General features: G+C 65.8%; 46 protein-coding genes (1 of these 46 running past the window's edge). 19 read left to right on the plus strand and 27 right to left on the minus strand.

Going from position 1 to position 57,671, the window contains the following annotated elements; genetic code table 11:
* Both EDF71_RS16545 and EDF71_RS16550 read right to left on the minus strand, forming a co-directional pair.
* Positions 1 to 1,492, minus strand: a 1,492-nt coding sequence (locus EDF71_RS16545; RefSeq protein ID WP_166656565.1) for an RHS repeat protein, incomplete at its 3' end; no start/stop codon positions are given.
* Positions 1,493 to 1,926: 434 nt separating this feature from the next.
* The gene (locus EDF71_RS16550; protein ID WP_133857664.1) at positions 1,927 to 2,118 is read right to left on the minus strand and encodes an IS4 family transposase; all 192 of its coding nucleotides are present in this window, start codon (positions 2,116 to 2,118) and stop codon (positions 1,927 to 1,929) included.
* 497 nt (positions 2,119 to 2,615) lie between these two features.
* On the opposite strand from EDF71_RS16550, the gene EDF71_RS16555 reads away from it, so the two are divergent.
* From EDF71_RS16555 to cobA, 12 genes are all read left to right on the plus strand, one after another.
* Positions 2,616 to 5,489, plus strand: a complete 2,874-nt coding sequence (locus tag EDF71_RS16555; RefSeq protein ID WP_133857665.1) for an Hsp70 family protein — start codon at positions 2,616 to 2,618, stop codon at positions 5,487 to 5,489.
* 188 nt (positions 5,490 to 5,677) lie between these two features.
* Positions 5,678 to 6,688 carry a tripartite tricarboxylate transporter substrate binding protein gene (locus EDF71_RS16560; protein ID WP_133857666.1) on the plus strand — a complete coding sequence of 337 codons (1,011 nt, stop codon included), beginning with the start codon at positions 5,678 to 5,680 and terminating at the stop codon, positions 6,686 to 6,688.
* Positions 6,681 to 7,787 (plus strand): P1 family peptidase, encoded by a 1,107-nt coding sequence (locus EDF71_RS16565; RefSeq protein ID WP_243854338.1) that lies wholly within the window; start codon positions 6,681 to 6,683, stop codon positions 7,785 to 7,787. Before EDF71_RS16560 ends, EDF71_RS16565 begins: the two co-directional genes overlap by 8 nt.
* 4 nt (positions 7,788 to 7,791) lie before the next feature.
* Positions 7,792 to 8,610 (plus strand): M55 family metallopeptidase, encoded by an 819-nt coding sequence (locus tag EDF71_RS16570; RefSeq protein WP_133857667.1) that lies wholly within the window; start codon positions 7,792 to 7,794, stop codon positions 8,608 to 8,610.
* A gap of 77 nt (positions 8,611 to 8,687) precedes the next feature.
* Entirely contained in the window at positions 8,688 to 9,998 is a 1,311-nt protein-coding gene (locus EDF71_RS16575; protein ID WP_133857668.1) for a nitrate regulatory protein, read from the plus strand.
* A gap of 319 nt (positions 9,999 to 10,317) precedes the next feature.
* Positions 10,318 to 11,613, plus strand: coding sequence for a CmpA/NrtA family ABC transporter substrate-binding protein (locus EDF71_RS16580; RefSeq protein WP_133857669.1), 1,296 nt, complete (start codon positions 10,318 to 10,320; stop codon positions 11,611 to 11,613).
* A 103-nt stretch (positions 11,614 to 11,716) separates the two neighbouring features.
* Positions 11,717 to 12,613 (plus strand): nitrate ABC transporter permease, encoded by an 897-nt coding sequence (gene ntrB / locus EDF71_RS16585; protein WP_133857777.1) that lies wholly within the window; start codon positions 11,717 to 11,719, stop codon positions 12,611 to 12,613.
* On the plus strand, positions 12,610 to 13,443 hold the full coding sequence (locus EDF71_RS16590; RefSeq protein WP_133857670.1) for an ABC transporter ATP-binding protein: 834 nt from the start codon (positions 12,610 to 12,612) through the stop codon (positions 13,441 to 13,443). Before ntrB ends, EDF71_RS16590 begins: the two co-directional genes overlap by 4 nt.
* 294 nt (positions 13,444 to 13,737) lie before the next feature.
* A complete protein-coding gene (gene nirB, locus EDF71_RS16595) occupies positions 13,738 to 16,269 on the plus strand; it encodes a nitrite reductase large subunit NirB (protein WP_133857671.1) in 2,532 nt (843 codons plus the stop codon).
* Positions 16,270 to 16,292: 23 nt separating this feature from the next.
* Entirely contained in the window at positions 16,293 to 16,721 is a 429-nt protein-coding gene (gene nirD / locus EDF71_RS16600) for a nitrite reductase small subunit NirD (protein ID WP_133857672.1), read from the plus strand.
* Between the two features lie 25 nt (positions 16,722 to 16,746).
* Entirely contained in the window at positions 16,747 to 19,608 is a 2,862-nt protein-coding gene (locus EDF71_RS16605) for a nitrate reductase (protein ID WP_133857673.1), read from the plus strand.
* A gap of 20 nt (positions 19,609 to 19,628) precedes the next feature.
* Entirely contained in the window at positions 19,629 to 20,435 is an 807-nt protein-coding gene (cobA, locus tag EDF71_RS16610; protein ID WP_133857674.1) for a uroporphyrinogen-III C-methyltransferase, read from the plus strand.
* 1,218 nt (positions 20,436 to 21,653) lie between these two features.
* Here the strand turns inward: cobA and EDF71_RS16615 are convergent.
* From EDF71_RS16615 to cphA (EDF71_RS16625), 3 genes are all read right to left on the minus strand, one after another.
* The gene (locus EDF71_RS16615; RefSeq protein ID WP_133857675.1) at positions 21,654 to 22,142 is read right to left on the minus strand and encodes a CreA family protein; all 489 of its coding nucleotides are present in this window, start codon (positions 22,140 to 22,142) and stop codon (positions 21,654 to 21,656) included.
* Positions 22,143 to 22,208: 66 nt separating this feature from the next.
* The gene (gene cphA / locus EDF71_RS16620) at positions 22,209 to 24,791 is read right to left on the minus strand and encodes a cyanophycin synthetase (protein WP_133857676.1); all 2,583 of its coding nucleotides are present in this window, start codon (positions 24,789 to 24,791) and stop codon (positions 22,209 to 22,211) included.
* Positions 24,792 to 24,870: 79 nt separating this feature from the next.
* Positions 24,871 to 27,051 carry a cyanophycin synthetase gene (gene cphA / locus EDF71_RS16625; protein WP_133857677.1) on the minus strand — a complete coding sequence of 727 codons (2,181 nt, stop codon included), beginning with the start codon at positions 27,049 to 27,051 and terminating at the stop codon, positions 24,871 to 24,873.
* A 223-nt stretch (positions 27,052 to 27,274) separates the two neighbouring features.
* Here cphA (EDF71_RS16625) and EDF71_RS16630 point away from each other — a divergent pair, with 223 nt between their 5' ends.
* From EDF71_RS16630 to EDF71_RS16645, 4 genes are all read left to right on the plus strand, one after another.
* Entirely contained in the window at positions 27,275 to 29,623 is a 2,349-nt protein-coding gene (locus EDF71_RS16630) for an ABC transporter ATP-binding protein (protein ID WP_133857678.1), read from the plus strand.
* Between the two features lie 24 nt (positions 29,624 to 29,647).
* Positions 29,648 to 30,127, plus strand: coding sequence for a DUF1854 domain-containing protein (locus EDF71_RS16635; RefSeq protein WP_133857679.1), 480 nt, complete (start codon positions 29,648 to 29,650; stop codon positions 30,125 to 30,127).
* Between the two features lie 198 nt (positions 30,128 to 30,325).
* Positions 30,326 to 30,787 (plus strand): hypothetical protein, encoded by a 462-nt coding sequence (locus tag EDF71_RS16640; protein ID WP_133857680.1) that lies wholly within the window; start codon positions 30,326 to 30,328, stop codon positions 30,785 to 30,787.
* Positions 30,788 to 30,953: 166 nt separating this feature from the next.
* Positions 30,954 to 33,110, plus strand: coding sequence for a TonB-dependent receptor (locus EDF71_RS16645; RefSeq protein WP_133857681.1), 2,157 nt, complete (start codon positions 30,954 to 30,956; stop codon positions 33,108 to 33,110).
* An 87-nt stretch (positions 33,111 to 33,197) separates the two neighbouring features.
* On the opposite strand, the gene EDF71_RS16650 is transcribed toward EDF71_RS16645, so the two are convergent.
* A complete protein-coding gene (locus EDF71_RS16650; protein ID WP_133857682.1) occupies positions 33,198 to 34,097 on the minus strand; it encodes a 5'-nucleotidase in 900 nt (299 codons plus the stop codon).
* Between the two features lie 57 nt (positions 34,098 to 34,154).
* Positions 34,155 to 34,889 (minus strand): FCD domain-containing protein, encoded by a 735-nt coding sequence (locus EDF71_RS16655; protein ID WP_133857683.1) that lies wholly within the window; start codon positions 34,887 to 34,889, stop codon positions 34,155 to 34,157.
* A 181-nt stretch (positions 34,890 to 35,070) separates the two neighbouring features.
* Between EDF71_RS16655 and uxuA the strand changes: the two genes are divergently transcribed.
* Both uxuA and EDF71_RS16665 read left to right on the plus strand, forming a co-directional pair.
* A complete protein-coding gene (uxuA, locus tag EDF71_RS16660) occupies positions 35,071 to 36,147 on the plus strand; it encodes a mannonate dehydratase (protein ID WP_208301070.1) in 1,077 nt (358 codons plus the stop codon).
* A 23-nt stretch (positions 36,148 to 36,170) separates the two neighbouring features.
* Positions 36,171 to 37,193 (plus strand): tripartite tricarboxylate transporter substrate binding protein, encoded by a 1,023-nt coding sequence (locus EDF71_RS16665; RefSeq protein ID WP_243854339.1) that lies wholly within the window; start codon positions 36,171 to 36,173, stop codon positions 37,191 to 37,193.
* A 48-nt stretch (positions 37,194 to 37,241) separates the two neighbouring features.
* On the opposite strand, the gene gspF is transcribed toward EDF71_RS16665, so the two are convergent.
* The 6 genes from gspF to gcl all read right to left on the minus strand — a co-directional run bounded on the left by gspF (position 37,242) and on the right by gcl (position 43,628).
* Positions 37,242 to 38,459, minus strand: a complete 1,218-nt coding sequence (gspF, locus tag EDF71_RS16670; protein WP_133857684.1) for a type II secretion system inner membrane protein GspF — start codon at positions 38,457 to 38,459, stop codon at positions 37,242 to 37,244.
* Between the two features lie 86 nt (positions 38,460 to 38,545).
* Positions 38,546 to 39,196 (minus strand): glutathione S-transferase family protein, encoded by a 651-nt coding sequence (locus EDF71_RS16675; RefSeq protein ID WP_133857685.1) that lies wholly within the window; start codon positions 39,194 to 39,196, stop codon positions 38,546 to 38,548.
* A 100-nt stretch (positions 39,197 to 39,296) separates the two neighbouring features.
* Positions 39,297 to 39,995, minus strand: a complete 699-nt coding sequence (locus tag EDF71_RS16680; protein ID WP_133857686.1) for a YafY family protein — start codon at positions 39,993 to 39,995, stop codon at positions 39,297 to 39,299.
* 38 nt (positions 39,996 to 40,033) lie between these two features.
* The gene (glxR, locus tag EDF71_RS16685) at positions 40,034 to 40,948 is read right to left on the minus strand and encodes a 2-hydroxy-3-oxopropionate reductase (protein WP_133857687.1); all 915 of its coding nucleotides are present in this window, start codon (positions 40,946 to 40,948) and stop codon (positions 40,034 to 40,036) included.
* Between the two features lie 53 nt (positions 40,949 to 41,001).
* Positions 41,002 to 41,805, minus strand: a complete 804-nt coding sequence (gene hyi / locus EDF71_RS16690) for a hydroxypyruvate isomerase (protein ID WP_133857688.1) — start codon at positions 41,803 to 41,805, stop codon at positions 41,002 to 41,004.
* A 32-nt stretch (positions 41,806 to 41,837) separates the two neighbouring features.
* A complete protein-coding gene (gene gcl / locus EDF71_RS16695; protein WP_133857689.1) occupies positions 41,838 to 43,628 on the minus strand; it encodes a glyoxylate carboligase in 1,791 nt (596 codons plus the stop codon).
* Between the two features lie 211 nt (positions 43,629 to 43,839).
* Between gcl and EDF71_RS16700 the strand changes: the two genes are divergently transcribed.
* Positions 43,840 to 44,757, plus strand: a complete 918-nt coding sequence (locus EDF71_RS16700; protein ID WP_133857690.1) for a LysR family transcriptional regulator — start codon at positions 43,840 to 43,842, stop codon at positions 44,755 to 44,757.
* Positions 44,758 to 44,791: 34 nt separating this feature from the next.
* Here EDF71_RS16700 and EDF71_RS16705 read toward each other — a convergent pair whose 3' ends face one another.
* From EDF71_RS16705 to gspG, 14 genes are all read right to left on the minus strand, one after another.
* The gene (locus EDF71_RS16705; protein WP_133857691.1) at positions 44,792 to 46,126 is read right to left on the minus strand and encodes a glycerate kinase; all 1,335 of its coding nucleotides are present in this window, start codon (positions 46,124 to 46,126) and stop codon (positions 44,792 to 44,794) included.
* A 91-nt stretch (positions 46,127 to 46,217) separates the two neighbouring features.
* The gene (locus EDF71_RS16710; protein WP_133857692.1) at positions 46,218 to 46,784 is read right to left on the minus strand and encodes a hypothetical protein; all 567 of its coding nucleotides are present in this window, start codon (positions 46,782 to 46,784) and stop codon (positions 46,218 to 46,220) included.
* 94 nt (positions 46,785 to 46,878) lie between these two features.
* Positions 46,879 to 47,895: an LLM class flavin-dependent oxidoreductase gene (locus EDF71_RS16715; RefSeq protein WP_133857693.1), complete on the minus strand. Its 1,017-nt coding sequence runs from the start codon at positions 47,893 to 47,895 to the stop codon at positions 46,879 to 46,881.
* A 111-nt stretch (positions 47,896 to 48,006) separates the two neighbouring features.
* Entirely contained in the window at positions 48,007 to 48,288 is a 282-nt protein-coding gene (locus EDF71_RS16720) for a hypothetical protein (protein WP_133857694.1), read from the minus strand.
* 70 nt (positions 48,289 to 48,358) lie between these two features.
* The gene (locus tag EDF71_RS16725; protein ID WP_133857695.1) at positions 48,359 to 49,720 is read right to left on the minus strand and encodes an ATPase, T2SS/T4P/T4SS family; all 1,362 of its coding nucleotides are present in this window, start codon (positions 49,718 to 49,720) and stop codon (positions 48,359 to 48,361) included.
* 24 nt (positions 49,721 to 49,744) lie between these two features.
* The gene (gspD, locus tag EDF71_RS16730; protein WP_243854340.1) at positions 49,745 to 51,997 is read right to left on the minus strand and encodes a type II secretion system secretin GspD; all 2,253 of its coding nucleotides are present in this window, start codon (positions 51,995 to 51,997) and stop codon (positions 49,745 to 49,747) included.
* A gap of 70 nt (positions 51,998 to 52,067) precedes the next feature.
* The gene (gene gspN / locus EDF71_RS16735; RefSeq protein ID WP_133857697.1) at positions 52,068 to 52,877 is read right to left on the minus strand and encodes a type II secretion system protein N; all 810 of its coding nucleotides are present in this window, start codon (positions 52,875 to 52,877) and stop codon (positions 52,068 to 52,070) included.
* A gap of 14 nt (positions 52,878 to 52,891) precedes the next feature.
* Entirely contained in the window at positions 52,892 to 53,446 is a 555-nt protein-coding gene (gspM, locus tag EDF71_RS16740) for a type II secretion system protein GspM (protein WP_133857698.1), read from the minus strand.
* A complete protein-coding gene (gene gspL, locus EDF71_RS16745; RefSeq protein WP_133857699.1) occupies positions 53,443 to 54,696 on the minus strand; it encodes a type II secretion system protein GspL in 1,254 nt (417 codons plus the stop codon). Before gspL ends, gspM begins: the two co-directional genes overlap by 4 nt.
* A 72-nt stretch (positions 54,697 to 54,768) precedes the next feature.
* The gene (gene gspK, locus EDF71_RS16750; protein WP_166656566.1) at positions 54,769 to 55,776 is read right to left on the minus strand and encodes a type II secretion system minor pseudopilin GspK; all 1,008 of its coding nucleotides are present in this window, start codon (positions 55,774 to 55,776) and stop codon (positions 54,769 to 54,771) included.
* The gene (locus tag EDF71_RS16755; RefSeq protein WP_133857700.1) at positions 55,773 to 56,480 is read right to left on the minus strand and encodes a prepilin-type N-terminal cleavage/methylation domain-containing protein; all 708 of its coding nucleotides are present in this window, start codon (positions 56,478 to 56,480) and stop codon (positions 55,773 to 55,775) included. The genes gspK and EDF71_RS16755 overlap by 4 nt, the downstream gene beginning before the upstream one ends.
* The gene (gene gspI / locus EDF71_RS16760; RefSeq protein ID WP_021025731.1) at positions 56,480 to 56,848 is read right to left on the minus strand and encodes a type II secretion system minor pseudopilin GspI; all 369 of its coding nucleotides are present in this window, start codon (positions 56,846 to 56,848) and stop codon (positions 56,480 to 56,482) included. The genes EDF71_RS16755 and gspI overlap by 1 nt, the downstream gene beginning before the upstream one ends.
* A gap of 22 nt (positions 56,849 to 56,870) precedes the next feature.
* Positions 56,871 to 57,314 carry a prepilin-type N-terminal cleavage/methylation domain-containing protein gene (locus EDF71_RS16765; protein WP_133857702.1) on the minus strand — a complete coding sequence of 148 codons (444 nt, stop codon included), beginning with the start codon at positions 57,312 to 57,314 and terminating at the stop codon, positions 56,871 to 56,873.
* 63 nt (positions 57,315 to 57,377) lie between these two features.
* Positions 57,378 to 57,671, minus strand: the 3' portion of a protein-coding gene (gene gspG / locus EDF71_RS16770; RefSeq protein ID WP_208301071.1) for a type II secretion system major pseudopilin GspG. The gene runs 162 nt beyond the window's last position; only the last 294 of its 456 coding nucleotides appear in the window; its start codon lies beyond the right edge, outside the window; it ends in the stop codon at positions 57,378 to 57,380.

Here is a 57,671-nt window from a genome sequence, read left to right on the forward strand (position 1 = left end):
CATTGCCAGCGGCATCCACCTCCAGGCTGGTTGTGCGGTTCAATGCATCGGTCTTGCTGGTGGGCGCCCCGCGCAAGTCATACGCCATCTTTCTGGTATGCCCCTCCCCATCCGTTTGGGCTGTGACATTACCCGCACTGTCGTACTGCCAGCTTTGGGTAATGGCATCCGCCTTGGTGGCATCCCCCGCGCCCTTGGTGCTGCTGGTGAGCTGGCTGTATAGATCGTAGGTATAGACGGTGGTGCGCTGCTCGGGCAAGCCTTTGGCTTCTACCCATTCCGTCACATTCCCCTTGCTGTCATAGCGCCAAGTACTCACAACCCCCAGCTGGTTGGTGTAGCTGCTCTGCCGTCCAAACACGGGCTCATACGTGTACTTCTCCACGCTGCCATCAGGATGGGTGATTTGCAGCGGCTGGTAGTTGCTGTCGTAGCTCGTGGTGGTGCTGTAGCCCCGCGCGTTGGTGTACTTCTGTTGGTAAGCGCCATCCCATTGGTTGGAGGCTGCCCTTTTGCCGTTGAAGGTACGACTGAGTTCGTTGCCTTGCAGGTCGTACTGGGTAATGGTGGCGTTGCCCCGGCAATCGGTGTAGGTGACTTCAAACACCCGGCGCTCGCGCAGGTAGTTGTTGGCGCCCGTTGATGCGCAGCCGCTTTGCCCATCAAACTGGCCCACGCGCCCGCCGCCCCAGAGGTTGGCGAGCTTTTGCGTGGTGCCGCTGGTGCCTGTGGGATCGATGGTGACGCCCTTCTTGCCCAGGCTCAGCATGGGCTCGGGCGCGGGAATGCTTTGGATGTACTGGGCGCTGATCTTGAGGCCCAGCGGGTCGGTGCGGCTGGTGATCTGGCCGTTGGCGTCGTACTCGTACTTCCAGGCGTGGCCCATGACGTCGGTAACCTGGGCCAGGCGCTGGCCCGCCCATTGGTAGCTGACGCTGCGCCCTGCCAGGTCTTCTATCTTTGTGATCAGGCCGCCTTGCATGGTGACGGTGTAGATGGTCTTGTCAAAATGGTCCAGGATGCGGGCGCTGGTGGCGCTGTCGTAGGCGAAGCTGACTTTGACGCCGCTGGCGTTGGCGTAGCTTTGGATGACGCCGTCTTGGCTGTAGTTGATGGTGTTGCCAAAGCGGTCGTACCACTGCCAGCCGGTGTGTTGGCCTGCGGCATCTTTGAGCCGTTTGATGTAAACGGGTGCATTGCCTTTGCTCTTGGCCATGTACAGATCGCTTTGGCCGCTGCGCTCGTAGAGCACGCCCACCCGCTCTATCACTTTGGCGTCGCTGCCCAGCGGATCGAGCTCAAAACTGAGCGGCGCCCATGCGGGGTTGAGCCACCAGCGCCCCTGGCTCCAGGAGCGGGCAATGTCCAAGCTGCCGCCCAGCACTTTGACGCTCAGGTCGGTGTTGCTCTCTTGGTACTCGCCATTGATCCAGTTGATGCGTGGCTCGCCGGCTTTGGCGACTGGGGTGAAGCCCAGCTCGGTGTTGGGCACGAAGGCGCCTATGCTGGAGATGCCTTGGGCGGAGGCCCAAAATGCGCTAGACAGCAGGCATGCAAGCAGACTTCCACGAATCAATGGACTAGCTGCCCAGGAAATGGCTGGTCTAGGCCTTGCTTTTCTTAAATTCCGGCGCTTTGCAATAGACATGCACATCCCTCCGATAGTTGTTCTTGATTTAGCAACCCCGAGGCGTTGCCAATGATGAACAGGCGCTACAGCACACGGCCACTACTTTGCAAGCCAACCGACAAAAGCACCTGTCATTAAATTAAAAAACTATCAAATAAAAATAATTGATAGTTTTTAAAACAATGCATTGGATGCAAAAATGCTTACACCATGCTGACGAATGCGCAGAATGCAACACTGATATGGCGGATGAGGTGATGAATGCAGGCATCTAAACCCATTCCCTTAAACACATCTCACAGCTTTCTTGAAGCGCGGATACCGTGCACGAACACTGCGGTATCGCGCAGCCTTAACCAGGGCGTCTCGACCCGGGAATCGCCTTCGCCCTTGCGGTCCAGGAGGCCTCCAAGCTGAGCGATCGAACGCACCTTGGGCATCTGCTTTCGCGCCGGTTTGTTGTTGAGGATGTAGGCAATGCCGACCATTGCTAGGTCTCAAACAACAGGTCGGACAGCAAGTGTGGCAGGGATCGCCCCTGGCGCATTAACCAGTTGATCCGTCGGGCCACACCAGGTACAACGCCAGCGTCCTCTCGATCCGCTCGACCTCGCCCAGCAGCAATGCCTCGATGTGGCACCTTTCCTTGAGGAGCAGGAAGTGCAACTGAATCTCCGTGCGCACCCGGTACCATTCCACCAGCTTTACCACTTGCTCCAGCGTGTGGGTTTCCCGGTTGCTCGGCGGCCGCCATCGCCTGCCGGCGGGTGAAGCTCCTGGGTCACCGCGCAGGTCACTGCCAGCCGGCCTTTACCGTATTGATCTCAGTCTCTCCCTTTGTGACTACTTGCCCCCTCTCATCCCGATCTGCGTCTATCCCGCTTTGCGAGGGATCTGAGGGGTGCCCCAGGTCTTTGCAAGAATTGTTACGATTCGCCTACCCGGCCATCCTTGGCCGGGTTTTTGCCGTCTCGCTTGGCCGTTTATGAATTCCTCGTCTCCCTCCTATGTCATTGGTATCGATCTGGGCACCAGCCACACGGTGGTGGCCTATGCAGCACTGACGGCGGCGGGGGACGAGATTGCACTGCTGAACATTCCCCAACGCAGCAGCGCGGGGGAGGTACAGGCGCAGACCCTGCTGCCCTCGGTGCGCTACCAGGCCGCAGCGGGCGAGCTGGGCGATGCCTGGCAGCAGCCCTGGCCGCCGCAAGGCGCCAGCGACGAAGCACCCGCAGTCATCGGCCGCTGGGCGCGTGATTTGGGCACCGCCGTGCCCAGCCGCTTGGTGGCCAGTGCCAAAAGCTGGCTGTCGCACCCCGGGGTGGACCGCAGCGCGGCCATCCTGCCCTGGGGCGCGGGTGACGAGGTCGCCAAGATATCGCCCCTCGCGGCATCGGCCTCCTACCTGGCCCATGTCAAGGCCGCCTGGGAGCAGGCCCATCCGCAGGCACCGCTGAGCGCGCAGATCGTCGTTCTGACGGTGCCCGCCTCGTTTGACGAGGGCGCCCGCGCGCTGACCCTGGAGGCCGCCCAACTGGCGGGCCTGCCCCAGGTGCATCTGCTCGAAGAGCCCAAGGCCGCCTTCCACGACTGGCTGGTGCTGCAAGGCGAGCAATTGGCTGCGCGGCTGGCCGATAGCCGCCTGGTGCTGGTGGTGGATGTGGGCGGTGGCACCACCGACCTGACCTTGATCCAGGTCGAGCCCGCTGCCGATGGCGGTCTGCCCAGCCTGACGCGCACTGCCGTGGGCGAACATTTGATGCTGGGCGGCGACAACATGGACCTGGCCCTTGCCCACCAGCTGGAGCCCCAGTTTGCACCCGAGGGCCAGCGCCTGCCGGCGGCCCGTTTTGCGCAGCTGGTGCAGCGCTGCCGCATCGCCAAGGAGCAGTTGCTGGCGGCCAATGCGCCCGAGCAGGTAGCGGTGACCATGCTGGGCGGCGGCAGCCGGCTGCTGGCCCAAAGCAAGACCGCCAGCCTGAGCCGTGCCCAGGTGCAGCAATGGGTGGTGGAAGGATTTTTGCCGCTGGCTGAGCGCGGCGCGGTGCCCAGCAAGCGCCAGGGCGCCTTGCGCGGCTTTGGCCTGCCGTACCCGGCCGATGCGGCCATCACCCGGCATCTGGCGCAATTTTTGGCCCAGCATGCGGGCAACGGCGGGGCGCAGGCGCTGCCCGATACCGTCTTGCTCAATGGCGGCGTGTTCCATGCCCATGCGGTGGTGGAGCGGCTGACGCAGCAGCTCAGCGCCTGGCGTGGCGCGCCAGTGCGCGTGCTGCACAACCCGCACCCCGACTGGGCCGTGGCCCGGGGCGCGGCCGCGTATGGCCTGACCCGTTTTGCGCCTGAGCCGGAACCCGCCGCAGCCGTATCCGCCACCTCGGATGCAGCAGCGCCACCTGTGGCCAGCCTGCGCAGCCGTTTGCCGCAGATTGGTGGCGGGTCGGCCCGCAGCTACTGGCTGCTGCTGCCCGGTGCCAAGGGCGCAGCGCCCCAGGGCCTGTGCCTGCTGCCAAGGGGCACGCAGGAAGGGGTGCGCATGGTGTTATCGGGCCGGCGCTTTGCGCTCAAGCTGGGCCAGGCGGTGCGCTTTGACCTGCTGGCCAACAGCTTGCCCAGCCTGCCGGCCCAGGCCGGGCAACTGGCGCCGCTGCAAGGGGAAGGTTGGGTGGAGCTGCCACCGCTGGCCACCGTGTTGCCGGCACCCGAGGGCCAGCACAAGAGCCAGATCGAGGTGCAGCTGCAAGCCAGCATGACCGAAGTTGGCACCCTGGAAGTGCGCTGCATGGCGGTCGATGACCCCAGCCAATCCTGGTTGCTGCCGCTCAGCCTGCGCGGCGCCGTGCAGGCAGCGGATGACAGCGCAGCCACCGAGGACAGCGCCGACGAGGCGCGTGACAGCGTGCGCCGGGAGCAGGCGATTGCGCAGATCGACCGAATTTTTGGCAACCAGGCGCAGGCGGTGGATGCCAAGGAAGTGCGCCAGCTGCGCCAGGTGCTGGAGCGGCTGCTGGGCCCGCGCAACAGCTGGGACCTGGCCCTGCTGCGCGCCATGTTTGATGCGCTGCTGGCGCGTGCCAAGCGCCGCCGCCGCACACCCGAGCATGAGCGCGCCTGGCTGAACCTGGCCGGCTGGTGCCTGCGCCCGGGGCTGGGCGCGCAGTTGGATGCCTGGCGGGTGGAGCAGGTCTGGGCGCTGTACCCGCAAGGCCTGGGCCATGGCAAGGAGCCGGGCAACTGGACCGAATGGTGGGTGTTCTGGCGCCGCGTGGCTGCCGGCCTGAACGAAGCGCAGCAGATGGAGCTGCTCGAAGATGTGGCCGGCCACATGCAAAAGGCGGTGCAGCAAACCGCCCGCAAGCGCGCCGATGGCAGTGGCGGCAAAAGCAGCCATGGCAGCTATGACGACATGCTGCGCCTGTTTGCCGCGATGGAGGCCGTCCCCTGGCAGTACCGCCAGGAGATGGGCCAGTGGATGCTGCAGCGCCTGAAGCGCGGGGGCGAAACCGTGCAGACTTGGTGGGCCATCGGCCGCCTGGCTGCCCGCCAGCCGATGGCCGCCAATGCCCACCTCGTCATGCCACCCAACGCCGCGCAGGAGTTTGTACAGGCCACCCTGGCCCAGGACTGGCGCCGCAACGAGACCGCCATGTTTGCCGCGCTGCAGATGGCCCGCATGACCGGCGACCGCGCCCGCGACCTGCCCGATGCGCTGCGCTCGGAGGTGCTGGACAAGATGCGCAGCAGCGGCGCGCCCGAGCGCTGGATCGCGATGGTGAGCCAGGTGGTGGAGATGGATGCCGAAGATCAGCAACGCAGCCTGGGCGACAGCCTGCCGCCGGGTTTGGCGTTGCTATAAGCGCCTGTTCAAGCGCTGCGCCCCTGGCCTGGAGCAGGCCCTTCGCCCCGTATTTGGGCGCTGGCCTCTGCTGCAATCGCGATGTGTGGGCAGGCCTGGCGCGGCATTCTGCCCCCCGGCCAGTGCAACAATGGCGGCTGCGCCGCGCGGGACTGCCGGCGCTGTGCCTTTTTCCAGGAGATATTGCAATGATGTTTGACACGACCCCCTCTTCAGCTTGCTTGCCGCGCCGTGCCGCGCTGGCTGCGGCACTGGCCACCGTGCTGGCGGGCGGCGTGCTACCCCAGGCCTGGGCACAAGGGAGCAGCGCCAACTGGCCGAGCAAGCCCATCACCTTTGTCGTGCCCCAGGCACCCGGCGGTGCCAATGATGTGATCGCCCGTGCGGTGGCGCAGGGCCTGGGCCAGTCGCTGGGGCAGCCGGTGATCGTGGAGAACCGGGCAGGGGCCAATGGCAATGTGGGCACCAGCCAGGTAGCGCGCAGCGCGGCCGATGGCTACACCTTTTTGGTGACGGCACAGAGCGCCTACACGATCAACCCGGCGCTCTACAGCTCGGTGCCGTTTGACCCGATCAAGGACTTCACGCCGGTGATGCAGCTGGCCGTGGCGCCCTACCTGCTGGTGGTGAACCCGAACTTTCCGGCCAAGAACCTGGATGAGCTGGTGGCCTATGCCAAGCAGCACCCGGGCAAGGTCGAGTACGCATCGGCCGGCAATGGCACCCTGAACCATCTGCTGGGAGAGATGCTGAAAAAGCAAAAGGGTGTGGACCTGCTGCATGTGCCTTACAAGGGCGCCTCGGCCGCTGCGACCGATGTGGTGGCCGGCCAGCTGCCGATGACCTTTGGCAGCTTTCCTGGCGTGATGCCCTTTGTGACCAGCGGCAAGCTGCGGGTGCTGGGCGTGGCCTCGGACAAGCCAACCCAGCTGGCGCCCGAAATCGTGCCGCTGGGCAAGGGCCTGGCTGTTACCAGCTGGTATGGCCTGTTTGCGCCGGCCGGCACCCCCGATACCGTCGTCGTACGCCTGCATGCCGCCATCACCAAGGTGCTGGCCACGCCAGTGATGGCCGAGCGCCTGAAGACCTTGGGCGCCGAATCGGTGGTGTCGACCCCGCAAAGCTTCAAGGCCAGCCTGCCAGCTGAGCTGGCTTACTGGAAGCAAGTGGTGCAAGACTCGGGAGCGCACATTGACTGATGCCCAAGACGCCGCACTGCTGGCCGCCTGCAGGCAATTGCCCGTCGTCGGCCTGCTGCCAGCGGGCCCGCGCAATGCCATCACCGATGTGGCCGGCCTGCGCCTGGGGCATTGCACGGTGGCCGATGGCGATCTGCAGACCGGGGTCACGGTGCTGATCCCGCCGCAGGACAACCCCTTTATGCACAAGCTGCCCGCTGGCCTGGCGGTGATCAATGGCTTTGGCAAGAGCGCCGGCCTGGTGCAGCTGGCCGAGCTGGGCCAGATTGAAACCCCGATTGCGCTGACCAATACCTTTGGCGTCTCGGCTGTCGTGCAGGCGCAGATTGCGCAGTGCATTGCCGCCAACCCCGAATGCGGCCGCAGCCTGCCCACCGTGAATGCGCTGGTGCTGGAATGCAATGACGGCTACCTGAGCGATATCCAGCGCATGGCCATCGGCCCGGCGCACTACCAGGCGGCGCTGGACAGCGCCTCGACCGACGTGGTGCAGGGCGCGGTGGGCGCGGGCCGGGGCATGTCGTGCTTCCAGCTCAAGGGCGGCATCGGCAGCGCATCGCGCCAGGTGGTGGTGGGTGAGCAGCGCTATACCGTCGGCGCGCTGGTGCTGGCCAATATGGGCAAGCTGGCCGATCTGCGCTGGGGCGGCCAGGCGCCGGGCGCAGCGCTGGAGCGGCAGCTGCAGCTGCAGCTGCAGGCCAAGCTGGCTGCTGGCGAACAAGCTGGAACCGCTGTGGGCGACGGTGTGGACAAGGGCAGCATCATCATGCTGCTGGCCACCGATGCGCCGCTGGACAGCCGCCAGCTCAGCCGTGTGGCGCGGCGTGCCGCGGCTGGCTTGGCCAACACCGGCTCCTGCTACGGCCATGGCAGCGGCGATATTGCGCTGGCGTTCTCGACCGCCTATACCCTGCCGGCCGATGCGGCCACGCCCATGCCGGCGCTGGCGATGCTGCATGAGGCGCAGCTGGACCCGCTGTTCCGCGCGGCGGCCGATGCGGTGGAGCAATCCATTTTGAATGCGCTGTGGCATGCCCAGAGCGTGCAAGGGCGCGACGGCCACCAGCGCTGGGGGCTGCAAGATCTCTGCAAGGACTGAAGCGATGAAAGTACTGATTTCTGTCGATATCGAAGGCGTGGCCGGTGTCTACCACCCCGAGCAGGTGCGCGCGGGCAACCCCGAGTACGAGCGCGCGCGCCGCCTGATGGCCCAGGAGGCCAATGCCGCTGTCGAAGGCGCTTTTGCCGCTGGCGCGCTGGAGGTCTATGTCAACGACTCGCATGGCGGCTTTCGCAATATGCCGCCCGATCTGCTCGATGCGCGTGCCCAGGTCATCCAGGGCAAGCCGCGCTACCTGAGCATGGTGGCGGGCGTGGAGCTGGGGGTGGATGCGGTCTGCATGGTCGGCTACCACTCGCGCGCGCAGGGCCGGGGCATTCTGGCCCACACCATCAACAGCTTTGCGTTTGCCAGCATCCACATCAATGGGAAGGAGGCCAGCGAGGCCAGCATTTACGGCGCCTTGGCAGGCGCCTATGGCGCGCCGGTGGTGATGCTGGCCGGCGACGATGTGCTGCGCGAGGAGAACCAGGCGATCTTCCCGCATGCGGTGTTTGTGCAGACCAAGCGCGCCACCGGCCAGGGCAGTGGCATCAGCCTCTCGCCCGAGCAGGCGCAAAAAGCCATCCGCGCCGGGGTGGAGCAGGGCCTGGCCGGGCGTGCCCAGTGCCAGCCGCTGCCAACCGCCAGCCCGGTGCAGGTGCAGATTGCCGCCACCTCGCCCGGCATGGCCGATCTGTTCTGCCAGTGGCCGACCCTGGAGCGGGTCGATGGCCGCACGGTGCGCTTCAGCGCGCCGGACATTGAATCGGCCGTGCGCATGACCAACTGCCTGTCGGCCATGTCCAGCATGCTGCGCTGAGCGGCCTGCGGCCATGCCCCGGTGGGCATGGCATGAAACCTGCTGGGTAGAGCGCTCAACATCGTTGGTGCGCGTTTATGAAGTCTTCCCTGCATTTTCTGGTCGCTGCCCGCCAGCATGAGATGGCTGCGCTGGAACAGCTGGGCAAGGCCTGCTCGCTGGTGGTGGCCATGTCCTCGCTGGTGCATGCGCTGCAAAAGGAGCGCGGGCTGTCGAACATGGTGCTGGCCAGTGGCGGCGCGCAGGGCGCCGAGCTGCTGGCGCCCCAGCGGCTGCTGGCGGATGCACAGATCGCCAATGTGCGCGATGAGCTCGATCGCCTGGGCCCACACCCCTCGGGCGGCAGCGGCGCGCGGCTGTGCAATGCGATTGCCTATACCTTGCAAGGCGTGGCGGCCCTGCCTGCGCTGCGCGCCCAGGTGCAGGCCGGCGGGCTGACACCGGCTGTCTGTACCGATGCCTTTGCGCGCCTGATTGCCGGCTGCCTGGCCGTGGTGTTTGAGGCGGCCGACAGCGCCAACGAGCCCGAGATTTCGCGCATGCTGGTGGCCTTGTTCCACCTGATGCAGGGCAAGGAGCTGGCCGGGCAGGAGCGCGCCTGCGGCACCAGCGCCTTTGCCTCGGGCCAGCTGCAGCCCGGCGCCCGGGCGCAGTGGCTGCACCTGATCGAATTGCAGGAGCGCTGCTTTGAGGTGTTTGCCAGCCTGGCCAGCGCCCGCGTGCTGCTGCTGTGGCAGGCCCATGTGGCCGGCGATACCGACATGGCGGCGGTGGAGCGCATGCGCCGCGTGGCCCACACCGCCACCGGCGCCAGCCTGAACCGCAGCTGGAGCGCCGACTGGTTTGCCGCCTGCAGCCACCGGCTCGATGCCTTGCATGGCGTGGAGACCCTGGTGGCGCAGGAGCTGCAGGTGCTGTGCCTGCACAAGCTGCAGGCGCAGGAGCAAGCGCTGGCGGCCTTGCAGGTGCTGCCGCCGGGTGCTGACGGAGGCACAGGGCGAGCAGGGGCCGCAGAGGGCGGCATGGCCTTTTTTGAGGCCTCGGCACCGCCCGATGCCTGGTCGCCGGATGCCGTGGGCGCACCGGCGCTGGGGCGCGATATCTTGTCCTTGGTGCAACAGCAAGCGCAGCGGCTGCAGACCATGCAGAGCCAGATCCACGAAGCCCGCACTGCCCTGCATGAGCGCAAGACCCTGGAGCGCGCCAAGGGCCTGCCGATGGCCCAGCACCAGCTCAGCGAGAGCGATGCCTACCAGCTGCTGCGCCAGACGGCGATGAACCAGAACAAGCGCATGCAGGAGGTGGCCGAGGCGGTGCTGGCGATGGCGGCCTTGGTGCCCACCGTGCCTGGAGCGCCTGCCACGCCTGCCGCCCCCGAGCGGCGCTGATCCGGGCCGCTACCAACAATCCTGCGCACCAAAGCATGGCAGCCACCGTGCAACCCACTGCTGCAATGCACCATTGCAGGGACGGTGGAGGGCATTCCTTGCTGGCAGCGGTCTGCACGCCAGAGAGAGGCACCGCATTTTTTAAATTGGCATGGAATATGCATTGATCTCTTCAACCAGGCCAAAGGCGGCCTGTTTCCGGTAATCGCGAGTTATTTCGGGACAACGGCGTCCCTTTCCTGATGGTGCAAGCCATCAGCGGAAGGACGCCGTTTTTTGTTTTTGGAACATGCAACGCTTTCGATGGAGTCCGACCAGAATGACGACACGCCCCACCACTGATACCGCCCCGGCGGCCGAGGCCTCGCCCGCTCCGTCGGCCCAAGCCGGCCGCCGCCAGTTTCTGCGCCATGGCGCCCAGGCCGCAGCCGCCACCTTTGTCTACAGCGCGCTGGGCCACCAGGGTGTTTGGGCCGCTGGCTCGGATGCGCCCGAGAAAAAAGAGGTCAACATCGGCTTTATCCCGCTGACCGACTGCGCCAGCGTGGTGATGGCCTCGATGCTGGGCCTGGACCAGAAGTACGGCGTCAAGATCACGCCGACCAAGGAAGCCAGCTGGGCCGGTGTGCGCGACAAGCTGACCAATGGCGACCTGGACATGGCCCATGTGCTCTATGGTCTGGTCTATGGCGTGCAGCTGGGCGTGGGCAGCCCGCAAAAGGACATGGCGGTGCTGATGACGCTCAACCGCAATGGCCAGGCGATTACCTTGTCCAAAAAACTGGCGGACAAGGGCGCGGTGGATGCCGCCTCGCTCGCCAAGCTGATGGCCACGGACAATCGCGAATACACCTTTGCGCAGACCTTCCCTACGGGCACCCATGCGATGTGGCTGTACTACTGGCTGGCCAGCGCAGGCATCCACCCACTCAAGGATGCCAAGGTGATCACCGTGCCGCCGCCGCAGATGGTGGCCAATATGCGCGTGGGCAATATGGATGGCTTTTGCGTGGGCGAGCCCTGGGGCCACCGCGCGATCATGGATGGCATCGGCATCACGGCCGTGACCACCCAGGACATCTGGCGCGACCACCCGGAAAAGGTGCTGGGCTGCACGCAGGACTTTGTCAGCCGCCACCCCAACACCGCACGCGCCGTGACCATGGCCATCCTGGAGGCGGGCCGCTGGATCGATGCCAGCCTGCAGAACAAGCAGAAGATGGCTGAGACCATTGCCGGCAAGGCCTATGTGAATACCAGCGTGGACGCGATCAACCAGCGCATTCTGGGCCGCTACCAGAATGGCCTGGGCAAGACCTGGGACGACCCCAACCACATGAAGTTCTTTGCCGATGGCGATGCGACCTACCCCTACCTGTCCGATGGCATGTGGTTCCTCACCCAGCACAAGCGCTGGGGTTTGCTGAAGAACCACCCCGACTATTTGGCCGTCGCGAAAAAGATCAACCAGACCGCGCTGTACAAGGAAGCGGCCACGCAGCTGAAGATGGCCGTGCCCAAGTCGGACATGCGCAGTAGCGCGCTGATCGATGGCAAGGTCTGGGATGGCTCGGACCCCGCCAAGTACGCCGACAGCTTTGCTATCAAAGCCTGATAAGGAGCACCCCATGCCAGCTGCACTGCGAGAGAGTCTGTCGCCCTTGCCGCCATCGGGCCCGGCCCCGGCCGAGCGCAAGGTCTTGTCCATCCATGAGCACATGGCGCGCAGCCTGCCCACCGCTGGGCTGGCTGCGGCGGCCGAACCCTCAGCGTCATCAGCGCCATCCGCGCCGGCTGCTGCGGCGCCGCGCGATCTGGCTGCCGCCTGGCAGCAGCGCTTTGGCAGCTTGGTGCAAAGCCTGCTGCCACCGGTGCTGGGCTTTGGCCTACTGCTGGTGCTGTGGTCCATCATCGCCCAGGGCAACCCCGGCATTCCCGGCCCGCAGGAGACCTGGCTGCAGGCGCAGGAGATCTTTCGCGATCCCTTCTACCGCAACGGCCCCAATGACCAGGGCGTGGGCTGGAATGTGCTGGCCTCGCTGCAGCGGGTGAGCATCGGCTTTGGCCTGGCGGCGCTGGTCGGCATTCCGCTCGGCTTTGTCATTGGTCGCTTCGAGTTTCTCTCGCGCATGTTCAACCCGGTGATCAGCCTGCTGCGCCCGGTATCGCCGCTGGCCTGGCTGCCCATTGGCCTGCTGGTGTTCAAGGGTGCGAACCCGGCGGCGATCTGGACCATCTTTATCTGCTCGATCTGGCCGATGGTGATCAACACCGCGGTCGGCGTGCAGCGCGTGCCGCAGGACTATATGAATGTGGCGCGGGTGCTGAACCTGAGTGAGTGGAAGATCGCCACCACCATTCTCTTCCCCGCCGTGCTGCCCTATATGCTGACGGGCGTGCGCCTGGCCGTGGGCACCGCCTGGCTGGTGATCGTCGCTGCCGAGATGCTGACCGGTGGCGTGGGCATTGGCTTCTGGGTCTGGGACGAGTGGAACAACCTCAATGTCAAGAACATCATCATTGCGATCTTTGTCATCGGCCTGGTCGGCCTGCTGCTGGAATGGGCGCTGATCCGCCTGGCCTCGGCATTCACTTTTGAGGAGATCAAGGCATGACGCCCAATACGCTCAACATTCCCGCCACGCCCCAGGGCAAGTACATCGAGATCCAGCAGGTGGCGCAAAGCTTCAAGACCGCCAAGGGCCTGTTCCAGGCGCTGCAGGGCATCAACCTGGAGATTGCCCAGGGCGAGTTTGTCAGCCTGATCGGCCACTCGGGCTGCGGCAAATCCACCTTGCTGAACCTGATTGCCGGCCTGACCAGCCCCAGCGAAGGCACCTTGCTCTGCGCCAACCGCGAGATCAAGGGCCCCGGGCCGCAGCGCGCCGTGGTGTTCCAGAACCATTCGCTGCTGCCCTGGCTGACCTGCTGGGCCAATGTGCACCTGGCAGTCGAGCGGGTGTTTGGCGGGCGTGAGCGCAAGGCCCAGCTCGCCGCCCGCACCGATGCCGCGCTGGCGCTGGTGGGCCTGACCCACGCGGCGCAAAAGCGACCCGGCGAGATATCGGGCGGCATGAAGCAGCGCGTGGGCATTGCCCGGGCCTTGTCGATGGAGCCCCAGGTGCTGCTGATGGACGAGCCCTTTGGCGCGCTGGATGCCCTGACCCGCGCCAAGCTGCAGGATGAGCTGCTGGAGATCGTTGCGCGCACGCGCAGCACCGTGGTGATGGTGACCCATGATGTCGATGAGGCGGTGCTGCTGTCCGACAAGATCGTGATGATGACCAATGGGCCCGCGGCGACGATTGGCGAGGTGCTGACGGTGCCCCTGGCCCGCCCGCGCAACCGGGTGGCGCTGGCCGAGGATGCGCAGTACCAAGCCTGCCGCAAGGCGGTGATCGACTTTCTCTACACCCGCCAGGTGCATGTGGAGAAGGTGGCCTGAGCGCTGCCATTGATGCCGCCCCAGGCGCTCCGCACGGAGCGCCTTTTTTATGCACGCAAATGAGGCAGCGCGGCACGCGAGCAGCACAAAAAATGTGCACAGGCAATGCGCGGCTGCCGGCGCGCGTCGACAGCCAACTTGGTATGGAACTTGCATAGTTCTTGGCGTGGCCATGGCGGCCACCGGGTGGTGGTGCAAAGTGGCGCTGCCGTCCAAAGACAAAGACGTCTAAGCGCGCATGCCTGGCATGCGGCGCCTAGACGTCTTTTTTTTGTGCTGCCCACGGGAAATGCTATGAAAAAAATCAAGTTGGTCATGGTTGGCAACGGTATGGCGGGTGTGCGTGCGCTCGAAGAGCTTCTGGCCCTGGCCCCGGATTTGTACGAGATAACGGTATTTGGCGCGGAGCCGCACCCCAACTACAACCGCATCCTGCTGTCGCCGGTGCTGGCGGGCGAGCAGACCTTGGAGGACATCGTTCTCAACGACTGGAGCTGGTACGAGACGCATGGCGTGCGCCTGCATGCCGGCTGCACGGTGCATGCGGTGGACCGCGCCCGCCGCGTGGTGCATGCCCGCAATGCCCAGGGCGAGGCCGTGACGGCCGACTACGACCGGCTCATTCTGGCGACGGGCTCCAACCCCTTCATGCTGCCGATTGCCGGCAAGGAGCTGCAAGGCGTGCTGGCCTACCGCGACATTGCCGATACCCAGGCGATGATCGATGCGGCCAGCAGCTGGCGCCATGCGGTGGTGATTGGCGGCGGCCTGCTGGGGCTGGAGGCGGCCAATGGCCTGATGAAGCGCGGCATGCAGGTGTCGGTGGTGCATGCGGGCGAGTGGCTGATGGAGCGCCAGCTGGACGACCAGGCCGGGCAGCTGCTGAAGAAGTCGCTGATCGAGCGGGGCATGCAGTTTTTCATGCAGGCGCAGACGCAGGAACTGCTGGGCAATGCCGAAGGCCGCGTGCGCGCGCTGCGCTTTGCCGATGGCCGCGAGATCGAGGCTGACCTGGTGGTGATGGCCGTCGGCATCCGCCCCAACACGGCGCTGGCCGAGGCCATGCACCTGCATGTGAACCGGGGCATTGTCGTCAGCGACACTATGCAGACCATCACCGACCCGCGCATCTATGCGGTGGGCGAGTGCGCGGCGCACCGGGGCATTGCCTACGGCCTGGTGGCACCGCTGTTTGAGCAGGGCAAGGTGCTGGCCAACCACCTGGCCGAGCTGGGCATTGGCCGTTACCAGGGCTCGCTCACCTCGACCAAGCTCAAGGTCACCGGCATCGATCTGTTCTCGGCCGGGGATTTCCAGGGCGGGGAGGGCACCGAGCAGATCGTGCTGAGCGACCCCTACTCGGGCGTGTACAAAAAGCTGGTGATCAAGGAAGACCGGCTGGTGGGCGCCTGCCTGTACGGCGATACGGTCGATGGCAGCTGGTACTTCAAGCTGCTGCGTGAAGGCCGCAGCGTGGCCGATATCCGCGACAAGCTGATGTTTGGCGAATCCAACCTCGGCGATGCCGGCCACCAGGGCCAGAACAAGGCCGCCGCGCTGGCCGATGCCGATGAGGTCTGCGGCTGCAATGGCGTGAGCAAGGGCGCCATCTGCAAGGCCATCAAGGACAAGGGCCTGTTCACCCTGGACGAGGTGCGCAAGCACACCAAGGCCAGTGCCAGCTGCGGCTCCTGCACCGGCCTGGTCGAGCAGATCATCATGTTCACCGTCGGTGGGGACTATTCAGCCTCGCCCAAGACCAAGCCGATGTGCGGCTGCAGCGAGCATGGCCACCAGGCGGTGCGCGATACCATTCGCGAGCACCGGCTGCTGACGACGGACAGCGTCTTCCGCTTCATGGAATGGAAGACGCCCAATGGCTGCGCCAGCTGCCGCCCGGCCATCAACTACTACCTGATCAGCACCTGGCCCAAGGAGGCGCGCGACGACCCGCAAAGCCGCTTCATCAACGAGCGCAGCCATGCCAACATCCAAAAGGATGGCACCTACAGCGTGATCCCGCGCATGTGGGGCGGTGAGACCACGGCCGCCGAACTGCGCCGCATTGCCGATGTGGTGGACAAGTACCAGATCCCCACCGTGAAGGTGACCGGCGGCCAGCGCATTGACCTGCTGGGCGTGAAAAAGGAAGACCTGCAAGGCGTGTGGAACGACATAGGCATGCCCTGCGGCCACGCCTATGCCAAGGCGCTGCGCACCGTCAAGACCTGTGTGGGCAGCGAGTGGTGCCGCATGGGCACGCAGGACAGCACGCAGATGGGCAAGGACCTGGAGCGCGCGATGTGGCGCATGTATGCGCCGCACAAGGTGAAGTTTGCCGTCAGCGGCTGCCCGCGCAACTGCGCTGAATCAGGCATCAAGGACGTGGGCATCATCGGCGTGGACTCGGGCTGGGAGATGTACATCGCCGGCAATGGCGGCATCAAGACCGAGGTGGCGCACTTTCTCACCAAGCTCAAGACCGCCGAGGAGGTGCTGGAGTACACCGGTGCCTTTATGCAGCTCTACCGGTTGGAGGGCTGGTACCTGGAGCGCACGGTGCACTACGTGAACCGGGTGGGGCTGGACTATGTCAAGCGCCGCATTCTGGACGATGCCGCCGGCCGCCAGGCGCTCTGGAACCAGCTGCAGCAGGCGCTGGAGGGCGAGCCCGACCCCTGGTTCGAGATCGACAAGGCGAGCGTGGACCTGCGCCAGTTCGAGCCGCTGCCGGTGCTGCCCGCACTGCAGGCTGGGCCTGTGCTGGCGGCCCTTTCCGCCCCTGCACCCGTACCCGTACCCGCCACCACCACCGCCGGCGCATGATGCCGCGCCGCCAGGAGACCGACATGAATGAATGGATCACCATCTGCGCCATCGATGAGATTCCGGTGCTGGGCGCCCGCCGCGTGGCCCGCGCCCAGGGGCTGGATGTCGCAGTGTTCCGCACCGCCAGCGGCGAGGTATTTGCGCTGCTGGACCGCTGCCCGCACAAGGGCGGGCCTTTGTCGCAAGGCCTGGTGTTTGGCAGCAGCGTGGCCTGCCCCTTGCACAACTGGACGATTGCGCTGGCCACCGGCCAGGCCGCTGCTCCGGACGAGGGCTGCACCCCGCGCTTTGCGGTGCGGCTGGAGGGCAGTGCGGTGCAGCTGCGCGCCGATGAGCTGGCCCAGCATGCGCTGGAGCAGACCCGGCCACTGGCCGGGCCGGTAGGCCTGGGGCGCTGTGGCTCTGCGGCCGCCAGCTGCAGCCCGTCGCAGCCCGCTGTGGCCGCCTGATTTCGCCCACCGGACGGAGCCGCCCATGCCCGAGACCCGATCCACCTGCCCCTATTGCGGCGTGGGCTGCGGCGTGATCATCACGTCCGACGGCCAGCAGATAACAGCCGTGCGCGGCGACCCGGCGCACCCGGCCAACCAGGGCAAGCTCTGCACCAAGGGCAGCAGCCTGCACCTGACGGCAGCGCCCGCGCTGGCGCGGCAAAGCCGCTTGCTGCAGCCGATGCAGCGCCTGCAGCGCGGGGCCACGCCCGAGGCCCGTAGCTGGGACACGGCGCTGGACCACCTGGCCGCCCAGCTGCTGCAGATCCATGCCGACCACGGGCCCGATGCGCTGGGCTTTTACCTGAGCGGCCAGCTGCTGACCGAGGACTACTACGTGTTCAACAAGCTGGTCAAAGGCTTGCTGGGCACCAACAACCTGGACACCAACTCGCGCCTGTGCATGAGCAGCGCGGTGGCCGGCTACAAGGCCACCCTGGGGGCGGATGCACCACCGGCCTGCTATGAAGACATCGACCTGGCCGGCTGCCTGTTCATCAGCGGCAGCAATATGGCCTGGGCGCACCCCATCCTGTTCCGCCGGGTGGAAGAGGCCAAGGCGCGCCACCCCGAGCGCAAGATCATCGTCGTTGACCCGCGCCGCACCGAGACCGCCGAGCTGGCCGATCTGCACCTGGCCTTGCAGCCGGGCAGCGATGTGATGCTCTGCCATGGCCTCTTGCACATCATGCTGGCCCAGGGTTGGGCCGACTCGGCCTTTATCGATGCGCATACCAGCGGCTTTGCGCAGTTGCATGCCATCGTGCGCGAGGCGACGCCGGAGCGGGTGGCCCAGGTCTGCGGTCTGGCGCTGGCTGATCTCTACCTGGCCGCCCAATGGCTGGCCTGGGGCGGGGCCGATGCGCCCGGCACGAACGGCGAACGCCTGCCCACGCTGAGCCTGTACTGCCAGGGGCTGAACCAAAGCAGCAGCGGCACGGCCAACAATGCGGCGCTGATCAACCTGCACCTGGCCACCGGCCAGATTGGCAAGCCGGGCGCCGGCCCCCTGTCCTTGACCGGCCAGCCCAATGCGATGGGCGGGCGCGAGGTGGGCGGCCTGTCCAACCTGCTCAGCGCCCACCGCGACATGGCCAACCCGCAGCACCGGGCCGAGGTGGCCCAGCATTGGGGCGTAGATGCCGTGCCGGCGCTGCCCGGCAAGTCGGCGCTGGAGATGTTCGAGGCCGCAGCCGATGGCCAGATCAAGGCCTTGTGGATTGCCTGCACCAACCCCGCGCAGAGCATGCCCGAGCAGGCCATGGTGCGCCGCGCGCTGGAGCGGGCCGAGCTGGTGGTGGTGCAGGAGGCCTTTGCCCAGACCGAGACGACCGCCTATGCCGACTGGCTGCTGCCCGCCACCACCTGGGGCGAGAAGCTGGGCACGGTCACCAACAGCGAGCGCCGCATATCGCGGGTGCGCGCGGCGGTGGCCGCGCCCGGCGAGGCCCGCCATGACTGGCAGATTGGTGTGCAACTGGCCCAGCGGCTGGAACGCCATCTGCGGCCCGGCCGCCCCAGCCTGTTTGCCTATGACACCGTGCAGGCCGAGCGCGGCTGCGAAGCCATCTGGATGGAGCACCGCGACAGCACGCGCGGGCGCGACCTGGACATCACGGGCCTGAGCTGGGCGCTGCTGGAGGCGCAAGGCCCGCAGCAGTGGCCGCTGCCCAGCGGCGCGGCCCAAGGGCGCCAGCGCCTGTACAGCGATGGCCGGTTTGCCACCGACGATGGCCGCGCCCGTTTTGATGCCCAGGCCTGGAAGCCGGTGGCCGTGCCGCGCGATGCGCACTACCCCTTCAGCCTGAACACCAGCCGCCTGCGCGACCAGTGGCATGGCATGAGCCGCACCGGCCAGCTGGGCCGCCTGTTTGCCCATGCCAGTGAGCCCAGCGTGCAGGCCCACCCGCAGGACATGCGCCGCCGGCAGCTGGAGGATGGCGACCTGGTGCAGCTGCACAGCCGCTACGGCAGCCTGGTGCTGCCGGTACTGGCCGATGCCGGCCTACAGCTCGCGCATTTGAACCTGCCGATGCACTGGGGCAGCATGCACCTAAGCGGCAGCACGGTAGACGGCCAGCGCCTGGCGGGCGTGAACGCGTTGACCACACCGGAGCGCTGCCCACGCTCCAAGCAGCCCGAGCTCAAGCACGTGGCGGTGCAGCTGGAAAAAGCCAGCCTGCCCTGGCAGTGCCTGGGCATGGCCTGGCTCGACGACTGCCAGGTGCTGGCCACGCGCCAGGCGCTTGCTGCGTTGCTGGGTGAGTTTGACTTTGGCAGCTGCGTGCTGTTTGGCCGGGCCGTGCCACTGGATGGCGCTGCCGGCCAGGGCCGCAATGGCGTGCAGTTCCGCGCTGCCGCACGCCAGGCGCCGCCGGCGGCCTTGCTGGCGCGTTTGCAGCAGCTGCTGCAGCTCGATGGCCCGCAGACTCTGCGCTATGCCGATGCGCAGCGCCAGTGCAGCCGCGCCATGGCCATGGGCGAGCAAGCGGGCGAGCCGGTGCTGCAGGCCTTCTTGCTCTGCGGCGATGCCAGTGCCGGCCAGTGGCTGGCGCCGGTGCTGCGCGATGAGCAATCGACGCGCAGCTTTGGCCGCCTGCTGCTGTCCTCGGGCAGCCAGGCGCCTGCCGCTTTGCCGACCCGCGCACGCCAGGTCTGCGCCTGCATGAATGTGGACGAGGCCGCCATTGGCGAGGCCCTGGCCCGCATTGACGGCGCGCCGGAGCAGCGCCTGCTGGAGCTTAAAAACACCTTGGGCTGCGGCACACGCTGCGGCTCCTGCATTCCCCAACTCAAGCAGCTGGTGCAGCGCGTGGCCCCGGCCGCGCTGGCCCCTTCTGCCTGATGCTTTTGAAAGGTCTTGCCATGCATGCCATTGCCACCACACCCCTTGCCGCCGGCCGCTGCTACCTGGTGGGCGCCGGCCCCGGCGACCCCGAGCTGCTGACCCTGCGCGCCTGGCGCGCCATCCAGGCCGCCACCTTGCTATTGGTGGACGACCTGGTCTCCGCCGACATCGTGGCGCTGGCGCCCGCTGCCACGCGCACCATCTATGTGGGCAAGCGCGGCGGCCGGGCCAGCACTTCGCAGGCCTTTATCGAAAAGCTGATGGTGATGGCCGCCCGCCAAGGCGAGACGGTGGTCCGCCTCAAAGGCGGAGACCCTTTCATCTTTGGCCGGGGCGGCGAGGAGGTCGCCCACCTGCAGGCCCAGGGTGTGCAGGTGGAGGTGATCAATGGCATCACCTCGGGCCTGGCCGCCGCCACCAGCCTGGGCGTGCCGCTGACCCACCGCGACTATGCCCATGGCGTTGTCTTTGTGACCGGCCATGTCAAGCCGGGTGGGGCGCCTCTGGATTGGCGCCAGTTGGGCGCGACGGCTGAGGCGATGTCGCTCAGCCTGGTGGTGTACATGGGGGTGGCCTCGGCGCCTTTGATTGAGGCTGGTTTGTTGGCTGGTGGCTTGGCGCCGGATACGCCGGTGGCTTTGGTGCAGAACGCTAGTTTGTCTTCTCAGCGGTCGGTGTTGACTTCTTTGTCTTGTTTGGTGAGCTGTTTGCAGGGGAGTGGGTTGGGGAGTCCTTGCATGATGGTGATTGGTCGGGTGGCTGGGTTGGCGGATGCTAGTTTGTTGTGGCAGGGGTTGGTGGAGCCGCTTGAGCGGCAGGCTTGATGGGCTGCTTGTGTTGGTGCTGCTGCTAGTCAGTTGTTGCTAGTTGGTTGTTGCAGCGCCTTTTAATGCGCTTTGTTTACTACTGCGTAGGGCAGTTGGCCGGGTCTCGCCCCGGCGGGCGAGGTACTTTTCTTGCGCGGCCAAGAAAAGTACCCAAAAGAAGGCCGCCCCTGCTGCTTGCGACCCTTCGCGTTGCGAAGGGCAACCTGTGTCGTGGCGTTTGCGGGGTGTGCCGCGAAACTCTCTACGCGCCAAGGCGCTCCGTTCGGACAGACGCGGCAAGCTAGTTCACGATGCACTGGCACTCTTCGGTGCGAGTGCCACCCCGCAAACGCCACGACCCAGGCGCATGCAAAAGGGGGGATTCGGGATAGCTTCTTTGAGCGGTGGATGATGCTGTCCTTCGCTTCTTGCTGGTTGGCTGGCCGTTGTGCTTGTTAATTAATTCTGTTTACTACTGCGTAGGGCGGCTGGCCGGGTCTCGCCCCGGCGGGCGAGGTACTTTTCTTGCGCGGCCAAGAAAAGTACCCAAAAGAAGGCCGCCCCTGCTGCTTGCGACCCTTCGCGTTGCGAAGGGCAACCTGTGTCGTGGCATTTGCGGGGTGTGCCGCGAAACTCTCTACGCGCTGAAAGCGCTCCGTTCGGACAGACGCGGCAAGCTAGTTCACGAAGCGCTGGCACTCTGCGGTGCCAGCGCCACCCCGCAAACACCACGCCCCAGGCGCATGCAAAAGGGGGGATGCTGAAACAGCCAACAGCCAACAGCCAACAGCCAACAGCCAACAGCCAACAGCCTTCGGGCCATCGCTGCGCTCGGCCGGTTTTGGGTGCCGAGCGTAGCGATGGCACACGTCTGCTCAGTTTCCCTTCTGAATGCGCCGAGGAGCACAGGGTATGGGCTGGGCAGTTGCACCGAAGAGTGCAACTGCTTCGTGAACTGACTCACCGCGTCTGTTTGAACGGAGCGCCTTGGCGCGTAGTGAGTTTCGCGGTGCAGCCCATACCCGAGCACCACAGGTTGCCCGCAGCGAAGCGGAGGGACGCAGTCAGCAGGGCGACCTTCTTTTGGGTACTTTTCTTGGTCGCCAAGAAAAGTACCTCGCCCGCCGGGGCGAGACCCGGCCAGCAGCCCTACGCAGTAGTAAAAAGCGCCTATTAAAAGGCGCTGTTAACAGCCAGTAGACAAGAGCAAATCAAGAAGCGCAGAGCAGCTACCGGTCACTTGACCGGAATAACCGTAGAGGAAGGCACCGCCACCGCCGTCACACTGTTCTGCGGCGAGCCCTCAATCACCTTGTCGGAGTACGTCATGTACACCAAAGTATTGCGCGCCGCATCCACCATGCGCACCACCCGCAACCGCTTGAACAGCAACGAGGTCCGCTCGCTGAACACCTCTTCCTGCTGCTTCAAAGGCTTCTCGATGCTGATCGGCCCCGCCTGCACACAGGCAATCGACGCCTCCGAGCGGTCCTCAGCCAGACCCAATGCGCCCTTGACGCCACCCGTGCGGGCACGCGACACATAGCAGGTCACGCCCTTGACCAGCGGGTCGTCATAGGCCTCGACAACGATCTTGTGGTCGGGGCCGATGAACTTGAACACCGTGTCCACCGAGCCGATGGTGTCCGGTTGGGCCCAGGCGGCCGTGGCGGCCAGGCAGCCTGCGGCGACGACGGCGTGGCGCCAGGAAGTGGTGGTCAGCATGGAGGGTTTCCGGAAAAGGGAAGGGACTGCACCGGCGCCAAGGCCGGTGCATGTGGGAGCAGAGGATCAGGCCTGGGCGGCGGCCTGGGCCACGTGGCGCTGCAGGTGCTCCAGCGCTTCTTCGACCTGGTCGACCAGGACCAGGCAGAGGTCGCCCGGTTGGAGGCGTGCCAGCGCGTGGTCGATGGCGATGAACTCGCCGTGGATGTCGGTCACGTAGCTGGTGCGGCTGGCGCCTTGCAGGCCTTGGCGCAGCAGCGCGATGACTTCGCCGTCGGCGCGGCCGCGTTGGGCGGCATCCTGGTAGAGGATCACGTCGTCGAAGGCCTCGCCCAGCATTTCGGTCTGGACGCGGATGTCTTCGTCGCGGCGGTCGCCGGCGCCGCTGATGACCACGCTGCGCTTGTTGGCGGGCATGGCTTCCACGGCCTGGATCAGCGCGCGGATGGCATCCGGGTTGTGGCCGTAGTCGGCAATGATGGTCGCACCGCGGTAGTCCATCACATTGAAGCGGCCAGGGGCGTTGTCGCTGTCGTTGACAAAGCCGGCCAGGCCACGGCGGATGGTCTGCCAGGGCAGGCCGGCGGCCCAGGCGGCGCCGATGGAAGCCATGACGTTCTCGACCTGGAAGGTGATCGCGCCATTGCGGGTGATCGGGATCTCGCGCAGCGGGATCGACTCGCGCCAGGAGCCTTCGGCGGCCACGATGCTGTCGCCATCGACATAGACGACGCGGCTGCCTTGCGCACGGTGCGTGGCCATCACGGGGTGGTGGCGGTCGGCGGCGAAGAAGATCACCTTGCCGGGGCAGACATGGGCCATCGCGGCGACCAGCGGGTCGGCGGCGTTGAGCACGGCGTAGCCGGTGGGAGCCACGTTCTGCACGATCACGCGCTTGAGCACGCCCACGTCTTCCTTGGTGGTGATGAAGTTCAGACCCAGGTGGTCGCCTTCGCCCACGTTGGTGACCACGGCGACCTGGCAGCGGTCAAAGCCCAGGCCTTCGCGCAGAATGCCGCCGCGTGCGCATTCGAGCACGGCGGCATCGGTCTCGGGGTGGGCCAGGGCGTTGCGCGCGCTGCGCGGGCCCGAGCAGTCACCGCTGTCGATCTGGCGGCCGTTGACGTAGACGCCATCGGTGTTGGTCATCGCCGTGCGCCAGCCGTGCGAGGTGAACAGATGGGCGATGACGCGGGTGGTCGTGGTCTTGCCGTTGGTGCCGGTCACGGCCACCAGCGGGATGCGGCCGTCGTTGCCGGCGCTGAACATCTCATCGACCATGGGCACGCCGACATGGCGGGGCTTGCCGAAGGAGGGCGCCAGGTGCATGCGCAGGCCGGGGGCGGCGTTGACTTCGACAATGCCGCCGCTTTGCTCTTCCAGCGGCTTGAGCATGGTTTCGCAGACCACGTCCACGCCGCAGATGTGCAGGCCAATGGTCTGGGCCGCTTCGATCGCGCGGGCGGCGATTTCGGGATGCACGTCATCGGTCACATCGGTGGCACTGCCGCCGGTGGACAGGTTGGCATTGTTGCGCAGCACCACGCGCTGGCCTTGGCCGGGCACGCTGTCGGGGGTCATGCCTTCGCTGGCGATGCGGGAGATGGCGATGTCGTCCAGGCGGATCTTGGTGAGCGCGGTGCCGTGGCCGGTGCCGCGGCGTGGGTCCTGGTTGACCAGGTTCACCAGCTCGCGGATGGTGTGCTGGCCGTCACCCAGGACCTGGGGTGGCTCGCGGCGGGCAGCGGCGACCAGTTGGCCACCCACCACCAGCAGGCGGAAGTCGTGGCCGGGCAGGAAGCGCTCAACCATGATCTCGTCGCCAAATTCGCTGGCGGTCTTGTAAGCGGCTTCCAGGCCTTCGCGGGTGGTGATGTTGACCACCACGCCCTTGCCCTGGTTGCCATCCTGGGGCTTGACCACGACGGGCAGGCCCACTTCCAGTGCCACTTGCCAGGCCTCGTTCACATCGGCCACAGGGCGGCCCATGGGCACGGGCACGCCAGCGGCATGCAGCAGGCGCTTGGTCAGGTCCTTGTCCTGCGCAATGGATTCCGCCACGGCGCTGGTCGAATCGATCTCGGCCGCCTGGAAGCGGCGGGCCTTGGAGCCCCAGCCCAGCTGCACCAGCGAGCCAGTGGTCAGGCGGCGGAAGGGAATGCCACGGGCGACGGCGGCATCGACGATGGCGCCGGTCGAGGGGCCGATGCGCTCGTCTTCATCCAGCTCGCGCAGCGCGGCAATGGCGGCGTCGGCATCAAAAGGGCTGTCGTTCAAGGTGGCCTGGATCAGCGCTTCGGCCTTTTCCATCGCCAGCTTGCCCACCGCTTCTTCGGTGTATTCGACGACGACCTGGTAGGTGCCAGGCTCGGTCGTCACATGGGTGCGGCTGAAGGTGACCGGGCAGCCGGCCTGCGCCTGCAGCGAGAGTGCGGCGACTTCGAGCACATGGGCCAGCGACAGGGCCTGGTCGGCGCCATGGGGCTGCAGGGGGGCGATGTTGGGGAAGCGCGCGCGCAGTTTTTCTTCAAAACCGGGGATGGTGCTGTAGCGCTGTTCGCTGTCTTCACAGCGCACGATGGTCTCGATGGCGGTGCTGCGGGTCCAGAGATTGGGGCCACGCAAGGCACGGGTGCGGGAGAGCTGCATAGTGTTTCTTTCAGATGGAGGGCCCGCTGAATCAGCGGGCCGTGCATGCTTGTCGTCGTGGAGAGCCGTGTCCGGCGTATCAGGCGTTGTACTCGAAGGTCTTGATACCGGCACCGATCAGATCGGGGGTGATATCCAGCGCCCAGGCCGTGGCGATGGCGGCAAGCAGGGCCGAGGTGTCGGGCTTCTTGCCGCCCGGCAGGCTCAGCGCATCGAGGGTGCCCAGCACGCGCTCTTGCGCGCCGGTGGCCAGCACCACGTTGTTGCCCTTGATGATGACGGCGCGGCCGCCTTCGTGCTGGGCTTCGGTGTTGGCGCGGTGGGCGGCCACGGCTTCGTTCTCTGCCTGGGTCGTGTACAGCACGACTTCGCCATCGCAGAGCTCGGCCAGGTCGGCCACTTCGGGCAGGTCGGCGTTGAGCACGCCGGCGCCTTCGTCCAGCACCACATCGATCTGGGTGCGCATCACGCGGCGCATCTGGCCGGCTTCCAGCACATCGTGGTCGGGCAGGGCTTCGTAGCCTTGCATATCGGTCACCACACCGACCAGGCAGCGGTCGTAGGCCAGGCCTTCTTCCAGAATGGAGCGTGCCGTGGTCTGGATCACCGCGGCTTGCGCCAGGCGGTTGGTCAGCAGGCGGTGGGCGCCGGCCCAGTTGGCGGTATTGGTCTTCTGCGTCTGGCGGTTGGACAGGAACATGCCCTCGTCGCTGGCCACACCGGTGAGCTTGCCCGACAGCTGCAGCAGCCAGCCGACCAGGCGCGCGATGAAGGCGTTGTTCTGCGTGCCGACAATGCCGACGATCGGGATGCGGCCTGCACCGGCACCTTCTTCGCGGGGGAAGAGGTGGTCCGCAATGGCCATGCCGACCGGGCGCGGTGCGCCGCTGGTGGGCTTGAGGTGCATCAGCAGGCCGGGGCCGGCATTGACTTCCAGAATCGCGCCCTGGCCTTGCATCGGCTGGGAGACGTCCTTGAGGATCATGTCCATGCCGGCGATGTCCAGGCCGACGATCTTGGCGGCCAGAACGGCGTAGTAGGCGACATCGGGGTGCACATCGTCCAGGCAGTCGATGGCCATGTTGCCATTGCGTTGCAGCAGCACGCTCTGGCCTTGGGCGATCACGCTGTCTGGCGTGACATGCTGGCGGTTGAGTTCGAGCTTGACGGCGCCGGCTTCCAGCTTGATCCAGTCGAGCGGGTACTCTTGCTCGGGACCACGGCGGGGGTCTTCGTTGAGCACGGCCACCAGCTCACGCAGGGTGGCCTTGCCATTGCCGTAGACGCTGACGGTCTCGCCCTTGGTGGCCGCGACCACCTTGTCGCCCACCACCAGCAGGCGGTGCTCAACGCCGTCGATGAACTTCTCGACGATGACGTCCGAGCCTTCGGGCTGGGCCAGTGCAAACGCGGCCTTGATGTCCGCCTCTTTGGACAGCTCCAGGGTCACGCCACGGGCGTGGTTGCCGTCGGAGGGCTTGACGGTGACGGGGAAGCCGATTTCCTGGGCCACTTCCCAGGCTTCTTCGGGGCTGGCCACGATCTGGCCTTCGGGTACGGGCACGCCGCAGGCGGTCAGCAGGCGCTTGGTGAAGTCCTTGTCCTGGGCAATGCCTTCGGCAATCGCGCTGGTCTGGTCGGACTCGGCCGTCCAGATGCGGCGCTGTGCAGCGCCATAGCCCAGCTGGACCAGGTTGCCATCATTGAGGCGGATATGGGGAATGCGGCGCTCGCTGGCGGCATCGACGATGCAGCCGGTCGAAGGGCCGAGGTAGCGGTCATTGATCGCCGTCTTGATCGCGTGGACCGCCGGCTTGATGTCGTAGGGCTCGTCGTTGATGGCGGCCATCAGCAGCTGGTGGCCATGCTCCAGGGCGACGCGGGCCACGGCCTCTTCGGGGCAGCGGAACACCATGCGGTAGACACCGCGCTTGGAGATCTCACGCGTCTGGCCGAACTCGGCAGGCATGCCGGCCAGGTTTAGCAGCTCGATGATCACGTGTTCCATCACATGGCCCATCCAGGTGCCGCCTTCAAGGCGCTGGATGAAACCGCCGCGTTCACCGACGCCGCAGGTGTGCTCGATCAGGTCGGGCAGCCAGGTGGTGAGGCGCTCGTTCAGCCCGGGGATCTTGTTCGAGGGATAGTCCTCCAGCTCTCCAAGGTCCAGCCAGACCTCCAATACGGGGCGGTAAGTCCAGACGCTGGGGCCGCGCAAAAAGGTCGTGCGCAAGAGTTGGATGGTATTGAATTTCGCCATATCGATCAACGGATAAACATAAGTAACAATTCCGGGGGGAATCGCCGTAGATGGGAAAGCATTGTGCGCCCAAATGAGGCAGATTAATCGCTGTCAGCCTATTGGGCGTGTCAGACGTTAAAGACAGATGAGGGCGGGGCGGCCCATGCCGCGGTTCGCCACAATAATATGCGGTTGTTCACCGGACAACTGCCACCGCCCCGTGCGGAGAGAAAAACGCCATATGCAACATCAACATTCCGCGGACGCGTCAGCATTCTTTGCGGGTCCGCTAGGAACCCAATTGCGAGCCAAGCTCAACAATCTGGAAAACGTGCTTGCCGTCACTCCCGTTGACTTGACCTCTGATTTGCGCTTCGGCAGCGGCCAGGTGGTTCTGACCTCGGAGCGCCTTCTGGCCTTTGATACCGATGCCCAGCAATGGAGTGAGTGGGTACTTTCGCCTGATTTGAGCCTGCGTTTTTTTGACCATGGCGGTGTGGGCAGCCTGGAGCTGCACGACAGCGCGCAGCGCCTGGGCCTGTGGCGCATCACCCTGAGCCACCAAACGGCGGTACTGGGCCTGATGCAGCAGTTTGAACGCCAACGTGAGCGCTTGCTGCGCAACGAGGCCTACCAGGTGGTGGAAGACGAGCGCTCGCTCTGCCCGGTCTGCGGCAGCGTACTGCCCCCCGATAGCGAAGAATGCCCTGCCTGCGCCCGCCAGCAGAATGCACCGACATCGAGTTGGGTGCTGCTGCGCCTCTGGCGCTTTGCCCAGCCCTACAAAATGCAATTGTTGTTGGGTTTTGTCTTGACGCTCTGCACCACGGCCGCCCAGCTGGTGGCGCCGTACCTGACGATTCCGCTGATGGACAAGATCCTGATCCCGTTCCAGAACGGCGAGAAGATCGATGCCGGCCTGGTGCGTTTTTACCTGGGTGCGCTGCTGATTTCGGCGCTGATCGCCTGGCTGCTGGGCTGGGCGCGCACCTTTGTGCTGGCGCGCGTCTCTGAGCGCATCGGCGCCAATTTGCGCACGACCACCTACAACCACCTGCTCAAGCTCTCGCTCGATTTTTACGGCAGCAAGCGTACCGGTGACCTGATGGCCCGTATCGGCGCCGAAACCGACCGCATCAACCTGTTTCTGTCGCTCAACGCGCTGGATTTTGCGACCGATGTGCTGATGATCGTGATGACCTCGGCCATCCTGTTCTCGATCAACCCCTGGCTGGCCCTGGTCACCCTGGTGCCGCTGCCGTTTATTGCCTGGATGATCCACACCGTGCGCGACAAGCTGCGCACCGGCTTCGAGAAGATCGACCGCGTCTGGTCCGAAGTGACCAATGTGCTGGCCGACACGATTCCCGGTATCCGCGTCGTGAAGGCCTTTGCGCAAGAGCAGCGCGAGGCCGACCGCTTTGCCGCCGCCAACCAGGTCAACCTGGAAGCCAATGACCGGGTCAACAAGACTTGGTCGCTGTTCACCCCCACGGTCACCCTGCTGACCGAAGTCGGCCTGCTGATCGTCTGGGCCTTTGGTATCTACCTGGTGGCGGGCGGCTCGATCACCGTCGGTGTGCTGACCGCCTTTATCGCCTACATCGGCCGCTTCTACACGCGTCTGGATTCGATGAGCCGCATCGTCTCGGTAACGCAAAAGGCCGCTGCCGGCGCCAAGCGCATTTTTGACATCCTGGACCATGTGAGCAACGTGCCCGACCCGGTCAACCCGGTTAAGCTGGGCAAGGTGCAGGGCGCCATCACGATGGAGAACGTCGGTTTCCGCTATGGCAGCCGCACCGTCATCAAGGACCTGAACCTGCAGATCCGCCCCGGCGAGATGATTGGCCTGGTGGGCCACAGCGGCTCGGGCAAGAGTACCCTGGTCAACCTGATCAGCCGTTTCTACGACGTGACCGATGGCTCGATCCAGCTCGATGGCGTCGATGTGCGCCGCATTGCGGTGTCCGACTACCGCAGCAACATCGGCCTGGTTTTGCAAGAGCCCTTCCTGTTCTTCGGCACCATTGCCGAGAACATTGCCTACGGCAAGCCCGATGCGACGCGCGAAGAGATCGTTGCCGCTGCCCGCGCCGCCCATGCGCATGAGTTCATCCTGCGCCTGCCCCACGGCTATGACTCGCTGGTCGGCGAGCGCGGCCAGGGCCTGTCCGGCGGTGAGCGCCAGCGTATCTCGATTGCGCGCGCGCTGCTGATCGATCCGCGCATCCTGATCCTGGACGAGGCGACCTCGGCCGTGGACACCGAGACCGAAAAGGAAATCCAGCGTGCGCTGGACAACCTGGTGCAAGGCCGCACCACGATTGCGATTGCCCACCGCCTGTCGACCCTGCGCAAGGCCGACCGCCTGGTGGTGATGGACCGTGGCGAGATCGTCGAAGTCGGATCGCATGACGCGCTGATGGCCCAGGAAGGCGCCTACTGGCGCCTGTACATGGCGCAGGCACGCCGCGCCGAGGAGGATGCCGAAGCCGCTGGCGTGGTCACCGCGCGTGCGGCGGGCGTGACCTATGACATGCAGTCCCTTCCCAAGTCCCATGTGGACGGGTCCGATGAAAACCGCTGATCTGCAGCCCAGGAAAGCCTTGCCATGACTTTGACTACTTCTTCCGCACCGCTGCCGCTCAGCCGCAATGCCTTTGGCCGCCTGGTGTTTCTCAAGGACGGCGCCCCGCACCAGGTCAACCCGGTGCGCGCCTTTCCGCTGTCGGCCCCGTTGCACGGCATCTCCCTCATTGGTGAAGACGGCAAGGAAGTGCTGTGGATCGCCGATATGGAGGCCGTGGACCCGGCCGCCCGTGCGCTGCTCGACGAGGACCTGGCCGCGCGCGAATTCCAGCCGCTGATCGAGCGCATCCTCAGCGTCTCGACCTTCTCGGTGCCCAGCATCTGGGCTCTGGAAACCGACCGGGGCCCCGTTCAGATGACCTTGAAGGCCGAAGAGGACATCCGCAAGCTGCACGGCCGCCAGAATCTGCTGATCACTTCGGCCGATGGCGTGCACTACCGCCTGCCCGATACCAACCGCCTGGACAAGGCGTCGCGCAAGCTGCTGGAGCGCTTTCTCTAAGCGGCTTATCCACACCCCCATACCCCAGGCCCGGTTTTCCGGGCCTTGGTTTTTAGGGGGCCCTGGAGTGCTGTTCCTGTCCCCCATGCTTTAGTCGGTCTGCTATTTGCAGGCATAATGCAATTCATTTGCAATAGTGGCGCGTCTGCCCCGGCTCTCGGGGGAGTGCGCCACTTGGTTTGATCGTCTGCCTCGCCCGTGTCCTCCCTGCGCTTCTTCCATCCCCTGTCTGTCTCGGCGCATGCGCCGAGGCCGCTGCGTGGCTGGGCGGTGGCGCTGCTGTGCTGGCTGTGTTTTGCGCAGCTGTGCATGCCGCTGCTGGGCAAGCTCCATGACATCAGCCACCTCTATGCCAGGGCGCTGCAAGCCGCTGTTGTAGCGACATCGTCGGCCACGGCTGGCGAGCGCGATGGCAGCGATAGCGTGGTCAGCCCCGGCCATGGCGTGCATGACCTGTTTGGCAAGCACTCCGAAGCCGATTGCCAGGGCTTCTCGCACATGGCCTTGGGTGCTGGCCTTCTCTGCCATGCGCTGCAAGCGCCCTTGCTGCGGGCGGTGCAGGAAGCAGCACCGACCGTGCTGGCCATCTTGCTGCGGCAAAGCCCGGCGCTGTTCTTTGCGCGTGGGCCTCCCTCTCTCATCCCCTCCTTGTTTCATTGACACGGCCGTTCACCCCTGAGCTTTGATGGCGCAGGGCAGCGCAGGCCGGTCTGTCTTGTTTTTTCCGCGCAGTTGCCGGGCGTTTTGGCGCCTGGCCGGTTCAGCCCGCAGGGCGGGGCTGCGCCTGCACATGCTGGGGATGCATGTGCTTTTCGAGGGGTAGACCATGGGTTTCCATGCACAACAGGCGCAGCCGCTGATGGCGCGCACAGCAATTTTCAAGCCGCAGGCGCGCGATCTGCGCCCGGTGGCAGCAGCGGTGATCGGCCTGCTGCTGAGCAGCGCCGCGCTGGCGCAGAACGCTGAAGACAGCACGCAGGCAACGACCGCCGCGACCACTGCGACCACCGCAACCACCACCTTGCCCGAGGTGACGGTGTCGGCCAGCGGCACCAACCGCACGGTCGATGACATGACCACGCCGGTGAGCGTGCTGCAAGGCGATGAGCTGGTGCAAAAGCGCGGTGCCAGCCTGGGCGAGACCCTGGCCAATGAGCCCGGCATCCAGGCCACGCACTTTGGTGCGGGTGCCAGCCGCCCGGTGATTCGCGGCATGGACGGTGCGCGGGTCAAGGTGCTGAACGATGGCGCGGTGATCCAGGATGCCTCGACCATCAGCCCCGACCATGCCGTGGTGAGCGAGCCCATGCTGGCCACCCAGATCGAGGTGCTGCGTGGTCCATCGGCGCTGATCTATGGCGCCGGTGCGATCGGCGGTGTAGTCAATGTGCTGGACAACAAGATCCCCACCAAGGTGCCGGAGAAGGGCTATGAAGGCCAGGTCGAAGTGCGTGCCGGTACGGGCGCCAATGATGCGGCGACGGCGCTGTCGCTGACCGCCGGCTCGGGCCCCTTTGCCCTGCATGTGGAAGGCATGGCCCGCAATGCCGATGACTACCGCGTGGGCAGCGGCTGGGGCCTGGGCAACAAGGTGGACGGCAGCCGCGCGCGCAATGCTGGCGGCAGCATTGGCCTGTCCTGGATCGGCGACAGCGGCTATGTGGGCCTGGCCTACACCCGCACCCAGGCACGCTACGGCCTGCCCGGCCACAACCACAGCTTTGAAGGCTGCCACACCCATGGCCTGCACTTGCACTGCGGCGGCCATGATGACCATGACCACGGCGAAGACGGCCATGACCACGACCACGACCATGAAGAAGAAGGCGTGCCAGTGGTGGACATGCACAGCGAGCGCTATGACCTGCGCTCCGAGTGGCGCCAGCCCTTCGCCGGCGTGTCGGCCATCCGTGTGCGCGGTGGCGTGACGCGCTACCACCACGACGAGATCGAGGGCGGCGAGATTTCCACCAGCTTCAAGAACCGCGCGCATGACATGCGTGTTGATGTGCTGCACGAGCCGATTGCCGGCTGGACCGGTCTGGTGGGCTTTGAGGCCGCGCAGCGCCGCTTCAGCGCTACCGGTGAAGAAGCCTATGTGCAGCCAACCCGCACGCAAAGCCAGGGCGTCTACTTGCTTGAAGAACGCCGCTTTGGCGACTTTGGCGTGGAAGCCGCACTGCGCCACGACTGGCAAAGCGTGTATGCCAACGACGACGGCCTGGTGCGGAAGCACAAGGGCAATTCGCTGTCGCTGGGCGGCAGCTGGCGCTTTATGCCGGGTTACCGCCTGAGCGCCCATGTCACCTCGGCCAGCCGCCTGCCGACCGCCGAAGAGCTGTATGCGCGCGGCCTGCACATGGCCACCTCGACCTATGAGCTGGGCAACCCCGACCTGCGCAAGGAGCGCTCGGGCAATATCGACATCGGCATTGCTCGCACCGCGGGCGACACGACCTACTCGGTCAATGTCTACCGCAACCGGGTGAACAACTACATCTATGGCCGCACCGTCGATGAGCATGAAGGCCTGCAGCTGCTGCAGTACGCACAACAGACGGCCACCTTCACCGGTCTGGAAGGCCAGATCCAGCACCGCATCAACGCGAACTGGACGGTGGGTGCCACCGGTGACCTGGTGCATGCCAAGCTCGAAGACGGCAGCAAGATCCCGCGCCTGGCCCCTGCCCGCGTAGGTTTGCGCGTAGCAGGAAAATGGGCCAACTGGCGCAGCGAGGCGCAGTGGCAGCTGGTCAAGCGCCAGAACAAGGTGGCGGACTATGAAACCGAGACCCCTGGCTACGGCATGCTGAACTGGCGCGTGAGCTACCACCAGACCTCCAGCGATGGCACGCCATGGCAGATCTACCTGAAGCTGGACAACCTGACCAACAAGCTGGCCTACGTGCACACCTCGTTCATTAAGAACGCGGCGCCGCTGCAGGGCCGTGCGGTCTCGCTGGGCTTTATCAAGCAGTTCTAAGCAGCTGGCTGTAGAAGCCTGAACGCCAAAGCCGCTGTCTCCATCAGGAGCCAGCGGCTTTTTTGCGCCTGGGTGGGATGCAGGCGATCAGAGGTTGGAGATGCCGCTGCTCACATGCCCGGCCGGCACATGGGCCGCTGCGCTGGTCACATGGCCGGTCTGGTCGTCAAAGAAGAAATCGGGCTCGAACTCGCGCAGAAACTCGCCCTTGGCCAGGCCGCCGAGGAACATGGTTTCATCGACGCCGATGTTCCAGTCCATCAGGGTGCGGATGGCGCGCTCATGCGCCGGAGCGCTGCGGGCGGTGACCAGCGCGGTGCGGATGCGCATCTGGCTTTGCGTGTCTTGCTGCAGCCGGTGCAGCGCAGCCAGCAGCGGCTTGAAGGGGCCATCGGGCAGGGGGCGGGTGGCGTGTTCGATCTCATGGCGCTGGAACGCATCCAGTCCCTGGGCCTGGAAGACGCGCTCGGCCTCATCGGAGAACAGCACGGCATCGCCGTCAAAGGCAATGCGCACTTCATCGGGATGGCTGTCCTGCGCCTGGGCCGATTCGGTCAGCACGCGAGCCGCCGGAAAGCCCAGCTGCAGCGCCTGCTGCACATCGGTGGCATTGGCGGACAGAAACAAATGCGCGCCCAGCGGCTTGAGGTAGCGGAAAGGGTCGCGCCCCTGGGTGAACACCCCGCGCTGGATGGAATGCAGGCCATGGGCTTTGCAGCTGCGGAACACCCGCATGCCACTGACCGGGTCATTGCGCGACAGCAGCACCACCTCGACCTTTTGCACCGTACCGCTGTTAAAGGCCAGCAGCTTGCGCACCAAGGAGAAGGCCACGCCCGGCGGCGCGGGGATATCGAGCCGCTGCAGCTGCAGCTGGGCATAGGCCTGGTCCTTGTCTTGCTCGAAAACCCGGTTTTCTTCTTCAAAGTTGAACAGCGCCCGCGAGGAGATCGCGACCACCAGCTTGTTTTCGAGAGTGGCAGCCATGGCCGTCCTTGTTGCTGAACTGGGGCCAATATAGCGCAGTGGCAGGGCAGTTTGTACTCAATACCAAGCCTGGGAGAACTGCGAAATGACACGTCCCAAATGCTGCTGCATCGCCTGGCGCGCCTGCTCGGGCTGGCGCTCGGCAATTGCGGCAAATATGGCCTGGTGGTCCTTGAGGCTGGCCTCGCGCAGCTGCTCGGAGTGGAAATGCTGCTCGATCTTGTCCCAGCGCGGGTCCTGGCGGGCGTTGTCCCACATGGCTTCCACCATGTGCTGCAGCACGCGGTTGCCGGTGGCCTCGGCAATGGCGAGGTGAAAACGCCGGTCGGCTGCATCGTAGGCGTCCTTGTCGGCCAGCTGCAGGCGCATGGTGGCGAGGGCATCGAGCATGCGGTCCAGGTCGGCATCGCGGCGCTCGCTGGCAGCGGCTGCGGCAATCTCGGCCTCGACCAGCACGCGGGCGCGCAGGGTTTCCAGCGGGCCGGGGCCGGTGGGCACATCAAAGGCGGGCAGGCGGCTGGGGCCACTGGCACCCGTGGACTGCAGGTAGATGCCCGAGCCCAGGCGCACCTCGACGAGGCCTTGCACCTCCAGCGCAATGATGGCCTCGCGCACGGCAGTGCGGCTGACGCCGAACATGTCGGCGAGGGTGCGCTCCGAGGGCAGGCGCTGGTCGGCCGCCGCGCTGTCTGCAGCAGTTTCTTCCAGGATTTTTCTGGCGAGGTCTTGGTAGGACCTGACGCCGGTGGTGCGGCTGTCGTCGTCAACCGTCGGGACCAGCTTGTTGGGCATCTTGCGCGTATTCCGTTCATGGGCCGATCCGCCAAAACCGGAGGGCCAGCAGCAGTGTAAGCCGCCGTCCGGCCCAAATGCGGCAAATACCGGACATAGTGGTAAACCATCAATCTAAATGGTCTGGCCAGTTTGTAGAATTGGTCTAACCAGATTTTTAATTGCAGGAAAAGGTTCATCCATGAAGATGTCGTTTCGTTGGTTTGGCAGCTCGGACCCGGTGTCCCTGGCCTATATTCGCCAGATCCCCGGGGTCACGCATATCGTCTCGGCGATCTACGACGAGCCGGTTGGCGCCGTCTGGCCGCTGGCCAAGATCGAGGCGCTCAAGCAGCATATCGAAGAGGCCGGCCTGGCTTTTGAGTTGGTGGAATCGGTGCCGGTGCACGAAGACATCAAACTCGGCCGCGACAGCCGCGACCAGCTGATCGCCAACTACCAGCAAACCCTGCGCCATCTGGCCGCTGCCGGTGTGCAGGTGGTGTGCTACAACTTCATGCCGGTGTTTGACTGGACCCGCACCGAGCTGGCCAAGCAGCTGCCCGATGGCTCCACCTGCCTGGCCTTTGACAGCCGCATGGCCGACAGCATTGATGCGGAAAAAGGCATCTCGCTGCCCGGCTGGGACAGCAGCTACCGCAGTGACGAGCTGCAAGGCCTGCTGCAGGCCTACCGCCAGGTCGATGCCGAGCAGCTCTGGCAGAACCTGGCCTATTTTCTGCAGGCGGTCATCCCGGTGGCCGAAGAATGCGGCATCAAGATGGCCATCCACCCCGATGACCCACCGCGCCCGATCTTTGGCCTGCCGCGCATCGTGAAGAACCGCGACGACTTGGCCCGCATCGTCGACCTGATCGATAGCCCCGCCAATGGCCTGACCCTGTGCTCGGGCTCGCTGGGCGCCGGCCCGCAGAACAATGTCGAGGCGCTGGTGCGCGAGTTTGGCGGCCGGGGCCGCATCCACTTTGCGCATATCCGCAATGTGAAGGTCTCGCCCGACGGCGATTTCGAAGAAACCGCCCACCTCTCGACCTGCGGCTCGCTCGACATCGCGGCCATCGTCAAGGCCTACCACGATGTGGGCTTTGCAGGCTATGTGCGCCCGGACCACGGCCGCATGATCTGGGGCGAAACCGGCAAGCCCGGCTATGGCCTCTACGACCGGGCTCTGGGCGCCGTCTACATCAACGGCCTGTGGGAAGCGGTGGACAAGTTCTCACCCGAGCAGCAAGACAGCGCAGCACCTGCTGCAGTCTGATTTCAAACCAAGGAGACATAACAATGAAGACCAAGACAACACAGCACGCGATGCTGCGCCGCCAACTGACCCAAGGCCTGGCCCTGGGCCTGGCGCTGGGCACCAGCCTGGTCGGCGCCCCGGCGCTGGCGCAAACCGCCTACCCGACCAAGCCGGTGACCCTGATGGTGGGCTTTCCGCCAGGTGGTCAGACCGATTTTGCCGCCCGTGTGCTCAGCAACAGCTTGGCAGCCAACCTGGGCCAGGGCGTGGTCATCGAGAACAAGGCCGGCGTCAACGGCAACCTGGGCTCGGCGGACATCATGCGCTCGGCCCCCGATGGCTACCGCATGCTGGTGGGCAATGGCTCGATGACGGTGACCCCGCATGTCTTCCCGACCCTGGGCATTGTGGACCCGACCAAGTTTGTGCCGGTCGGCATTCTGCTGCAGTCGCCGCTGGTGCTGGTGGTGCCGGCTGCGTCGCCGGTGAAGGACTTTGCGCAGTTTGCCGCCCTCGTCAAAGAGCGCGCCAAGGCAGGCAAGGGCGTGGACTATGGCACCCCGGGTGCAGGCTCGCTGGTGCATGTGACCACCGAGCTGATGCGCGAGCGCCTGGGCAGCCCAGCGATGAACCATGTGCCCTACAAGGGCAGTGGCCCGGCCGTGATCGACCTGATGGCCGGCCGCATCGAGGCGATGTTTGATGCCACCTCGGTGTTTGATCCCTATATCAAGTCCGGCAAGGTGCGCGCCATCATGGTGACCAGCAGCAGCCGCGTCGCCTCTCTGCCCGATGTGCCGACCCCCGCCGAAGTGGGCCTGAAGGATTTCGAGATCATCTCCTTCATCGGCATGTATGGCCCGCCCGGCACCCGCCCGGAGGTGGTGCAAAAGCTCAATACCGCCATCAACACGGTGCTGAAGGAACCAGCGGTTATCCGCAGCTTTCAGGAGCGCGGCGATCAGCCAGGCGGCGGTACGCCTGAGCAACTGGATGCGATGACGCGCGCGCAGTACAAGCTCTGGGGCGATGTGGTGAAGGCCAACAAGATCCACGCGGAGTAAGGGCCGAATCAGGCCAGGCGCGCCGTATGGCGCCCTGGCCTGCAGCGTTCAACGCACAAACTGGTTGAGCTGGATGATGGGCATCAGCACCGCCATCACGATGATGCCGACAATGATGCCCATGCCGACGATCAGCAGCGGCTCCAGGATGGTGGCCAGGCGCATCGCGCGGCGCTTTACATCGCCTGCCAGCTGGTTGGCCACACGCTGCAGCATCTGCGGCAGCTCGCCGGTCTGCTCGCCCAGGCGGGCAAACATCGACAGCAGCGCGGGGTAGCGCTTTTTCTGGGCCAGGGCTGATGCGAGCGGCGCGCCTTCGCGCACCATGTCCAGCGCATCGATGGCATCCTGGCGCATGGCCTGGTTGGAGACGGTTTGCGCAGCGGCCTGCAGCGCTTTCAAGATGGGCACACCGGCATTGCTGAGCATGGCCAGGGTGGAGGCAAAACGGGCGGCATTGTAGTTGCGCGAGAGCTTGCCGATGACCGGCAACTGCAGCCAGCCAGCATCAAAGCGCTGGCGAAAGGCCGGTTGGCGCAGTGACAGGCGCAGCATCACGGTGCCAACAACCGCAAGGCCCGCGCCCAGCCACCACCAGTGGCGGATCAGGTCGCTGAAGCCCAGCATGATGCGGGTCAGCAGCGGCAGCGCATGCTTGGTGCCCGAGAACACCTCGGCCACCTGGGGCACCACATAGCTCATCAGCACCATCACCACGACAAAGGCAAAGCAGGTAACGATGGCTGGGTAGAGCGAGGCACCGATGAGGCTGTTCTTGAGCTGGTCGCGCTCTTCCAGATCATCGGCCAACCGCGACAGCACCTGGTCCAGGTGGCCGCTGTGCTCGCCCGCATCGATCACGGCGCGGTAGATCTGCGAAAAATCACGGGGGTAGAGGGCCAGCGACTTGGCAAAGGTGGAGCCGCCATTGACCTCGGCGCGCAGGCTGGCCACCAGCTGGCGCTGGGGCTCACTGTTGATCTCTTCGATCAGCGCAGTCAGCGCGCGCTCCAGCGGCAGGCCGGAGCTGATGAGGCCGGCGAGCTGGCGCGTCCAGACCGCCAGGCTGGTGGCATTGAAGACCGCGCGCCGGCTGCGCACCGTGCTGGCACCGCTGTCGTCGACATCGCCCAGGGGCTCGACCGCCAAGGGCACCATGGCCTGGGCACGCAGCAGGCTGCGTGCCGCCTTGGCGCTGTCGGCTTCGATCATGCCCTTGCGGGTCTGGCCCTGGGCGTCTAGAACTTCGTACGAAAAAGCGGGCATGGACTGGTGGATAAAACAAGGTGGCTCCACGGCCACCCCGGGCTATTGTGCCTGATCCACGTGGCATGCAGATGGCAGCGGCCCGATCAGGCAGCGGCTGCGCTGGGCATCTGCACGGGGCCATCGAGCGCATCGGCACGCTGAGCGGCCGGGCGCTGCAGCAGCGGCAAGGCGTAGTCCTGGAAGGCGGGCAGGCTCGGCAGGGTGCCTTCCTGCATGCTCCAGCCGATATAGCTGGCCAGGTACAGGTCGGCCGCCGTGAAATGGTCGCCACAGGCATAGCGCTTGCCGGTGACCGCCAGCTGCAGGCTGCGCAGCACATCGTCAAAACGGCCAAAGCCTGCCGACAGCGCCTGGCGCTCGCTCTGGTTCTGCAGCCAGCCCTCCGCCTTGGCGGTGGACACCGCCTCGACCGGCCCAGCCACAAAGAACAGCCAGCGGTAGTAGCTGCCGCGCTCGCTGCTGCCCAGCGCTGGGGCCAGCTTTTTCTCGGGGAAGAGGTCGGCCAGGTAGGCCAGGATCGCGCCGGTCTCGCTCACCATCGTGTCGCCATGCTGCAGCGCTGGCACCTTGCCCATGGGGTTGAGCGCCAGGTAGTCGGGCGACTTCATCGTGCCGCCAAACTCCAGCCGCACCGGTTCATAGACGGCGCCGCATTCTTCCAGCATCCAGCGCACCATGCGGGCGCGGGACTGGGGGTGGTAGAAAAAGCGCAGCGGGGCGTTGTGAGTGGTCATGTCATCTTCCTGTTCAGGGCTTGGCAAAGTCGCCATGCACGCAGGTTAGACAGGGGCGCTGACAGAAACTGTCAGCAGCCGAACATGAAGCGGTCCGCGCTTATGACCAGCCATTCATCGTGTAGCCCGTTTCCGCCAGCCAGCGCTGGATGAGGCTGTGCCGGCTTTGCGGATAGCGCTCCTGCAGCTCCTGCATGGCATGCACCCGGTCGGCCCGAAAATGGCGAAAGCCCTGGCGCAGCTCGCACCAGGCGGACACCACCCGGCTGCGGTCGAAATAGGCCATCGCAAACGGCCAGACCAGGCGCTCGGTCAGGCGACCGTGTTGGTCCTCGTAGTGCAACACCACCTTGTGTTCGGCACGGATCGCGCGGCGCAGCCCGGTCTGCCAGGTTTCGGGCTGGGGGTTGGGCTGCATATTGGGGACCATCAGGCCGCTGGTATCGACTGCGATGCGCAGCTCCAGCGGCAGGGCGCTGCGGATGCGGTCCATCGCGGCGCTGGCGGCACTGGCCAGCTGCGGGTCGGCCTGCAGGCTGGCCCAGCGGGCGCCCAGCAGCAAGGCTTCCAACTCATCGGCATTGAACATCAGCGGCGGCAGCAAAAAGCCGGGCCGCATCTCAAAGCCAATGCCCGGATCGCCCTCGATGGCGGCGCCTTGCTCGCGCAGGCTGGCAATATCGCGGTAGAGGGTACGCAGGCTCACCTCCAGGGTCTGGGCCAGCGCCGGGCCGGTTTGGGGCTGGCGGGCGCGGCGCAACAGATCGAGCAGGCGGAGCAGGCGGGCAGGGCGGGACATCGCGCAAGCATAGCCGGTCTGCCGCGCCTGCAACCGGCTCAGCCCGGCGCTTTTTGCCCGATCTCGAAATTGGCCTGGATCTCCAGCGCGCGCACCAGGCCGGAATGGTCCCAGCCCGCGCCGCCGTGGGCCACGCAGCTGTTGAACAGCTCCTGCGCCTGGGCGGTGTTGGGCAGCGCCACGCCGAGCTGGCGTGCGCTGGATAGCGCCAGGTTCAGGTCCTTTTGGTGCAGCGCGATGCGGAAGCCGGGCTCAAACGTGCGCTTGATCATGCGCTCGGCATGCACCTCCAGAATCTTGGACGAGGCAAAGCCGCCCAGCAGCGCCTGGCGCACCCTTGCCGGGTCAGCACCGGCGCGGGATGCAAACAGCAGGGCCTCGGCCACCGCCTCGATGTTCAGCGCGACGATGATCTGGTTGGCCACCTTGGCGGTCTGGCCGTCGCCGTTGCCGCCGACCAGGGTGATGTTCTTGCCCAGGGTTTCGAACAACGGCTTGACACGCTCGAAGGCCGCCTCCGGGCCGCCCACCATGATGGACAGGGTCGCATTTTTGGCCCCCACCTCGCCGCCCGATACCGGCGCATCGAGGTACTGCGCGCCCAGCGCGGTGATGCGCTTGGCAAAGTCCTTGGTCGCTACGGGCGAGATGGACGACATGTCCACCACAATCTTGCCGCTGCTGCCCTTGAGGCCGGCGGCCAGGCCATCGGGGGCAAACAGCACTTTCTCGACGTCGGGCGTGTCGGGCACCATCACAAAGACGATATCGGCCCGCTCGGCCACGCCGCGCACCGATGTGCATTGGGTGGCTGTGCTTTCTGCGATATGGGCCGGCACCTTGCCGCGCGTGTTGATGAACAGCTGGTGGCCGGCGGCGATCAGGTGGCTGCACATGGGCGCGCCCATGATGCCCAGGCCGATAAAACCCAGTTTGAGTGGCGTTGCATGCATGCAGAAATCTCCTTGGTTTTTTATGGATGTGAGGGTGTCGGTCTCAGGGGCGATCAGGCAGTGGCCGTCGCCCGCTTTTGGCCAGCTACCGTTTCCAGCCAGTGCAGGCCTGCCTCGGTGCTCTGCGCGGGCTTGTATTCGCAGCCCACCCAGCCGCTGTAGCCGATGCGGTCCAGGTGCGCCAACAGGAAGGGATAGTTAATCTCGCCGCTGCCCGGCTCATGGCGGCCTGGGTTGTCAGCCAGCTGCACATGGCCGATGCGGGCCAGGTGCTTTTGCAGGGTGGCGGCCAGCTCGCCTTCGCTGCGCTGGGCATGGTAGATGTCGTACTGCACAAAGGCGTTGGCAGCGCCTACTTCGTCCAGGATGGCCAGTGCTTGGTCGGTGCGGCTCAGGTAGAAGCCGGGGATGTCGAAGGTATTGATGGGCTCGACCAGCAGGCGCAGGTCGGCCATCTTCAGCGCCGCAGCGGCAAAGCGCAGGTTGTCGACCAGGGTGCGGCGCAAGCTGGCGGCATCCACATCGGCGGGCGCTTTGCCGGCCAGGCAATTGAGTTGCGGCACGCCCAGCGCATGGGCATAGGTAACGGCCTTGGCAACGCCGGCGCGGAATTCATCCACCCGCCGGGGATCGCAGGCAATGCCGCGCTCGCCCGCTTCCCAATCGCCCGCAGGCAGGTTGTGCAACACAATCTGCAGGCCTGTGGCATCAAGCCGCTGCTGGATCTCTTCTACCGTATGGGCATACGGAAACAGAAACTCCACGGCCTCAAAACCGGCCTGGGCGGCGCGCTCAAAGCGGTCGAGAAACGGCACTTCGGTAAACAGCATGCTGAGGTTGGCAGCAAAACGGGGCATGGCAAAACTCCGGTTATAAAACGAGGGGTGCATCAATCCAGCAGCGCGAGGGCGCTGGGGGCATCGGCCTTGTCGGTGGCCAGGCCTTCGAACTCGACGACGTTGTCGATCTCGGTGCCCATCGCGATATTGGTCACCCGCTCCAGAATGCATTCGATGACGACCGGCGTGCGGTGCTCGGCCATCCAGGCCTCGGCCTGGTGCATGGCGGGCGCAAAGTCTTCAGGGCGGTGCACGCGGATGGCCTTGCAGCCCAGGCCTTCGACGACCTTGATGTGGTCCACGCCATAGCCACGTGCGGCTTCGTCCGCGTCCATGTTGATGTTGTCAAAGGCGAGCTGCACGCAGTAGTCGATGCTGAAGGCGCGCTGTGCCTGGCGGATCAGGCCCAGGTAGCTGTTGTTGACCAGCACATGGATGTAGGGCAGCTTGAACTGCGCGCCCACGGCCAGCTCCTCGATCATGAACTGGAAGTCGTAGTCGCCCGACAGCGCAACGATCTTGCGCTGCGGATCGGCCACGCGCACGCCCAGCGCGGCCGGGGTGGTCCAGCCCAAGGGGCCGGCCTGGCCACAGTTGATCCAGTTGCGCGGCTTGTAGACATGCAGAAACTGCGCCCCGGCAATTTGCGACAGGCCGATGGTGGAGACATAGGTGGTGTCGCGGTCCAAGCTCTGGTTCATGCACTGATAGACGCGCTGGGGCTTCATCGGCACGTTGTCGAAGTTGGTCTTGCGCAGGTAGTCGATGCTGTTCTTGCGGCCCTGGCAGTCGGCCACCCAGGCGCTGCGGTCGCGCAGCTTGCCGGCGGCCTTCCAGTCCTTGGCGACAGCAACAAACTGCTCCAGCGCGGCCTTGGCATCCGAGACGATGCCGAAGTCAGGCGCAAACACGCGGCCAATCTGGGTGGGCTCGATATCAACATGGATGAACTTGCGGCCCTTGGTGTAGACATCGACCGAGCCGGTATGGCGGTTGGCCCAGCGGTTGCCGATGCCCAGCACAAAATCCGAGGCCAGCATGCTGGCATTGCCATAGCGGTGGCTGGTTTGCAGGCCGCACATGCCGGCCATTAAGCGGTGGTCATCGGGGATGCTGCCCCAGCCCATCAAGGTGGGGATCACCGGCAGATTGAGGGTCTCGGCCAGCTCCACCAGCAACTCTGCCGCATCGGCGTTGATGACGCCGCCGCCGCTGACGATCAGGGGGCGCTCGGCGGCATTGAGCATGGCGATGGCCTTTTCGGCCTGCTTGCGGGTGGCGGCGGGTTTGTAGACGGGCAGGGGCTCGTAGGTGTCGATGTCGAATTCGATCTCGGCCAGTTGCACATCGATGGGCAGGTCAATCAGTACCGGGCCGGGGCGGCCTGAGCGCATCAGATGGAAGGCCTGCTGGAAGGCGCCGGGCACCTGGGCGGGCTCCAGCACCGTGGTGGCCCACTTGGTCACGGTCTTGGCGATGGAGGCAATGTCCACGGCCTGGAAGTCTTCCTTGTGCAGCCGGGCGCGCGGCGCCTGGCCGGTGATGCACAGGATCGGGATCGAATCGGCGCTGGCCGAGTACAGCCCGGTGATCATGTCGGTGCCAGCCGGCCCGCTGGTGCCGATGCAGACGCCGATATTGCCCGCCACGGCGCGGGTATAACCCTCGGCCATGTGGCTGGCGCCTTCGACATGGCGGGCCAGGATATGGCCGATGCCGCCATGCGCCTTCATCGCCGCGTACAGCGGGTTGATGGCAGCGCCAGGAACGCCGAATGCGACGCTCACACCTTCTTTTTCCAGCACGCGGACGGCGGCTTCGATCGCTTTCATTTTGGCCATGGGGTCTCCTTTACAGCTGGGTTCGACTGTAGGGAAGCCCGGCGTTTGCCGGAAGGCGCAGGCGGACCATAAAATTTATTCCACCCAGGAATGGACGGCACGGCGCAGCATGCCGCATCATCGGGCGCAGAGGCGCTGCAAACCTGTTCAAAAAGCGCCCAGCGTGTAACGAGCGGCATGCCAGGCCGCAGCAATCCCAGGAGACACAACCATGGACCGACTCGATGCCATGCACATGTTTGTGCGCGTGGTGGAAACGGGCAGCTTTACCAAGGTGGCGCAGGAGTTTTCATCGACCCAGCCCACAGTGACCAAGCAGGTGGCAGCGATGGAGGCGCGGCTCCAAGTGCGCCTGCTCAACCGCAATACGCGGGGCGTGAGCCTGACCGAGGCGGGTGCGCTGTACTACGAGAAATGCAAGCGCATCGTCAGCGATGTGGCCGATGCCGACAATGTCGTGCAGGTGCGGCAAACGCAGGTGCAGGGCCAGCTGCGCATTGGCAGCTCGGTCGCGTTTGGGCGGCGCGTGCTGATTCCGCTGGCGATGGATTTCATGCAGCACAACCCGCAGGTGCAGGTGGACCTGAGCTTTGAAGACCGCTACACCGACCTGGTGGCCCAGGGCATTGATGTGGCGCTGCGCCTGGGCAAGCTGGCGGATTCATCGCTGGGTGCGCGCATGCTGGGCGTCAATCCCTGGGTGCTGGTGGCCTCGCCCGCCTACTTGCGCAAGCAGGGCACGCCGCGCCGGCCATCAGACCTGAAAGAGCATTCGGCACTGATCTACAGCAGCGTGCAGGGCAATGATGTCTGGCGCCTGCGCAATGCCAGTGGCGAGTCCGTCTCCGTGCCGGTCACGGGCCGGCTGCGCTCCAACAACCTCTCGGCCTTGCTGGCCGCTGCGCGCTCGCACATGGGCGTGGCCGCACTGCCGCGCTATGTGGCGCATGAATCGCTCAAGGCGGGCCGCGTGGTCGAGGTGCTCAAGACCTGCCGCCTGCCGGAGCAGGAGATCCATGCCGTCTACCCCTCGCCGCGCCTGGTGCCACAAAAGGTGCAGTCCTTTATCGCGTTCTTGCAGGGCAGCTTTGATGCCGCCTGGTGGGAGAACCTGCCCCAAGGCGGCTAGGCGCGGGAGGGGCTGCCCAGCCTGGCAGCCCGCATCACAGGATCAGAATGGCGCGGAAATCGTTGACATTGGTGTGCGTGGGCCCGGTCACCACCAGGTCGCCCAAAGCCACGAAAAAGCCATAGGCATCGTTGCGGTCGAGGTGGTCGCTGAGGCGCAGCTGCAGCGCCGCCGCGCGCTGCAAGCTGTCGGGCGCGACGCGCGCGCCGGCATTGTCTTCGACACCATCGATGCCATCGGTATCGGCCGCCAGTGCCCAGACATTGCCCTGGCCTTGCAGGGCCTGCGCCAGGCCCATGCAGAACTCGCCAGCGCGCCCACCGCGCCCCTTGGCGGCACCGGGCTGGCGCGGGCGGATGGTGACCGTGGTTTCGCCCCCGGAGAGGATGACGCAGGGCTTGGCAAAAGGACTGCCATGGCGGGCCACGGCGCGTGCCAGCGCCGCATGCATCTTGCCGATCTCGCGCGACTCGCCCTCGATCTCGTCGGACAGCACATGGGCGGCGACACCGGCGGCGACGGCGGCTTCGGCCGCCGCATCCAGCGATTGCTGGGGCGTGGCGATCAAATGCACCTCATGGCCGGCAAAGCGTGGATCGCCGGGCTTGGGGGTTTCCAGCGAGCCATCCTCCAGCGCGGCGCGCAGACTGTCGGGCAGCGGGATCTGGTAGCGGTTCAGAATCGCCAGCGCCTCGGCGCAGGTCGAGGCATCGGGCACCGTGGGGCCGCTGGCGATGACCGAGGGATCGTCGCCAGGCACATCGCTGATGGTCAAGGTCACCAGCTTGGCGGGGTAGCAGGCAGCGGCCAGGCGCCCGCCCTTGAGGCGCGAGAGGTGCTTGCGCACACAGTTCATCTCGCCAATGGCGGCACCGCTCTCCAGCAGGGCCTGGTTGATGCGCTGCTTGTCCTGCAGGTCCATGCCTTCGGCGGGCAGGGTCAGCAGCGCCGAGCCCCCGCCCGAGATCAGGCAGAGCACCAGGTCATCGGCGGTCAGGCCTTGGGTCAGCGCCAGTATGCGTTCGGCCGCCGCCAGGCCGGCGGCATCGGGTACGGGGTGTGCGGCTTCGACCACCTCCAGGCGCTGGGCGAGCCCTGCGGGGCGGGGCGGAATATGGCCGTAACGGGTGACGACCAGGCCGGACAGTGGTGCATCCTGGGGCCAGAGGGCTTCGAGCGCCTGCGCCATCGAGCCGCCCGCCTTGCCGGCGCCCAGCACCACGGTGCGGCCTTTGGGCGGTGGCGGCAGGTACTGCGCCATGCTGTGCAGCGGTTGCGCGCGCTGCACCGCGCGCTGGTACAGGTCCAGAAGAAACTGCTGGGGATCGCGCCGGGGATCGGCCAGCGCGGGTAGTGGGGTGTGGCTCATGCGGTAGGTCTCCGCTGGCCATTATGAAAGCTGGCGGCTGGCGCAGGTGGAATAGACGTTATTCCTGGCGACGGCTGTACAGCTGCGCGATCTAGCCGGGTGGCGTGCGGTTGCCCCAGTCGGTGTAGAACACACCCGCCGTGTCCTTGCGGATGTAGACATAGGCCGGGCCGGCATGGGTGTCGCCATGGGCATGGGCCTTGTCGGGAATGCGCCAGTAGTAGACGGTGCCATCCATCTCGGCAAAGTGGCCCATGTACTGCAAATCCTCGGCACGCACCGGGTCGGCGCTGCTGAGCGACTGGCCCAGTTCCATGCGCACATAGCGCGGCACGGAGCGCTCCTGCGCCTCCGTCAGGCCCGTGCTGCCCAGCCAGGGGGCCTGCTCCTGCACCTCGGCCTCGGTCTGCAATTGCTCTTGCTTGGTGCGGTATTCGCGGCGGAATTCGGGCGTTTGCATGTGCGCGGCCAGCGCGGGGTCTTCGTTGCCGACGCTGGTCTGGGGCTGGGCGCCCGCTGCAGACGGGGCTACGGCCGGTGCGGCCTGCTGGGCCTGGGGCGCCGGTGGGGGATCGTCGGGGGGCTGCTGCATGCAGCCGGCCAGCAAGGTGCAGGCCGTCAATGCCGCTGGCAGGGTGGTTCTATAGGGGACAGACATGGCGCAAGCATAGCCTGGGTGGGACGGGATCGGCGCCGCTTTTGCTGAAAAAAGGGCGCCGATCAGGGCGAAAGGCGCAGGTTAAGGCCTCTGCTTAGGCGGCGTAGCCTGCACGCAAGGCCTGCGTCGCAATATCGAGCGAGCGCAGACGCAAATCGCCATCATAGATATCGCAGACCAGCATCAGCTCGTCGGCCCCAGTGTGCTGGGCCAGCACCTTCAGGCGCTGCTGCACACGCTCGGGCCCGCCAATGGAGGCCACCGCCAAAAAGCCTTCGATCGCCTGGCGCTCGGCAAAGTTCAGGCTGTCCATAAAGCCTTCGACCGGTGGCGGCAGCAGACCGCGCTTGCCGGTCACAATGCCCAGCACGCGCTGGTAGGTGCTGCTGGCGAGGAACTCGGCCTCGCTGTCGGTCGGCGCTGCAATCACCGGCGCGCCGACGATCACATAGGGCTTGTCCAGGGTGGCCGAGGGCTTGAACAGGTCGCGGTACAGCTGCACGGCCTGCTGCAGCATGCGCGGCGCAAAGTGCGAGGCAAAGGCATAGGGCAGGCCCAGGTGCGCGGCCAACTGGGCCGAGAACAGGCTCGATCCCAGCAACCACAGCGGCACATTGGTGCCAGCACCCGGTGTGGCCACCAGCTTTTGCCCAGGCTGGGCGGGGCCCAGCAGGCGCTGCAGCTCCATCACATCGCGGGGGAAATCCTCTTCGGTCTCGACCCGGTCACGGCGCAGTGCGCGCATCGTCATGCCATCGGTGCCTGGCGCGCGGCCCAGACCCAGGTCGATACGGCCCGGGTAGAGCTCGGCCAGGGTGCCAAAGGCCTCGGCCACCACCAGCGGTGCATGGTTGGGCAGCATGATGCCGCCCGAGCCAACACGGATGTGCTGGGTCGCCCCAGCCACATGGCCGATCAGCACGGCCGTGGACGAGCTGGCAATGCCCGGCATATTGTGGTGTTCGGCCATCCAGTAGCGCGTAAAGCCGAGCGACTCGACATGCTGAGCCGTGCGCACGGCCAGTTGCAAAGCCTGGGCAACCGTGCCGCCTTCGCGCACAGCCACCAGGTCCAACATCGAAAGCGCGGGGGGTGTTTTTGTCTCAGTCATGCGGACATTCTTGCCTAGGCAAATATCCTTTGCTGACTGTGGTTATGGGGTAAATGCGTAGGTCGAAGCCTGGTGGTTGGCAGAACGCCGCCCTGCAGAAGGGGCCTGAATTCAACGCTGCCGAATCGACCGCGCGCAGCTGATCCCCACCAGAATCCCCCAGAGCAGCACCAGCAGCGCCGTCGCCAGGAAGCGCTCGCCTTGCTGCATCGCAAACCAGGAGATCACCAGCGCCATCAGGCCGGCGATGCGCATCAGCCGGCGCAGCTGCGCAGTGGACATGCGCGGCTGAAAATGGCGCAGTGCTGCCAGGCTGGCGATGGCCAGCACGGTGAGCCAGAGAAACAACATGCCGCCGTAGGGCGCGACGAGGGTATTGAGCGATTCCAACATGGGGCGATTGTGTCAAATCGCCAATACCCGTTGGCGCGGGCGGCGCCTACGGGGTATTCGGACAATTTGGTCAATCGCGGGTGACGCGGACGACTTCTTCTGCGCTGGTGATGCCTTCGCGCACCAGGCGTTCGCCATCTTCGCGCATCAGATGCATGCCGGTGGCCATGGCCTGGTTGCGGATCTCGGACTCGGGCGCCTGGGCGTGGATCTGGGCGCGGATGGCCTCGTCCACCACCAGCAGCTCGAAGATGCCGGTACGGCCTCGGTAGCCGCTGGGGTCGCTGTCGTCGATGCGGCGCACCAGGCGCTGGGCCAGCACGCCCAGCAGCGAGGAGGACAGCAGGAAGGGCTCGACGCCCATGTCGGTCAGTCGGGTGATGGCGCTGGTTGCATCGTTGGTGTGCAGGGTGGCCAATACCAAGTGACCGGTGAGCGAGGCCTGGATGGCGATCTGTGCGGTTTCGAAGTCGCGGATTTCACCAATCATGATGATGTCCGGATCCTGGCGCAAGATGGCGCGCAAGGCCTTGGCAAAGGTCAGGTCGATCTTGGGGTTGACCTGGGTCTGGCCGATGCCTGACAGCTCGTACTCGATCGGGTCTTCCACCGTCATGATGTTGCCCTGGTTCGCATCGAGCCCGCTGAGCGCTGCATACAAGGTGGTGGTCTTGCCCGAGCCGGTGGGGCCAGTCACCAGCACGATGCCGTGCGGCTGGGCCACCAGTTTTTCAAAGCGTTCCAGCGTTTCGCCCTGCATGCCGACCGAGCCCAGGCTGAGCTTGGATTCGCTCTTGTCGAGCAGACGCAGCACGGCGCGCTCGCCATGGGCGCTGGGCAGGGTGGAGACCCGCACATCGATGGCGCGGGTGCCCAGGCGCAGGCTGATGCGGCCGTCCTGGGGCAGGCGTTTTTCCGAGATGTCCAGGTCGGCCATGATCTTGAGGCGCGAGATCAGAGCCGCATGCAAGGCGCGGTGGGGTTGCACCACTTCGCGCAGCGAGCCATCGATGCGAAAGCGCACGCTGGAGTGGCGCTCATAGGGCTCGATGTGGATGTCCGAGGCGCCGTCGCGCGCTGCCTGGGTGAGCAGGGCGTTGAGCATGCGGATGATGGGTGCATCGCCAGCCGATTCCAGCAAATCCTCGACGGCGGGGATGTCCTGCATCATGCGCGAGAGGTCGGTGCCTTCTTCCACCTCGCTGATCACGGTGGCGGCATTGGATTCGCTGTGCGAGTAGGCGGCGCTGATGCGCTGGGCCAGCTCGGCATCGCCCAGCTGGGCCAGGTGCTGCACGGGGTACTTGCGCAGCACCTCGGACAGCGCGGAGCCCTGGGGCTGCGCGCCGTGCCAGAGCAGGTGCTGGCCGGCATCTTCTTCCAGCAGCAGCTGGCTGCTGCGCGCAAAGGCATAGGGCAGGGGGTGACGCATGGGTTCGGCTCTCTCTGCGCGCTATCAGGGCTCGAAGCGCATGCCTTGCGGCGTCACGGTCAGCGGGCGGGATTCGATCACTGGCGTCTCGGAGTAGCCCAGCGGCGTGCCCGAGGTCTGCTGGCCCATCGGCGTGATGATGGACGAGTCGTTGATCGGCACGCGCGTGCTTTGCTCGGGCTGGGCAGCGATCTGCGCGCCGCGCATCAGCTCGTAGCGGTCCATGCTGACTTGCTGGGTGGCGGCGGCATCGCGCATCACCACGGGGCGCAGGAAGACCATCAGGTTGGTCTTCTTGCGCGAGCGGGTGTCGCTGCGGAACAGCGCGCCAATGCCGGGTATATCGCCCAGGTAAGGCACCTTCTGCACCGAGCCGGAGTACTGGTCCTGCAGCAGACCACCAATTACGATCACCGAGCCATCGTCCACCAGCACGGTCGATTCTATCGAGCGCTTGTTGGTGGTGGGGCCGTTGGCATTGGTGGTCGTGCCGTCGAGCACGTTGGAAGTCTCCTGGTAGATCGTCAGCTTGACGGTGCCATTGGCATTGATCTGCGGGCGCACGCGCAGGGTCAGGCCCACGTCCTTGCGCTCCACCGTGGTGAAGGGGTTGACGGTGCTGCTGCCAGTGCTGTTGGCGTAGGAGCCGGTGACGAAGGGCACGTTCTGGCCGACCAGGATCTGTGCTTCCTGGTTGTCCAGGGTCAGTAGGTTGGGGGTGGCGAGCACATTGCCATCGGCATTGGACTGCAGCAGGTTGGCCAGCGCGCCCAGCACATACTCGCCGTTGTGCTTGAAGGCGATGCCGGCGTTCATGCCGGCGCTGGGCAGGGTGCTGTAGGTGCCGTTGGCAATGCCGGCGGCCAGGTTGAACAGGTTGGCCCCGCCCACGGTGAAGTTGTTGCCGATGACGCCGACGACGTTGTTGCCCTGGCCCAGCAGGCTTTGCCACTGCACGCCAAACTGCGCCGCTTTCTCGGCGCTGACTTCGACGATCAGGCTCTCAACCAGAACCTGGGCGCGGCGGCTGTCGAGCTGGTCGATGACCGAGCGAATCTGGCGGTACAGCGGCTCTGGCGCCGTGATGATCAGCGAGTTGGTCGCCGTGTCGGCCTGGATGATGCCGCCGGTGGCGCTGCCGCTGTCGCCCGAGGTGCCCAGCGAGGTGCCGGTGCCCAGGCGTGCGCCCGAACCCAGGCCACCTGCGCTGCTGTTGCTGGCGCTGCTGCCCAGGGTGCCGCTGGTGCTGCCGCTGAGCGAGGTGCTGCCGCTGCGCGTATTGGTGCTCAGGCCGCCGCTGCTGCCGCTGCTCGACAGGTTGGTGGAGGGGCTGGCGCTGTTGCCGTCCTGGCCGGCCAAGGCCGCGCGCAGGGTGGTGGCCAGCGCGGTGGCATCGGCATTGCGCAGGTAGACCACATGGATATTGCCCGAGGCATTGCCGCCACGGCTGGGGCTGTCGAGCTTGCCGATCAGCATCTTGGCCTGCGACAGGCGCGCAGGGTTGGCCGCGCGCAGCAGGATGCTGTTGGTGCGCGGATCGGCCAGCACCGAGGTGCGGTAGGCGTTGTCGGTCTGTGCGGCGCCGGGGGCTGCACCGGCAGTGGCGCTGCCGCTGGCGGACACGGTCTGGCCGCCTTCCAGCAGGCGCTGCAGCATGGGCACGATGTCGGTGGCGACTGCGTGCTCCAGCTGCACCACTTCCACATCGCTGGCATTGGCCACATCCATCGACGCGATGATGCGCGAGAGGCGCTGCAGGTTGTCGGCGTAGTCGGTGATGACCAGGGAGTTGTTGCCCGGGTTCACATTGATGGTGTTGTTGGGGCTGATCAGCGGACGCAGCACCGGCACCAGGTTGTTGGCGCTCTCGAAGTTGAGCTTGAAGATCTGGGTGACGATCTGGCCGCCACCGGGCACCTGGCCGCCGGCGCCGCCCTGGGTGATGCGCACCGTGCCGCCTTGCAGCTTGGCATCGGCCTCGGGCACCACCTTGTAGAGGCCTGCAGCCTCGACCACGGTGTAGTTCTGCAGGCGCAAGGCCGCCAGGAACTGCTCGAACGCAGCCTGGGGCGAGACGGGCCGGTCGGTCACCAGGTTCATCGTGCCCTTGATGCGCGGATCCACCACCACGCTCTTGCCGGTGATGGTGGCCATGGTGCGCGCGATGGACTCGATGTCGGCATTGGCAAAGTTCAGGGTCACCTGCTCGCCTGCACGGATGCTGGCGGTGCCGGTGGTGATGGCGGTTTGCGCAAGCGCCGCGCCATTGCCGCCCATTAGAAGGACGCTTGCTGCGATGGAGTGCAGCGCAAATCGATAAATGGGAGAGTGGTAATGCATCATATGTTCAACCAACCGAGAGCAGCACGCGGCTTCCGCTGCGCTGCCCAATCATAGTCAATAGATTTGCGAGAGCTGCCTCGCGCCCTTCGGCAGCCCAGGCTTCCCCCTGAAAACGCAGGCGCTGGCCCACCCATTGGCCCTGGCCTTTGAGCTGGAGCGCGCCATCCAAGGTGGACAGCTGCAAGCTGGTGCTGTCACCGCCTTGCAGTTGCAGGCGGTAGCTGCCCAGCGGCTGTATCGTGGACAGGCGGGAGGTCACCGCCATCACATCCAGATCGGCACCGCCCTCGACCTGCAGGCGCCCGGCATTGAGCGCGAGCGACAGATCATGGGTCTTGAGCAGCAGCTGGCCCTGGGGCTGGATGGTGTTCCAGGGCGTGCCCAGGCCCACCAGCAGCGATGCCGGCCAGCGGCTTTCATGCGCGCCCAGTTGCACCTTGGCACCGCCCCAGTGGGGCTGGATGCGGATGGGCATGGGCGCGGCCATGCAGCAGCTGGCATTCCAGCGCATGTTGAGGCCGCGCAGGCTGGGGCGCAGTGACCAGTCCACCCGGCCGGGCAGGGCCATCTGGTCGCGGCTGGCTTGGCCGCCGGTAAATACCCATTGGGCCGAGCCGTTCCAGACCGTGCCACGCGGCTCGCGCAGCTGCAGCTGGCCCTGGCTGGCCCAGGCCAGGCCTTGCGCCAACCAGTGTGCGGGGGCAAACAACACCAAAGCGGCCAGGCCACCGGTGCAGGCGCCCACTGCTGCCCAGCGCCAGGGCGCACGGGCGCTGCCGTGGGGCAAAGAGGGGTTCAAGCGCTGCCGGGCCATGCTCTGTGTGCCGCTTACTGGGCCGGCAACTGCAAGACGATATTGCCCGACCAGGTGGGCGCGGCAGCCGGGCCTGCGCCCTTGGCTGGATCGTCGCGGGTCAGGCGCAGCTCGGTGGCAATCGCATGCGCATTGGCGCGCACCTGGCCCAGCCAGCGCTGGGTGGAGGCGGCCGAGGCGCGGCTCAAGGTAACCGTGACGCGTTCGCCCAGCACGGCCAGCTTGGCGCTGGTGCCCAGCTGCTGCGTGAGCGAGGCTTCCAGCTGCTGGCGTGCCTGCGTGGTGGTGACGGTGGTGGCCGATTGCAGCTGGCGCGCTTCGGCCTGCAAGGCCTGCATGCGGGCGAGTTGCTGGTCCAGCTGGGCATGTGCGGCCGGTGCGCTGCGCCAGGTCTGCAGCACCGGCGCAATCGCCAGCCACCACAAGAGCGCAATCAGCACCACACCAGCGGCCAGGCTGACGCCCCGGCGCTCACGCGCATCCAGTGCGCGCCAGCGTTGGCGCAGCAGTTGGGCTGCGGAGGACGAAGCCGCTGCAGATGCCGACGGTCGGGAGGAGTTTTTCTTCATGGCTGGGCCTGCGCGCGGATGACCCACTGGTCGTTTTGCATCTGGGCCTGCAGGCCCTGGGCTTGCAGTTTCTGGCTGAAGGCATCAAAGCCATCGGTGGGCAGGCCGCGCAGGCGCAGCTCGCCGCCACTGTATTCGACCGTGCTGGGCACCGTGCCGGCGGGCAGGCTGGACAGCGCCTGGCCAGCGGCGGCCAACAGCGGTTCGGCATCTGACGGCGACAAGCCGCCCGAGGCCTGGCGCAGGTTGGCCACTTCGCGCGCCATTTGCACGGGCGCATCGACCACGACTTGCACATTGGGGAAGGCCTTGGTCAAGGTGCTGCGCACCAGTGTGCCTTTGGCCTGCAGCTGCTGGCGCTCTTGCCAGGCCCAGATATTGGCACCCACGAGCGTAAGCACCACCAGGGCCAGCACGGCCCAGCGCGCCGGGCGCCATGCCGGGGCATGCAGCACATCATTGAGGCCGCTGCCCAGGCGCCGCTGCAGGCGGTTGCGCCCGCTGTTGGCAAATTCGAGCTGTGCCAGGTCCCAGTCGCTGCGTGCGGCATCGCGCATGGTTTGTGCGGGGCTGTAGAGCTGCACCGGGCGCTGCAGCCAGTGCTCGGCAGTGCTGACCACGGCCGGCTCGGCATGCACGATGCTGTCGGGCCCGAGCGGGGGCAGCAGCGCTGCGCTCTCGCGCGAGACGGGCAGCACCAGCACCGCATCGGCGCTGTCGGTGCCAAACACTACGGCCTGCGCCAGCTCGGGGCTGCCGGTGACGAGGATCTGCGCGCCATCGGGTGCGGGCTCGCCCGGGGCATGGCTGGGCACCACACGGGCCACGGCGCGGCCTGCGGCTTCCAGAGCCTGCAGGTGGTCGCGCAGCCACTGGCGCGGGCAGCAAGCGATCCAGATCGGTTCTCCCTGGCCGGCGGCGCGGGTGTCGGGTTGCAAGGCGAAATGCAATTGGGCCGGGTCGTCCAGCAGGCGCTCTTCGAGCAGGCCTTCGAGCACGGCACGCAGCCGGGGCGAGCCTGGGCCTACGCCTTGGGGCAGGCTGACCCGTTGCCACGACAGCATGGCCGCGGGCACCACGGCGACCACTTCACCGGCGCGGCCGGGTTGGGGCAGCAGGCCGGCGGTGGTGCTGCCTTGCTGGCCGATGGTCACGCCATCGGGCGACAGGGCATAGCTGTAGCTCCAGGCCGAGCTGGGCCCTGTATCTGGCCCCGAGGCCAGCGGCAGTGAAATCAGTAATGTACTCATGAGCGTGTTGTGCGCTGCATTGTAGAGGGCTCGGCTTCACCAAACTGCAATACGTTTGTCATCATGTTCCTGTTAGCGCGCCGCCACGGGGTTCCCGCTGCCATCGCCCATCAGGCTGGTGGCCAGCGCGGCCCCGCGCTCGCGCACCACGGTCGTTACATTCAGCCCCTGGCGGTAGACCAGGGATTTCTCCTGCACCACCAGGTCGTCAAAGCGCAGGCGCGCCCAGACTTCGAAATACACCGATTTGACATCGAGCAGTGCATTGGCATTGGTGAGCGCGGTGTTGTTGGGGAAGCGCTGTTGCAGCTCGGCAGTGCTCTCGAAAGCCTTGTTCAGTCGCAGCTGGGCGATTTGCTGGGCGGTTGCAAAATCCATGCCCTCCACGGCGGCCCAGATCACGGTGGCCGAGGCGGTGTTGACATTGACCTTGCTCTCCTGGGGCAGCAGCACCACATAGGGCTCCAGCTGGCTCAGCGTAGACGGCGACAGGCCCCACCAGGCGAGTTCCTTGTAGGTGCGGGGCAGCAGCGGCGCATTGGCGGCCTTGCCCTCGTTGCGCAGCGCGGCCAGCGCCTGCTGGCTGAGGACGGTCAGCTCGGCACCGGGCAGGCCCAGGCGCTCGAACAGGCGCTGGAACTGGCGCAGCGCGACGCTGTTGATCTGGTTGTTGGCGACCAGGTTGCGGATATTGAGGCGTGCCTGGGCATCGACAATCGCACCCGACAAGAATGCCTGCGCGGCATCGATGCTGCTGTCGTCGGCATTGCTCTGGTTGTTGGAGGCCTGCAAAAAGGTGGACAGACGCGCTTCGGCCAGTGGCACCGACCAGGGCTCGGACAGCGAATCGGGGCCGCCCACGCGCGCATCCTGGCGCAGCACCTGGCGCGAGAAATCCAGCCCGCCCAGCAGCAGCCAAGCGGCCTGCACGCGGGTGCGCTCGGCGCCTTCGACCTCCAGATTGCGCCACTGCTGCCAGACGGCGCTGGCGGCAATGGTGGCCACCAGAGTGACGGTGAGCATGGCGGCCAGCAGTGCTGCGCCGCGCTGGCCGTGGCGGGGTAGGCGGAGCAGCTTCATGATTTGTTGCCCGACACGATGGGGTTGACCCAGTCGTTGGTGATGACGCCCGACAGTGCGCCGGGGGCGGGCAGCTCCAGGCTCAGGCGGATGCCATCGGGCAGCGCCACCGTGGTGGGGTTGTTGGCATCGGTCTGGGGATTGGCGCCCTGGCTGGACAGCGGGTTGCTCCAGCTGTTGCCCCGGAAATACAGCAGCTGCCAGCCGCTGAGGGGCATCAGCACGGTTTGCTGCGGGCCGCCGTCGCCGGCATTGTTGGTCATGGCGCTGTTGGTGACCGCATGGGCGGCCATGTCCCAGGCCTGCTGCCACTGCTGCAGGTCACGCACCGGCGAAGACTGCCAGCGCACCCAGTAGGCGCGGTTGCCCAGGCTGCGCTGGGCCCAGCTGACGACGCGCAGGCCTTGTTCGTTGATGTCGCTGCTGCGGCGCGTGAGCCGCAGCACACGGCCATCCCAGTCGATCGGGGTGGTGCCGGAGACGCGCTCGATGCCATTGAGGTCGGTGTTCCACTGCGACAGCGCGCCCTGCACCACCATGACCTCTTCGCTGTAGTCGCGGGCCTGCTGCTGGGCGCGCACCATGCCGTCGATGCCGCGCCAGCTGGCGATGGTCATCACCGCGAGGATGGAGATGGCGATCAGCAGCTCGATCAGGGTAAAGCCTCGGCTGCGCGGCTGGCTCCAACGGGGGAAGCGCTGCATCAGTACCTCCCCACGATGGTGCTGAGGCGCAGCAAAGGCGCGCCGCCGGAGAACACATGGGCATCGATGCGGCGGAAATCCGGGTTGGGCGTGGCAAAGACGCCCACGCGCACATCAAACATGCGGCCGGCCTGCTCGCAGGCCACGCTGGTCGTGCCCAGGCCTGGCAACTGCTGCGAGAGGCGGGCGGCGATCAGCTGGTTCTCGGCACAGATCTGCGCGAGCATCACATCGCTTTGGCGGCCTGCGGTCTGGGTCAGCGCGTTCATGGCCTTGCCGCCGGCGAGCAAGGCGATGGCGACGATGGCGAGCGCGACCAGCACCTCGATCAGGGTGAAGCCGGAATGGGGCGAGGACTTGCTGGGCACGCGGGGCTTGTCGGGAAAGGGTTCAGGGGGCCTGCAGCTCAAAGGGGCGCACACCATCGGTGGCCACGGCAATGCTGCCCGCGCTGCGGTTGGGGTAGGCCAGCACCACCGTCTGGGGGCCGATCAGTGCCTCGGGCCCCAGGATGATATCGCCACTGCTGCGCACCGCCACCGGCGGGTGCAGCCAGGCGCCCTGGCGGGTGCCGCCTTGCAGGCCTTCAATCACAAAGCCCTGGCTGTCCGCCCGCCAGCGCACCGGCTGGCCGCTGGCGCGGGACTGGGCCCGGGCGGCCTCCAACTGCGCGGCCAGGCGCTGGCCTTCGCGCTGGAGCTGGTCCTGGCTGTTGTCGCCCATCGCAAACACCACGCCGGCACTGGCCAGCGCCATCAAGGTGATGACGACCAGCAGCTCCATCAAGGTAAAGCCGCGCTGGCGGCGCGGCTGGAGGGGATGTGGAAAGGGCATGGGGGCCGGAGAGCGGGGCAGCGGGAAAGGCAGAAAGCAGGGATCAGGCGGGCTTAGTGCCGCTTATTGCCAGCTGCCGATGTCGGCATTGTTGCCTTCACCGCCGGCCTGGCCATCCGCACCAAAGCTCATCACATCGACTTCGCCTTTGACGCCAGGGTTCAGGTACTGGTAAGGGTGGCCCCAGGGGTCATTGGGCAGCTTTTCCAGGTAGGGCTTCCAGTTCATCGGCGCAGGGCCGGTGGTGGGGCGGTTGATCAGCGCAGCCAGGCCTTGCTCGGCAGTGGGGTAGCGCTGGTTGTCCAAACGGTAGCGCTTGAGCGCGCCGCCGATGTTGGTGATATCGGTGCGCGCTGC

Origin of the sequence: Comamonas sp. JUb58, assembly GCF_004364775.1 — a bacterium.
Classification (GTDB): domain Bacteria; phylum Pseudomonadota; class Gammaproteobacteria; order Burkholderiales; family Burkholderiaceae_C; genus Comamonas.

What these genes read in the sequence shown, in the direction of transcription:
- EDF71_RS16550 (WP_133857664.1), bottom strand. Translation starts at nt 2,118, where the DNA reads ATGGTCGGCATTGCCTACATCCTCAACAACAAACCGGCGCGAAAGCAG.
- EDF71_RS16555 (WP_133857665.1), top strand. Translation starts at nt 2,616, where the DNA reads ATGAATTCCTCGTCTCCCTCCTATGTCATTGGTATCGATCTGGGCACC.
- EDF71_RS16560 (WP_133857666.1), top strand. Translation starts at nt 5,678, where the DNA reads ATGATGTTTGACACGACCCCCTCTTCAGCTTGCTTGCCGCGCCGTGCC.
- EDF71_RS16570 (WP_133857667.1), top strand. Translation starts at nt 7,792, where the DNA reads ATGAAAGTACTGATTTCTGTCGATATCGAAGGCGTGGCCGGTGTCTAC.
- EDF71_RS16575 (WP_133857668.1), top strand. Translation starts at nt 8,688, where the DNA reads ATGAAGTCTTCCCTGCATTTTCTGGTCGCTGCCCGCCAGCATGAGATG.
- EDF71_RS16580 (WP_133857669.1), top strand. Translation starts at nt 10,318, where the DNA reads ATGACGACACGCCCCACCACTGATACCGCCCCGGCGGCCGAGGCCTCG.
- ntrB (WP_133857777.1), top strand. Translation starts at nt 11,717, where the DNA reads ATGGCGCGCAGCCTGCCCACCGCTGGGCTGGCTGCGGCGGCCGAACCC.
- EDF71_RS16590 (WP_133857670.1), top strand. Translation starts at nt 12,610, where the DNA reads ATGACGCCCAATACGCTCAACATTCCCGCCACGCCCCAGGGCAAGTAC.
- nirB (WP_133857671.1), top strand. Translation starts at nt 13,738, where the DNA reads ATGAAAAAAATCAAGTTGGTCATGGTTGGCAACGGTATGGCGGGTGTG.
- nirD (WP_133857672.1), top strand. Translation starts at nt 16,293, where the DNA reads ATGAATGAATGGATCACCATCTGCGCCATCGATGAGATTCCGGTGCTG.
- EDF71_RS16605 (WP_133857673.1), top strand. Translation starts at nt 16,747, where the DNA reads ATGCCCGAGACCCGATCCACCTGCCCCTATTGCGGCGTGGGCTGCGGC.
- cobA (WP_133857674.1), top strand. Translation starts at nt 19,629, where the DNA reads ATGCATGCCATTGCCACCACACCCCTTGCCGCCGGCCGCTGCTACCTG.
- EDF71_RS16615 (WP_133857675.1), bottom strand. Translation starts at nt 22,142, where the DNA reads ATGCTGACCACCACTTCCTGGCGCCACGCCGTCGTCGCCGCAGGCTGC.
- cphA (WP_133857676.1), bottom strand. Translation starts at nt 24,791, where the DNA reads ATGCAGCTCTCCCGCACCCGTGCCTTGCGTGGCCCCAATCTCTGGACC.
- cphA (WP_133857677.1), bottom strand. Translation starts at nt 27,051, where the DNA reads ATGGCGAAATTCAATACCATCCAACTCTTGCGCACGACCTTTTTGCGC.
- EDF71_RS16630 (WP_133857678.1), top strand. Translation starts at nt 27,275, where the DNA reads ATGCAACATCAACATTCCGCGGACGCGTCAGCATTCTTTGCGGGTCCG.
- EDF71_RS16635 (WP_133857679.1), top strand. Translation starts at nt 29,648, where the DNA reads ATGACTTTGACTACTTCTTCCGCACCGCTGCCGCTCAGCCGCAATGCC.
- EDF71_RS16645 (WP_133857681.1), top strand. Translation starts at nt 30,954, where the DNA reads ATGGGTTTCCATGCACAACAGGCGCAGCCGCTGATGGCGCGCACAGCA.
- EDF71_RS16650 (WP_133857682.1), bottom strand. Translation starts at nt 34,097, where the DNA reads ATGGCTGCCACTCTCGAAAACAAGCTGGTGGTCGCGATCTCCTCGCGG.
- EDF71_RS16655 (WP_133857683.1), bottom strand. Translation starts at nt 34,889, where the DNA reads ATGCCCAACAAGCTGGTCCCGACGGTTGACGACGACAGCCGCACCACC.
- uxuA (WP_208301070.1), top strand. Translation starts at nt 35,071, where the DNA reads ATGAAGATGTCGTTTCGTTGGTTTGGCAGCTCGGACCCGGTGTCCCTG.
- EDF71_RS16665 (WP_243854339.1), top strand. Translation starts at nt 36,171, where the DNA reads ATGAAGACCAAGACAACACAGCACGCGATGCTGCGCCGCCAACTGACC.
- gspF (WP_133857684.1), bottom strand. Translation starts at nt 38,459, where the DNA reads ATGCCCGCTTTTTCGTACGAAGTTCTAGACGCCCAGGGCCAGACCCGC.
- EDF71_RS16675 (WP_133857685.1), bottom strand. Translation starts at nt 39,196, where the DNA reads ATGACCACTCACAACGCCCCGCTGCGCTTTTTCTACCACCCCCAGTCC.
- EDF71_RS16680 (WP_133857686.1), bottom strand. Translation starts at nt 39,995, where the DNA reads ATGTCCCGCCCTGCCCGCCTGCTCCGCCTGCTCGATCTGTTGCGCCGC.
- glxR (WP_133857687.1), bottom strand. Translation starts at nt 40,948, where the DNA reads ATGCATGCAACGCCACTCAAACTGGGTTTTATCGGCCTGGGCATCATG.
- hyi (WP_133857688.1), bottom strand. Translation starts at nt 41,805, where the DNA reads ATGCCCCGTTTTGCTGCCAACCTCAGCATGCTGTTTACCGAAGTGCCG.
- gcl (WP_133857689.1), bottom strand. Translation starts at nt 43,628, where the DNA reads ATGGCCAAAATGAAAGCGATCGAAGCCGCCGTCCGCGTGCTGGAAAAA.
- EDF71_RS16700 (WP_133857690.1), top strand. Translation starts at nt 43,840, where the DNA reads ATGGACCGACTCGATGCCATGCACATGTTTGTGCGCGTGGTGGAAACG.
- EDF71_RS16705 (WP_133857691.1), bottom strand. Translation starts at nt 46,126, where the DNA reads ATGAGCCACACCCCACTACCCGCGCTGGCCGATCCCCGGCGCGATCCC.
- EDF71_RS16710 (WP_133857692.1), bottom strand. Translation starts at nt 46,784, where the DNA reads ATGTCTGTCCCCTATAGAACCACCCTGCCAGCGGCATTGACGGCCTGC.
- EDF71_RS16715 (WP_133857693.1), bottom strand. Translation starts at nt 47,895, where the DNA reads ATGACTGAGACAAAAACACCCCCCGCGCTTTCGATGTTGGACCTGGTG.
- EDF71_RS16720 (WP_133857694.1), bottom strand. Translation starts at nt 48,288, where the DNA reads ATGTTGGAATCGCTCAATACCCTCGTCGCGCCCTACGGCGGCATGTTG.
- EDF71_RS16725 (WP_133857695.1), bottom strand. Translation starts at nt 49,720, where the DNA reads ATGCGTCACCCCCTGCCCTATGCCTTTGCGCGCAGCAGCCAGCTGCTG.
- gspD (WP_243854340.1), bottom strand. Translation starts at nt 51,997, where the DNA reads ATGGGCGGCAATGGCGCGGCGCTTGCGCAAACCGCCATCACCACCGGC.
- gspN (WP_133857697.1), bottom strand. Translation starts at nt 52,877, where the DNA reads ATGGCCCGGCAGCGCTTGAACCCCTCTTTGCCCCACGGCAGCGCCCGT.
- gspM (WP_133857698.1), bottom strand. Translation starts at nt 53,446, where the DNA reads ATGAAGAAAAACTCCTCCCGACCGTCGGCATCTGCAGCGGCTTCGTCC.
- gspL (WP_133857699.1), bottom strand. Translation starts at nt 54,696, where the DNA reads ATGAGTACATTACTGATTTCACTGCCGCTGGCCTCGGGGCCAGATACA.
- gspK (WP_166656566.1), bottom strand. Translation starts at nt 55,776, where the DNA reads ATGAAGCTGCTCCGCCTACCCCGCCACGGCCAGCGCGGCGCAGCACTG.
- EDF71_RS16755 (WP_133857700.1), bottom strand. Translation starts at nt 56,480, where the DNA reads ATGCAGCGCTTCCCCCGTTGGAGCCAGCCGCGCAGCCGAGGCTTTACC.
- EDF71_RS16765 (WP_133857702.1), bottom strand. Translation starts at nt 57,314, where the DNA reads ATGCCCTTTCCACATCCCCTCCAGCCGCGCCGCCAGCGCGGCTTTACC.